This is a genomic window from Streptomyces sp. CA-294286 (genome assembly GCF_050947155.1).
Lineage (GTDB): Bacteria > Actinomycetota > Actinomycetes > Streptomycetales > Streptomycetaceae > Streptomyces.
Genome location: NZ_CP192005.1, coordinates 343,443 through 398,373 on the forward strand (window position 1 = coordinate 343,443; position 54,931 = coordinate 398,373).

The 54,931-nt window shown below is 71.5% G+C and carries 53 protein-coding genes and 1 pseudogene (1 of these 54 running past the window's edge); 23 read left to right on the plus strand and 31 right to left on the minus strand.

What is annotated here, in order from left to right:
• The 12 genes from ACQPZG_RS06790 to ACQPZG_RS06845 all read right to left on the minus strand — a co-directional run.
• Nucleotides 1–382: the 5' end (the start) of a cation diffusion facilitator family transporter gene (locus ACQPZG_RS06790; protein ID WP_433544921.1), read on the minus strand. 581 nt of this gene lie to the left of the window's left edge; only the first 382 of its 963 coding nucleotides appear in the window; the start codon lies at nt 380–382; its stop codon lies beyond the left edge, outside the window.
• A 129-nt stretch (nt 383–511) separates the two neighbouring features.
• Nucleotides 512–742, minus strand: coding sequence for a gas vesicle protein K (locus ACQPZG_RS06795; RefSeq protein WP_229923228.1), 231 nt, complete (start codon nt 740–742; stop codon nt 512–514).
• Between the two features lie 286 nt (nt 743–1,028).
• The gene (locus ACQPZG_RS06800) at nt 1,029–1,244 is read right to left on the minus strand and encodes a gas vesicle protein (RefSeq protein WP_221507338.1); all 216 of its coding nucleotides are present in this window, start codon (nt 1,242–1,244) and stop codon (nt 1,029–1,031) included.
• Complete coding sequence (locus ACQPZG_RS06805; protein ID WP_433544922.1) at nt 1,241–2,152, minus strand: GvpL/GvpF family gas vesicle protein; 912 nt, start codon at nt 2,150–2,152, stop codon at nt 1,241–1,243. The genes ACQPZG_RS06800 and ACQPZG_RS06805 overlap by 4 nt, the downstream gene beginning before the upstream one ends.
• Nucleotides 2,149–2,514 (minus strand): gas vesicle protein, encoded by a 366-nt coding sequence (locus ACQPZG_RS06810; protein ID WP_185027444.1) that lies wholly within the window; start codon nt 2,512–2,514, stop codon nt 2,149–2,151. Before ACQPZG_RS06810 ends, ACQPZG_RS06805 begins: the two co-directional genes overlap by 4 nt.
• Nucleotides 2,514–3,782 carry an SRPBCC family protein gene (locus ACQPZG_RS06815; RefSeq protein ID WP_433549289.1) on the minus strand — a complete coding sequence of 423 codons (1,269 nt, stop codon included), beginning with the start codon at nt 3,780–3,782 and terminating at the stop codon, nt 2,514–2,516. Before ACQPZG_RS06815 ends, ACQPZG_RS06810 begins: the two co-directional genes overlap by 1 nt.
• A 1-nt stretch (nt 3,783) precedes the next feature.
• Entirely contained in the window at nt 3,784–4,431 is a 648-nt protein-coding gene (locus ACQPZG_RS06820; protein ID WP_433544923.1) for a DNA primase, read from the minus strand.
• Complete coding sequence (locus ACQPZG_RS06825) at nt 4,428–4,667, minus strand: gas vesicle protein GvpG (RefSeq protein ID WP_433544924.1); 240 nt, start codon at nt 4,665–4,667, stop codon at nt 4,428–4,430. The genes ACQPZG_RS06820 and ACQPZG_RS06825 overlap by 4 nt, the downstream gene beginning before the upstream one ends.
• A gap of 4 nt (nt 4,668–4,671) precedes the next feature.
• A complete protein-coding gene (locus tag ACQPZG_RS06830) occupies nt 4,672–5,388 on the minus strand; it encodes a GvpL/GvpF family gas vesicle protein (protein WP_433544925.1) in 717 nt (238 codons plus the stop codon).
• On the minus strand, nt 5,385–5,807 hold the full coding sequence (locus ACQPZG_RS06835) for a gas vesicle structural protein GvpA (RefSeq protein WP_185027436.1): 423 nt from the start codon (nt 5,805–5,807) through the stop codon (nt 5,385–5,387). Before ACQPZG_RS06835 ends, ACQPZG_RS06830 begins: the two co-directional genes overlap by 4 nt.
• Before the next feature lie 47 nt (nt 5,808–5,854).
• Complete coding sequence (locus ACQPZG_RS06840; protein WP_433544926.1) at nt 5,855–6,208, minus strand: gas vesicle protein; 354 nt, start codon at nt 6,206–6,208, stop codon at nt 5,855–5,857.
• Nucleotides 6,209–6,355: 147 nt separating this feature from the next.
• Nucleotides 6,356–7,480 carry an enolase C-terminal domain-like protein gene (locus tag ACQPZG_RS06845; protein WP_433544927.1) on the minus strand — a complete coding sequence of 375 codons (1,125 nt, stop codon included), beginning with the start codon at nt 7,478–7,480 and terminating at the stop codon, nt 6,356–6,358.
• Between the two features lie 596 nt (nt 7,481–8,076).
• Here ACQPZG_RS06845 and ACQPZG_RS06850 point away from each other — a divergent pair.
• The 4 genes from ACQPZG_RS06850 (at nt 8,077) to ACQPZG_RS06865 (ending at nt 11,955) form a co-directional block, all read left to right on the plus strand.
• Nucleotides 8,077–8,496 (plus strand): hypothetical protein, encoded by a 420-nt coding sequence (locus ACQPZG_RS06850; RefSeq protein ID WP_433544928.1) that lies wholly within the window; start codon nt 8,077–8,079, stop codon nt 8,494–8,496.
• The gene (locus ACQPZG_RS06855; protein WP_433549290.1) at nt 8,450–10,297 is read left to right on the plus strand and encodes a transketolase; all 1,848 of its coding nucleotides are present in this window, start codon (nt 8,450–8,452) and stop codon (nt 10,295–10,297) included. Before ACQPZG_RS06850 ends, ACQPZG_RS06855 begins: the two co-directional genes overlap by 47 nt.
• 240 nt (nt 10,298–10,537) lie before the next feature.
• A complete protein-coding gene (locus tag ACQPZG_RS06860) occupies nt 10,538–11,479 on the plus strand; it encodes a methyltransferase domain-containing protein (protein ID WP_433544929.1) in 942 nt (313 codons plus the stop codon).
• Between the two features lie 107 nt (nt 11,480–11,586).
• Nucleotides 11,587–11,955, plus strand: coding sequence for a VOC family protein (locus tag ACQPZG_RS06865; protein ID WP_433544930.1), 369 nt, complete (start codon nt 11,587–11,589; stop codon nt 11,953–11,955).
• A gap of 143 nt (nt 11,956–12,098) precedes the next feature.
• Here the strand turns inward: ACQPZG_RS06865 and ACQPZG_RS06870 are convergent, their stop codons facing one another.
• On the minus strand, nt 12,099–12,797 hold the full coding sequence (locus ACQPZG_RS06870) for a GNAT family N-acetyltransferase (RefSeq protein ID WP_433544931.1): 699 nt from the start codon (nt 12,795–12,797) through the stop codon (nt 12,099–12,101).
• Between the two features lie 6 nt (nt 12,798–12,803).
• Here ACQPZG_RS06870 and ACQPZG_RS06875 point away from each other — a divergent pair, with 6 nt between their 5' ends.
• Complete coding sequence (locus tag ACQPZG_RS06875) at nt 12,804–13,217, plus strand: hypothetical protein (RefSeq protein WP_433544932.1); 414 nt, start codon at nt 12,804–12,806, stop codon at nt 13,215–13,217.
• A gap of 441 nt (nt 13,218–13,658) precedes the next feature.
• Here ACQPZG_RS06875 and ACQPZG_RS06880 read toward each other — a convergent pair whose 3' ends face one another.
• From ACQPZG_RS06880 to ACQPZG_RS06910, 7 genes are all read right to left on the minus strand, one after another.
• Nucleotides 13,659–14,615: a S66 peptidase family protein gene (locus ACQPZG_RS06880; protein ID WP_433544933.1), complete on the minus strand. Its 957-nt coding sequence runs from the start codon at nt 14,613–14,615 to the stop codon at nt 13,659–13,661.
• Nucleotides 14,612–16,603, minus strand: a complete 1,992-nt coding sequence (locus ACQPZG_RS06885) for a prolyl oligopeptidase family serine peptidase (protein ID WP_433544934.1) — start codon at nt 16,601–16,603, stop codon at nt 14,612–14,614. The genes ACQPZG_RS06880 and ACQPZG_RS06885 overlap by 4 nt, the downstream gene beginning before the upstream one ends.
• 63 nt (nt 16,604–16,666) lie before the next feature.
• On the minus strand, nt 16,667–17,998 hold the full coding sequence (locus ACQPZG_RS06890) for a M20/M25/M40 family metallo-hydrolase (protein WP_433544935.1): 1,332 nt from the start codon (nt 17,996–17,998) through the stop codon (nt 16,667–16,669).
• On the minus strand, nt 17,991–18,824 hold the full coding sequence (locus ACQPZG_RS06895; protein ID WP_433544936.1) for a M55 family metallopeptidase: 834 nt from the start codon (nt 18,822–18,824) through the stop codon (nt 17,991–17,993). The genes ACQPZG_RS06890 and ACQPZG_RS06895 overlap by 8 nt, the downstream gene beginning before the upstream one ends.
• Before the next feature lie 113 nt (nt 18,825–18,937).
• The gene (locus ACQPZG_RS06900) at nt 18,938–19,663 is read right to left on the minus strand and encodes a methyltransferase domain-containing protein (protein WP_433544937.1); all 726 of its coding nucleotides are present in this window, start codon (nt 19,661–19,663) and stop codon (nt 18,938–18,940) included.
• A gap of 294 nt (nt 19,664–19,957) precedes the next feature.
• On the minus strand, nt 19,958–22,414 hold the full coding sequence (locus ACQPZG_RS06905) for an MFS transporter (protein WP_433544938.1): 2,457 nt from the start codon (nt 22,412–22,414) through the stop codon (nt 19,958–19,960).
• 220 nt (nt 22,415–22,634) lie between these two features.
• Nucleotides 22,635–23,078 carry an SRPBCC family protein gene (locus ACQPZG_RS06910; RefSeq protein WP_433544939.1) on the minus strand — a complete coding sequence of 148 codons (444 nt, stop codon included), beginning with the start codon at nt 23,076–23,078 and terminating at the stop codon, nt 22,635–22,637.
• Nucleotides 23,079–23,464: 386 nt separating this feature from the next.
• On the opposite strand from ACQPZG_RS06910, the gene ACQPZG_RS06915 reads away from it, so the two are divergent.
• Entirely contained in the window at nt 23,465–24,034 is a 570-nt protein-coding gene (locus tag ACQPZG_RS06915; protein ID WP_433544940.1) for an N-acetyltransferase family protein, read from the plus strand.
• Here ACQPZG_RS06915 and ACQPZG_RS06920 read toward each other — a convergent pair.
• A complete protein-coding gene (locus ACQPZG_RS06920) occupies nt 23,983–24,558 on the minus strand; it encodes an adenylosuccinate lyase (RefSeq protein ID WP_433544941.1) in 576 nt (191 codons plus the stop codon). The two genes, ACQPZG_RS06915 and ACQPZG_RS06920, sit on opposite strands and share 52 nt — an antisense overlap.
• Nucleotides 24,559–24,978: 420 nt before the next feature.
• On the opposite strand from ACQPZG_RS06920, the gene ACQPZG_RS06925 reads away from it, so the two are divergent.
• The 10 genes from ACQPZG_RS06925 to ACQPZG_RS06970 all read left to right on the plus strand — a co-directional run bounded on the left by ACQPZG_RS06925 (nt 24,979) and on the right by ACQPZG_RS06970 (nt 36,713).
• A complete protein-coding gene (locus tag ACQPZG_RS06925) occupies nt 24,979–26,784 on the plus strand; it encodes a 3-hydroxyacyl-CoA dehydrogenase family protein (RefSeq protein WP_433544942.1) in 1,806 nt (601 codons plus the stop codon).
• 79 nt (nt 26,785–26,863) lie between these two features.
• Nucleotides 26,864–27,694 carry a TetR family transcriptional regulator gene (locus ACQPZG_RS06930; protein ID WP_433544943.1) on the plus strand — a complete coding sequence of 277 codons (831 nt, stop codon included), beginning with the start codon at nt 26,864–26,866 and terminating at the stop codon, nt 27,692–27,694.
• A 454-nt stretch (nt 27,695–28,148) separates the two neighbouring features.
• A complete protein-coding gene (ccrA, locus tag ACQPZG_RS06935; RefSeq protein ID WP_433544944.1) occupies nt 28,149–29,486 on the plus strand; it encodes a crotonyl-CoA carboxylase/reductase in 1,338 nt (445 codons plus the stop codon).
• Nucleotides 29,487–29,491: 5 nt separating this feature from the next.
• Nucleotides 29,492–31,504, plus strand: a complete 2,013-nt coding sequence (locus tag ACQPZG_RS06940) for a protein meaA (protein WP_433544945.1) — start codon at nt 29,492–29,494, stop codon at nt 31,502–31,504.
• A complete protein-coding gene (locus ACQPZG_RS06945) occupies nt 31,501–32,460 on the plus strand; it encodes an HpcH/HpaI aldolase/citrate lyase family protein (protein ID WP_433544946.1) in 960 nt (319 codons plus the stop codon). The genes ACQPZG_RS06940 and ACQPZG_RS06945 overlap by 4 nt, the downstream gene beginning before the upstream one ends.
• Nucleotides 32,461–32,465: 5 nt before the next feature.
• Nucleotides 32,466–33,038 carry a MaoC family dehydratase gene (locus ACQPZG_RS06950; protein WP_433544947.1) on the plus strand — a complete coding sequence of 191 codons (573 nt, stop codon included), beginning with the start codon at nt 32,466–32,468 and terminating at the stop codon, nt 33,036–33,038.
• 2 nt (nt 33,039–33,040) lie between these two features.
• Nucleotides 33,041–34,246 (plus strand): acyl-CoA dehydrogenase family protein, encoded by a 1,206-nt coding sequence (locus ACQPZG_RS06955; RefSeq protein ID WP_433544948.1) that lies wholly within the window; start codon nt 33,041–33,043, stop codon nt 34,244–34,246.
• A 168-nt stretch (nt 34,247–34,414) separates the two neighbouring features.
• On the plus strand, nt 34,415–35,083 hold the full coding sequence (locus ACQPZG_RS06960; protein ID WP_433544949.1) for a phosphatidylserine decarboxylase: 669 nt from the start codon (nt 34,415–34,417) through the stop codon (nt 35,081–35,083).
• On the plus strand, nt 35,070–35,924 hold the full coding sequence (gene pssA, locus ACQPZG_RS06965; protein ID WP_433544950.1) for a CDP-diacylglycerol--serine O-phosphatidyltransferase: 855 nt from the start codon (nt 35,070–35,072) through the stop codon (nt 35,922–35,924). The genes ACQPZG_RS06960 and pssA overlap by 14 nt, the downstream gene beginning before the upstream one ends.
• A gap of 177 nt (nt 35,925–36,101) precedes the next feature.
• Entirely contained in the window at nt 36,102–36,713 is a 612-nt protein-coding gene (locus ACQPZG_RS06970) for an NAD(P)H-dependent oxidoreductase (RefSeq protein ID WP_433549291.1), read from the plus strand.
• Nucleotides 36,714–36,813: 100 nt separating this feature from the next.
• On the opposite strand, the gene ACQPZG_RS06975 is transcribed toward ACQPZG_RS06970, so the two are convergent.
• The 3 genes from ACQPZG_RS06975 to ACQPZG_RS06985 all read right to left on the minus strand — a co-directional run bounded on the left by ACQPZG_RS06975 (nt 36,814) and on the right by ACQPZG_RS06985 (nt 39,304).
• Entirely contained in the window at nt 36,814–37,122 is a 309-nt protein-coding gene (locus ACQPZG_RS06975) for an SCO5918 family protein (protein ID WP_433544951.1), read from the minus strand.
• Nucleotides 37,123–37,185: 63 nt separating this feature from the next.
• Nucleotides 37,186–38,697, minus strand: coding sequence for a DEAD/DEAH box helicase (locus tag ACQPZG_RS06980; protein ID WP_433544952.1), 1,512 nt, complete (start codon nt 38,695–38,697; stop codon nt 37,186–37,188).
• Nucleotides 38,698–39,100: 403 nt separating this feature from the next.
• Nucleotides 39,101–39,304, minus strand: a complete 204-nt coding sequence (locus ACQPZG_RS06985) for a cold-shock protein (protein WP_069572018.1) — start codon at nt 39,302–39,304, stop codon at nt 39,101–39,103.
• A 471-nt stretch (nt 39,305–39,775) separates the two neighbouring features.
• Here ACQPZG_RS06985 and ACQPZG_RS06990 point away from each other — a divergent pair.
• Nucleotides 39,776–40,380, plus strand: a pseudogene (locus tag ACQPZG_RS06990) (cysteine hydrolase family protein).
• Nucleotides 40,381–40,437: 57 nt separating this feature from the next.
• Here the strand turns inward: ACQPZG_RS06990 and ACQPZG_RS06995 are convergent.
• Genes ACQPZG_RS06995 through ACQPZG_RS07015 form a run of 5 tightly spaced genes read right to left on the minus strand, consistent with a single transcriptional unit; the run spans nt 40,438 to nt 45,463 of the window.
• Nucleotides 40,438–41,721 carry an ABC transporter substrate-binding protein gene (locus ACQPZG_RS06995; protein WP_433544953.1) on the minus strand — a complete coding sequence of 428 codons (1,284 nt, stop codon included), beginning with the start codon at nt 41,719–41,721 and terminating at the stop codon, nt 40,438–40,440.
• On the minus strand, nt 41,718–42,887 hold the full coding sequence (locus tag ACQPZG_RS07000; protein WP_433544954.1) for a branched-chain amino acid ABC transporter permease: 1,170 nt from the start codon (nt 42,885–42,887) through the stop codon (nt 41,718–41,720). Before ACQPZG_RS07000 ends, ACQPZG_RS06995 begins: the two co-directional genes overlap by 4 nt.
• Nucleotides 42,880–43,770 carry a branched-chain amino acid ABC transporter permease gene (locus ACQPZG_RS07005; protein WP_433544955.1) on the minus strand — a complete coding sequence of 297 codons (891 nt, stop codon included), beginning with the start codon at nt 43,768–43,770 and terminating at the stop codon, nt 42,880–42,882. The genes ACQPZG_RS07000 and ACQPZG_RS07005 overlap by 8 nt, the downstream gene beginning before the upstream one ends.
• The gene (locus ACQPZG_RS07010; protein ID WP_433544956.1) at nt 43,767–44,636 is read right to left on the minus strand and encodes an ABC transporter ATP-binding protein; all 870 of its coding nucleotides are present in this window, start codon (nt 44,634–44,636) and stop codon (nt 43,767–43,769) included. Before ACQPZG_RS07010 ends, ACQPZG_RS07005 begins: the two co-directional genes overlap by 4 nt.
• Complete coding sequence (locus ACQPZG_RS07015) at nt 44,633–45,463, minus strand: ABC transporter ATP-binding protein (RefSeq protein WP_433544957.1); 831 nt, start codon at nt 45,461–45,463, stop codon at nt 44,633–44,635. Before ACQPZG_RS07015 ends, ACQPZG_RS07010 begins: the two co-directional genes overlap by 4 nt.
• Before the next feature lie 232 nt (nt 45,464–45,695).
• Here ACQPZG_RS07015 and ACQPZG_RS07020 point away from each other — a divergent pair, with 232 nt between their 5' ends.
• Nucleotides 45,696–46,913 (plus strand): PucR family transcriptional regulator, encoded by a 1,218-nt coding sequence (locus ACQPZG_RS07020; protein ID WP_433544958.1) that lies wholly within the window; start codon nt 45,696–45,698, stop codon nt 46,911–46,913.
• 588 nt (nt 46,914–47,501) lie between these two features.
• Here ACQPZG_RS07020 and ACQPZG_RS07025 read toward each other — a convergent pair.
• Nucleotides 47,502–48,689 (minus strand): glycerate kinase, encoded by a 1,188-nt coding sequence (locus tag ACQPZG_RS07025; RefSeq protein WP_433544959.1) that lies wholly within the window; start codon nt 48,687–48,689, stop codon nt 47,502–47,504.
• Between the two features lie 151 nt (nt 48,690–48,840).
• Between ACQPZG_RS07025 and ACQPZG_RS07030 the strand changes: the two genes are divergently transcribed.
• Nucleotides 48,841–50,538 carry a BCCT family transporter gene (locus ACQPZG_RS07030; protein WP_433544960.1) on the plus strand — a complete coding sequence of 566 codons (1,698 nt, stop codon included), beginning with the start codon at nt 48,841–48,843 and terminating at the stop codon, nt 50,536–50,538.
• A 239-nt stretch (nt 50,539–50,777) separates the two neighbouring features.
• A complete protein-coding gene (locus ACQPZG_RS07035) occupies nt 50,778–51,275 on the plus strand; it encodes an NUDIX domain-containing protein (RefSeq protein WP_433544961.1) in 498 nt (165 codons plus the stop codon).
• A gap of 148 nt (nt 51,276–51,423) precedes the next feature.
• Here ACQPZG_RS07035 and ACQPZG_RS07040 read toward each other — a convergent pair whose 3' ends face one another.
• Nucleotides 51,424–52,629, minus strand: a complete 1,206-nt coding sequence (locus tag ACQPZG_RS07040) for an MFS transporter (protein ID WP_433544962.1) — start codon at nt 52,627–52,629, stop codon at nt 51,424–51,426.
• A 106-nt stretch (nt 52,630–52,735) separates the two neighbouring features.
• Here ACQPZG_RS07040 and ACQPZG_RS07045 point away from each other — a divergent pair, with 106 nt between their 5' ends.
• The 3 genes from ACQPZG_RS07045 to ACQPZG_RS07055 are packed head-to-tail and all read left to right on the plus strand — an operon-like array spanning nt 52,736 to nt 54,903.
• Nucleotides 52,736–53,722, plus strand: a complete 987-nt coding sequence (locus tag ACQPZG_RS07045; protein ID WP_433544963.1) for an ArsR/SmtB family transcription factor — start codon at nt 52,736–52,738, stop codon at nt 53,720–53,722.
• On the plus strand, nt 53,719–54,174 hold the full coding sequence (locus tag ACQPZG_RS07050) for a hypothetical protein (protein ID WP_433544964.1): 456 nt from the start codon (nt 53,719–53,721) through the stop codon (nt 54,172–54,174). Before ACQPZG_RS07045 ends, ACQPZG_RS07050 begins: the two co-directional genes overlap by 4 nt.
• A gap of 9 nt (nt 54,175–54,183) precedes the next feature.
• On the plus strand, nt 54,184–54,903 hold the full coding sequence (locus tag ACQPZG_RS07055; protein WP_433544965.1) for an SIR2 family NAD-dependent protein deacylase: 720 nt from the start codon (nt 54,184–54,186) through the stop codon (nt 54,901–54,903).
• Nucleotides 54,904–54,931 lie beyond the last annotated feature (28 nt).

Here is a 54,931-nt window from a genome sequence, read left to right on the forward strand (position 1 = left end):
GGCCGAGCACGACGAGGCCGGCGACGTAGCCCGTGCCGGTCTCCCGGGCCGCGGGGGAGCTGAGCGCTGCGACGCCCTGGTAGAAGGAGAAGCCGGCGCCCAGCACGAAGATGCCGACGGCGGCGAGCAGGGACCAGAAGTAGCGTTCCTTGCCGTATCCGAAGGGGTGCCGGCGGTCCGCGGGGCGTCGGCTGCGGCGCAGTGCGGCCAGCAGGAAGACCTCGTTGATGCTGTCGGCGACGGAGTGCGCGGCTTCGGAGAGCAGCGCGGGCGAGGACGCGATCACGCCGCCGACCGCTTTGGCGGCGGCGATGAGGAGGTTGGCGGCGAGCGCCACCAGGATGGTGATGCGGGTCTTGCGGTCGTCGGAGCGGCTGGTCACAACACCTCGGCCCTTCGGGGGAAAGCGACTGTATGCGGGGTCCTCGCGACGGGTTCTCCATGCCCCGGCGGCGCGCAGCCCTCCCTGCGTTGCGGGGAGGGCTGCGCGCGTGCGGCGCGGGTGGGGGTCTCAGTCGCGCGGGAGGAGGGGGCCGAGCGGGCCCAGGTCAATGTTGAGGTCCTCCGGCTTCAGCCCGAACTTCTCGCGCAGGATGCCCATCCGGTCCTCCAGCAGCATCAGCGTCATACCGATGCGCTCCTCCTGGTCCTCGGTGAGTTCACCGGTCTCCACCCGGCGCAGGGCCTGACGTTCCATGAGCTGACGCAGCAGCTCGACGACGGTCAGTACCAGTTTGGCCAGGTCGTGCTCGACGGTGTCGGCGTCGAGTTCGACCTGCTTGCGCCTGGCTTCGTCGCCGGTGGTGGCCGGCGCCGCGCCGCTGGAGCCCAGGCTGATGTTCCCGGCGCGGCCGGTGGCCACCGCGGTGTCCAGGTCGGTGGCGCCGAACTCGGCGCTCGTGGTGGTGCCGGGCAGGTCCGTGACGCCGGTGAGGGCTTCGTCCAGGCCGTCGAGGACCTTGTCGAGACCCGTCGGACGCGTGTCGCCCATGGCAATCCCCCTCTGTTCCTTGTCGGTCGGGGCCATGTCAGTTCATGTCCTCGAAGGGAGACGGCACGTTCTCGCTGACCGAGCTGATGAGCGCGTTGAGGTCGATCCGTACGAGGTCGACGTCGGCGATCCGCAGGGTCAGGTCACCGCTGATCACGACTCCGCCGCCGAGCAGCCGGTCGAGCAGGTCGACGAGGGCGATCTCGCGCTGGGCGAGGGCGTCGATGTCGTGGTCGTCGGTGTAGTGGCTCATGTGGGCTCCTCCTCGCCGATGTCGGTGAAGGAGTACGGGGCCCAGGGGCCGGTCAGTTCGACCTTGACGCTCTCGTCGTCGCCGGGGGTGAGGGCGCGCACCCGCTCGACGAATGCCTCGCTGTCGGCGCGGGGCACCAGGAAGGCGGCGTTGAGGACGTTCTGGCCGCTGCGGCCGGAGAGCCTGCCGTCCTGCAGGCGGTGCAGCACCGTGTGCTCGGCGGACCGCGACAGTTCCTCCTGGAGCCTGCGGCACACCGCGTCCGCGCGGTTCGCCGCGGTCTCGCGGGTACGCCGGTGCGCGAGCCGCTGCTGGAGGTAGCTGCGTCCCGCGCCGGGGGCGTCCGGGCTCGGCGCCGGGGCCGACTCGGGGGACGGGGCGGCGGGGGGCGGGGCGTGGGTGTACACCTTCACCCCCCACTCGACCCGCCCGTCGAGCCGGTCGAGGGCGGAGACGAACCGGGTGCGCCCGGACTCCAGGAGCCGCCGGACCCCGCTGTCGTCGCGGCAGATCGTCGCGAGCCGCAGCGGCAGCGGGCTGGTGAGCGTGGTCAGGGCGGTGATGACCCGCTGGTGGGTGCGGGCGGTCTCGGCGAGCCAGTCGAGGTCTTCGAGGTGGGCCTTGAGGGGCGCCTCGTCGAAGTCCTCGGCCGGCACCGGGCTGACGACGGCGACCAGGTCGCCGTGGTGCAGCAGCCGCGGCGGCTCGCCGTCCAGGCCGCGCCCGCCCTCTTCGGGGAGGACTCCCTCGAAGGGGCGGGTCACGGCGTACACGTAGCGGAGTTCGTTCTCCGGGAGTCCCGGGGTCCCCGTCGGGGCCTGCCGGGTCTCGGGCCGGGCCGGGGCCCGGCCGTCCGTCGCCGCGTTCGTGCCGCTCTGCGGGTGGTTCATCTCGTTCGCTGCCGTCATGCCTTTTCTGTGTTCCCGTCCGGAGCGGATTCAAGCTCCCGCTCCGTGCTTCCCGCGGAGTCCGCCTCAAGGTCGGCGATGCGCCGCTTCAGCCGCTCGTTCTCCTCGGTGATCTCGCGCCGCCTGGCTCCCGAGGAGAGGGAGGGGTCGTCCTCCCACCAGTCGATGCCCATTTCCTTGGCCTTGTCGACCGAGGCCACGATCAGCCGGAGCTTGATCGTGAGGAGCTCGATGTCCAGCAGGTTGATCTTGATGTCGCCTGCGATCACGACGCCCTTGTCCAGGACCCGTTCCAGGATGTCGGCGAGGTTGGCCCCGCCGCCGGACCCGTACGGGTCCGGCATTCTGCTCGCGGTCGTCATCAGCGGCCCTTGTCTCCGGAATCCGCGTACTCACGCTGCTTGCGGGAGTCCGCGTCCTCCTCGTCGTCCTCGTCGACCACCTCGGCGTCCTCGTACTCGGCCTCGGGGTCCTCTTCCTCCTCCTCGGCTTCCCCGGCCTCCTCGTCGTACTCGGCCTCCGGCTCGCCTTCCTCGTCGACTTCCTCCTCCTCGTCGACCGGCTCGCCCTCCTCCTCGTACTCGGCCTCCGGGTCCTCGTCCTCGGACCCTTCGTCCTCCGCGGCCTCGTCCTCTTCCTCGTACTCGGCCTCGGGGTCCTGCTCCTCGTCCTGCTCGTCGTCCTGCTCGTCGTCCTGCTCGTACTCTTCGTGCTCGTCCTCGGGACGGTCGTTCTCGGGCTGCTCGTTCTCCTCCTGACCGTCCTGCTCGGCGCGGGCCTCCTCCTCGGCGACGGCGTCCTCGTGGGTCCTGACGACCTCGCCGTCCTGGATCTCGCCGCGCCAGCCGTCGTCGATCTCACCCTTCATCGAGATGTGACGGGCGTAGTTCTTGAGGTCGAGCCGGGCCCGGCGGCCCTGGGCGCGCCAGATGTTGCCGGTCCTCTCGAACAGTCCCTTGGGGTAGTACTCGATGACGAGCAGTACACGGGTGAGGTTGTCGCCCAGCGCGTGGAAGGTGACGACGCCCTTGGTGGTGCCCTTGGCGCCCTCGGACGTCCAGGACAGCCGCTGGTCGGGAACCTGCTGGGTGGTGTGCGCCTTCCAACTGCGCGTGGACCAGAAGACCTTGAGCTTCCAGTCGGAGCTGGTGTCGTCCGCGGTCGTCGCGCTCTTGACGCCCTTGGCGAAGGTCGAGAAGTCCTCGTATCGGGTCCACTGGTCGTAGGCGGTACGCACGGGCACGCCGACGTCGATGGTCTCCAGGATGACGATCGGCTTGCCTCCGCCACCGCCCTTCTTCCGCTTGCCCTTGCCGCCGAGGAGGCCGGAGAAGGCGTCCTTGGCCTTGTCCTTCACGTGTCCCGCGCCGAGTTCGACTGCGGAGCGCATGGGGCCCTTGCCCTCGGCCATCTTCCGGCCGCCGTCCAGCGCGAGCTTGGCGAAGCCGGGGCTGTTGCCCTCGGCTATGTCGTTGAGCTTGACGGTGGACTCGCCGAGCTTGCGGCCCGCACCGGTCAGGATGCGCGTGACCTGCGCGGTGAGGTACGCCTGCGCCTCGGACTTGAGCCGGTCGGTGATCTCGCTGTCCGGCTTGAGGGCGCCGACGGCGCCCTTGGTGGTGTCCTTGATGTCAGCCACGGCCCTGGCCCCCCTTCGCGGCGGTCTTCTTCGCTGCCGTCTTCTTCGTGGTGCCGGCGGTCTTCCTCGCCGTGCCCGACGCGGTCTTCTTCGCCGTGCCCGAGGCGGTCTTCTTCGCCGCGGAGGAGGCGGTCTTCTTCGCGGTACGGGAGCCCGAACCGGAGCGGCTGCGGGAGCCGGACTCGGATTCCGAGTCGGAGGAGGCGGCCTTCTTGCGGGTCTGCCGCCGGGGCGTCTCGCGCTGCTCCTCCTCTTCCTCCTCGGGCTCTTCGTCCTGGTCCCGGTCCTTCTGGTCCTTCATGCTGGTGATGTCGGGAACGACGCCCGCCGCCTTGTCCTGCACGCTGAGGGTGCGGTCGTGCAGCTTGTCCGCGAGGCCGCTCAGCTGGCGGTTGATGATCGCGCCGGTGGCGGCCTTGCCCGCGCCGCGCATGTCCTCGCGCAGCTGGTCGCCCAACTCCTTGAACTGCGGGTTGTTCTGCAGCTGCGAGGACGCGAGGTCCATCAGCGCCTTCGGGCTCAGCTGCAGCTTCTTGCCTGCGACGAAAGTGCCGACGGCGAAGGCGAACTTCAGCTTCTTGGTCCGCCCCAGCAGATAGCCCGCGCCCACGGCGAGCCCCAGTCCGAGCCTGTTGTTCATTTTCCTTCGATCCTCTTCTGCTCCAGCCGGTCGAGGAGTTCGTCCTCGCGGCGGTCGAATTCGGCCTCGTCGATTTCGCCGGCCTCAAGGCTCTCCTCAAGACGGCGGAGTTCGCTCTGGATGGCCGACGGGTCGTAGTACTGCTTCTCCGCCTCCGCGACCACCTGCCGCAGCACCCAGCCGGTGCCGCGGACAGGGGCCAGCGGAAGCAGGAGCAGTTCTCCCAGGAGGCCCACGGGGTTACTCCACGAAGCTGTACGGGGGGAGCGGTCCGTTGACCTGGAGCACCAGGTGCGGGGCCTCGCGTCGCAGCGCGTCCACCGCTTCGGTGAAGGGGGCGGAGTCGTCGCGCTGCACGAGGAAGGAGATGTTGGCCAGCCAACCGGTGCTCTCGGGACCGGGGTTGGTGTCCACGGCGTGGCCTTCGAGCGCCTGGCGCACGAGCTGCCCGTCCTGCCTCTCCTGCTCCTGCACGGCGGCGGCGACGCGCTCGCCGAGGTGGATCTTCTGTTCGTACGTGCCGCCACCGGCGGCCCTGTTCGCCTCGCTCAGGGCGCGCAGTTCGGTGTTCGAGCCGAGGACGTGGTGCAGCACGGCCTCTTCGTCGTGGGAGGCCTTGACGTTGTACTCGACCTTGCCCTCCAGGGCGTCGAGCCGCTCCAGGTAGTGCTTCTCGCGCTCGGCGAGGACCGTGTGCACGGCCTCGTCGTCGGGCGAGACGCTGCCGAAGCGCATCGGCAGCACCGAGCCGCCCGCGCCGGCCTCGGAGAGGACCGTCTGGTGGGCCAGCAGGTCGCGGCGCTTGGGCCGCAGCCCTTCCGGCGCCTCACTGACGATCGCGGACAGTTCACCGGTCCGCACGAGGTGGACGGGGCGCGGCGGGTCGCCGACGCCGGTCAGTTCCTCGGGGAGCCCAGGGTGTCCCGCCCGGGTGATGCCGTAGACGTACGTGCTCATTCCTGCTCCTCCTTACGGCGGGACGTGGTGCGGCGGGCGCGCGGCTTCGACTCCGACTGGCTCTCGTCGCGGGCCTGCTGGAACGCGCCGGATATGGTCTCGGCGGCTCCCGACAGTGCGCCCTTGGTCTTGCCGGACGCGCCCTTCTCCATCATGTCGCCGGTGATGTCGGTCAGACCGGAGGGCTTCTTGGCGCCGGTCTCCAGGTCGAGGCGGTTGCAGGCCTCGGCGAAGCGCAGGTAGGTGTCCACGCTCGCGACCACGACACGAATGTCGATCTTCAGGATCTCAATGCCGACCAGGGACACACGGACGAACGCGTCGATGACGAGTCCGCGGTCCAGGACGAGCTCCAAAACGTCGTAGAGGCCGCTGGTACCGCCGCCGCCTCCACCTTGCTGTGCCGGAACAACGCTCATACCGACCGGCCCTCCTTAGTTCGGGTACGGATGTACGGGCTGGGCCTTCACTTCTTGTCGGCCCGACCACGTTCGTAACGGCCGACGCGGCGGTATCCCGTGAGCTCGCCGTCCGGGTCCAACTGGACCTCGTACGAGGCGAGCAGGCTCATGGTGTCGGGGACGCGCTCAAGTTCGAGCACCTCCACCAGAAGCACCCAGCCGTTCTCCGTCTGTTCGAAGGAGGACACGGATTCCGCGGGCATACCGGTGAGTTCCGAGATCTGCTCGCGGGCTGCGCGCAGAACCTGCATCGGCCCCGGCTTGCGCGCGTTCCCCTTTTCCGGGGAACGCTCTTCGCTCTGCTCTTCGTCGGCCTTGGTGGATGATTTCTTCGGGGTGTTCTCTGATGTATTTGCCATGGCTGCCTCGGGGCTTCGTGTAACCCCGCAGGTACGGCGCAAACCCTTGGCGACCGTGGCGGTGTTCGATTCGCGGTGGGGGCGCCCTGTCGCTGTGCGGCAGGGACGCGGGGGACGCGGCGGTGCCCGGTGGGGGCCGGCACCTGTTCAGGCGACTCGGTAGGGCTCGGCTTCTTCGTGACGCAGGGTCAGCCCGTGGCCGGGAGCGGAGCGGTCGATCCGGACCACGCCGCCCCGGGGGTCCAGGACCCCGTCGAAGAACATCGACTCCACCCGCACGTGGTCGTGGAACCACTCCACGTGCCGGAGGTTCGGCACCACCGTCCCCAGCTGTGCGTGGACGTGCGGCGCTCCCCGGGTGGATACCTCCAGTCCGTGCGCCTGCGCCACCCCCGCGGCACGCACGAAGTCCGTCACTCCCCCGCACCGCGTCGCGTCCAGCACCAGACAGTCGACGGCCCCCTCCGTCACCAGCCGGGCGAAGGCCGCGAGGTCTCCGCCGCGCCCGCCCGACGCCACGTCCTGCACGACCGCGTCGCGCACCACACGCAGCCCCGCCAGGTCCTCGCCGGGCACCGGCTCCTCGAACCACCCCACGCCGTGCTCCGCGAGCGGCCTGCCGATCCGCACCGCCTGCTTGCGCGTATAGCCCCCGCTCGCATCGACGTACAAGTCAGCCTGGAGACCGATGACTTCGCGGGCGAGCCGCACCCTGTCCAGGTCACGGACGGCCGCCCTCCCCCACGCCTCACCGATCCGGATCTTGACGCGTTCGATGCCCTGGCCGTGGACCCAGCCCGCCAGCTGCGACGCCAGGTGCGTGTCGTGGTAGGTGGTGAATCCGCCGCTCCCGTACACCGGCACCTCGTCCCGTACCGCTCCCAGGAGCCGGGCGAGGGGCAGGCCGAGCAGACGGGCCTTGAGGTCCCACAGGGCGAGGTCGACGGCGGAGATCGCCGCCGAGGTCAGTCCGGGGCGGCCGTAGTCCCGTACCGCCCGCGACATCGAGTCGTGCGCGGCCGGAATGTCGAGGACCTCCGAGCCGAGCAGGAGCGGGGCGAGGTCCTGGGTGATCAGGGTGCCGACGGCGGCCGGCCCGTACGTCCACCCGGTGCCGTGGACCGAACCCTGCGCCCGTGCCTCGACCACCACGACCGGAGTCGCTTCCCAGGCGAGCGTGCCGTCCGCCTCCGGGCCGTCGGTCGGCACCGAGTAGGAGGACACTTCGAGTTGTTCCAGCGGTAGCAGAGCGGTTCTGCGGGCGGCGGTCACGTCGGCGGCCTCACGCGTGCCGCCGCCGCAGGACGACGGACCTGAGGCGGGCGAGCAGGCAGGAGAGCGCGGGTCGGAGGGCCGGCCGCCGGGAGGAGGCCGGCCGGTGGGCGGTCTGCGTCAGTCTCATCTCAGCTCTCCTGAACCCGTGGCAGCACTTGGTCCGGTAGAAGTCGAAGAATCCGCGCTGGTCGGGGCCGCCCCTGTGCGTGCAACTGGGGGCGTACGGCGGCGCACCGTCCGTGTGTGCTTCGGCACGCGGCGTACGCGCACATCTCCCGGGTAACCCGCGACGACGCCCGGAAACGCACCGATCACGCCGTTTGGGCGACCCTGTGACGGGCACGCGGGACAGGGCCGCGCACCCGCCCCGAACATGGACCGGAGTCCCTCGTGAACCGTCCGCGCAACGCCGTCGCAGGCGCAGGATGCGCCGGCCACCAGGCCGCCGCCCTGCCCCCTTCCCGGCAGATGCACGACCGGGCCCAGGCCGTACTGCTCGACCCCGCCCACCACCTCCCCCGCCTGCCCCTGCTCCCGCGGGTCGCGGCCGGGACCCCGGAGCCGCGCCGGGCCTGCGTCGCGCTCACCGGCACATGGCGGACAAGGTACTGCGCAAACGCGGCGTCGGCGTTCGGCCGGGGGCGTCCGTGACGCGGGTGCCGACGGGCGGATTGCTGCTGGACGCAGGGGAGTTCGTGCCGACCCGGTCGCGCGTCCGGTGCGCGGGCGTACGTCCCGACCCGTCGGCATCCGGCCTCGGCCCGGCCGTCGAGCGCGGACGCCTGCTGGTGGAACCGCCGCTGCACGCGTCGGGGCGGCCCGAGGTGTCCGCCCGCGGCGGCGCGGCGGCCGTGCCGGACCTCACCCGGCCCGGCGCGTTCACCCCGACCACCGCACAGCACGCCGACGAGAACCACGACACACGAAAGACCCACGACACAGAGGAGAAGCATGCCGAAGCAGGGCCTGTCCACCGCCGAACTCGTCGACCTAGCACAGCAGTTGCGGGTTGACTCCATCCGCGCCACGGACACGGCCGGGTCCGGTCACGCGACCTCGTCGATGTCCGCCGCCGAACTGGCCGCCGTACTCCTGGCGAACCACCTGCGCTACGACTTCGACCGCCCCGACCACCCCGGCAACGATCACCTGATCCTCTCCAAGGGGCATGCCTCGCCGCTCCTGTACTCCCTGTACCGGGCGGCGGGCGCGGTCACGGACGAGGAACTGCTCACCTTCCGCACCCGCGGCAGCCGCCTCGAAGGCCACCCGACGCCCCGGCTGCCGTGGGTGGACGTGGCGACCGGCTCGCTCGGACAGGGGCTGCCGGTCGGCGTCGGCATCGCGATGTCCGGAAAGCGGCTGGAGCGGATCCCGTACCGGGTGTGGGTGATCAGCGGCGACAGCGAGATGGCCGAGGGGTCGGTGTGGGAGGCGATCGAGCACGCCGCCGCCGAGGACCTCGACAACCTGACACTGGTCGTCGACGTGAACCGGCTCGGCCAGCGCGGTCCCACCCGCCACGGCCACGACCTCGACGCGTACGCCCGCCGTCTGCAGGCGTTCGGCTGGCACACGGTCGAGATCGACGGGCACGACGTGGACGAGGTCGACCGGGCGTACCGGGAGGCCTGTTCGACCACCGGCCGGCCCACCGCGATCCTCGCGAAGACGGTCAAGGGCAAGGGCGTCGACGCGGTCGCCGACCAGGAGGGCAAGCACGGCAAGCCGCTGGAGGACGTCACGGACGCCATCGCGGAGCTGGGCGGCGTACGGGCGATCCACGTCGACGTGCGGAAGCCGTCGGCGGCGCGCACCCTGCACGCGGTGCCCAGCGGGCACCTCGCCCTGCCGCGCTTCGAGAAGGGCGGCGAGCAGGTCGCCACCCGCGACGCCTTCGGCAAGGCGCTGGCCGCGCTGGGTGCGGCACGCGGCGACGTGGTGGCGCTGGACGGCGAGGTCGGCGACTCGACCCGCACCGAGTACTTCGGCAAGGACCACCCCGACCGGTACTTCGAGTACTACATCGCCGAACAGCTCCTGGTCGCGGCGGGTGTCGGCATGCAGGTGCGCGGTCACGTGCCGTACGTGTCGACCTTCGCCGCCTTCCTCACCCGCGCCCACGACTTCCTGCGGATGGCGGCGGTCAGCCGGGCGGACCTGAACGTGATCGGCTCGCACGCGGGAGTCGCCATCGGCGAGGACGGGCCCTCCCAGATGGGGCTCGAAGACCTGGCGATGATGCGTGGCGTGCACGGCAGCACGGTGCTGTGCCCCAGTGATGCCAACCAGACGGCGAAGCTCGTCGCCGCCATGGCAGACCTGCGCGGCATCCGGTACCTGCGTACCGGCCGGGGTGCCACGGACGTCCTCTACGGCCCGGACGAGGAGTTCCCGATCGGCGGCAGCAAGGTCCTGCGGCGCTCCGACGCGGACCGGCTGACGTTGGTCGCGGCGGGAACGACGGTGCCCGAGGCGCTGGCGGCGGCCGACCAGCTGGCAGCCGACGGCATCGACGTGCGGGTGGTCGACCTGTACTCCGTCAAGCCGGTCGACGCGCCGACCCTGTGGACGGCGGCCGAGGAGACCGGCTGCCTGGTGACGGTCGAGGACCACCACCCCGAGGGCGGCATCGGGGACGCGGTGGCCGAGGCGTTCGCCGACGGCCGTCCCACGCCGCGCATGGTGCGCCTCTCGGTGTCCAGCATGCCCGGGTCGGCGAGCCCCGAGGAGCAGTTGTACGGCGCGGGCATCGACGCCCGGTCGGTGGCGGCGGCGGTGCGGCTGATGGTGGAGAAGGGCGTGGTGCGGTGAGCCGCAGCACAGCCGGCGGAGAAGCGGGGACGCCGGGCGGTACGGGCGCCGCGGCGGGTCCGGACGGCACGCCGGGCGGTACGGGCGCGGCGGCCGATCCGGACAGCGCACCCGGCGGTACGGGCGCGGCGGCGGATCCGGACGGCACGCGCGCCGTACACGCCGGACGGCGCCCCGTCACCGCCCGCCGCACAGGCCGCACAGGCCGCACAGGCCGGATCCCCCTTGCCTCGCGTCCGTATGGCAAGACACCTATCTCACCATTCAGAACTCCGGCGTACCGTTGACGCACTCACCGCCCAGCGAGTGCGAAGGAGTACCACCATGACCAAGGCGATGCCGAGAACGGCCACGGGCGCGGGTCGGACAGCGGGTGCGGAGAGCGCCGTCTACACCCACGGCCACCACGAGTCCGTACTGCGTTCCCACACCTGGCGCACCGCAGCCAACTCCGCCGCGTATCTGATCCCGCACCTCCGGCCGGGTGACCGCGTACTGGACGTGGGCTGCGGTCCGGGGACCATCACCGCCGATCTGGCGGAGCTGGTCGGCCCGGAGGGGCGGGTGACCGGCGTCGACGCCGCGGCGGGCGTACTCGACCAGGCCCGCGCGGCGGCTGCCGAACGCGGCCTGCACCACGTGGAGTTCGCCACCGCCGACGTGCACGCCCTCGACTTCCCGGACGGCTCCTTCGACGTCGTTCACGCCCACCAGGTGCTCCAGCACGTGGGTGACCCGGTCGCCGCCCTGCGCGAGATGCGCCGTGTCTGCCGTCCCGGCGGTGTCGTCGCGGCCCGGGACAGTGATTACGCGGCGATGACCTGGTTCCCCGAACTGCCGCGGATGGACGACTGGTTGGAGCTGTACCGGCGAGTGGCCAGGTCCAACGGCGGAGAGCCGGACGCCGGACGCAGGCTGCGCTCCTGGGCCCGGCGGGCCGGTTTCACCGACCTCACGTCCTCCGCGGGCGTCTGGTGCTACGCGGAGCGGGACGAACTCGGCTGGTGGAGCGGGCTCTGGGCGGACCGCACGGTCTCCTCCTCGTACGCGGCGCTCGCGGTGGAGGGCGGCCACACGACCGCCGCCCGACTCGCGGAGATCGCGGACGGCTGGCGCGAGTGGGGTGCGCACCAGGACGCCTGGTTCATGGTGCCGCACGGCGAGGTCCTCTGCCGGTCCTGACCGCCGACCCGACGCCCCAACGGCCGCACCCTCGCCCTCGCCCCGTACGACGGCTCGTAGCGCGGAACGGATCCCCTCCGCTCCCCCGCCCAACTACCCTCGTGCGTATGGAGATCTTGGGAACCACCCTGCGCGTCTACGTCGGCGACCCCGCGGCGCTGGACACCACGGCCGCCTTCTACGAGCGCATCACGGGCTCCCGCGCCCTGCGCTTCGAGCGCGGCGGGGTGTCCGTCGCCGCCGTCGGCTGCTTCCTGGTGATGAGCGGGCCGCGCGAGGAGATCGACCTGTTGCGCAAGGTGGCGGCGACGATCGCGGTGAAGGACGTCGACGAGGCGCACGTGACGCTCACCGCGGCCGGTGCGCAGATCGTCGCGGGCCCGGTGGTGACTCCGGTGGGCCGCAACCTGATCGTCCTGCACCCGGACGGATCGGTCTTCGAGTACGTGGACCGGCGCGGCTCGGAGGACTCCTGACCCCCGGCCGTCCACGTCTGTCGGACGTCGCGGTTCCCCGACCGCGGGCCCGCTCCGGCCCGGGGACTGGATCGCGAAGTCGATGATCGTCGTCGAGTCACCCCGCCGGGCCCCGCGGGCACTGGCCGACCCGGGTGAGGCGCTCAGTGGTGCGCCTCGTGCTCCGCACGCGTCTCGTGGTCGTCACGCGCCTCGTGCTCCCCACGCGGCTCCTGGTCGTCATGCGCCTGGTACTCGTCACCCGCCTCGCGCTCCTCGCACCGCTCCGGCTCCCGCGTAGGAGTCAGCGGCCGGTACTCGGGCGCGGTGAGCGCCCAGCGTTCGTGGTCGCGCCAGGCTCCGGCGAGGAACAGGAAGTCGGGCGAGTAGCCCTCGTACCGGAAGTGCGCCTTGCGGACGAGGGCGCGGGACGCCTCGTTGCCGGGCTGGATGTTCGCTTCCAGCCTGTGCAGGCCGAGGCGTCCGAAGGCGCGGTTGAGCACGAGGTCCAGACCCTCGGACAGCAGGCCCCGGCCCGCCGCGTGCGCGAACGCGCCGTAGCCGAGGGCGCCGTTCTGGAAGGCGCCCTCGACGATGTTGTTGACGTTGACGAAGCCGGCGATCCGGTCGTCGTCGCGGGTGCACACGAGGAAGCCGACGCGGGTCGGGTCCTCGATCAGCGCGCCCGCGTACCGGCGGAACTTCGCCGGGGTGTCCGGCGGCGCGAGCCACGGCCCGTGCAGTTCACGGCTCTCGCGGACCCGCGCGGTGAACTCCTCCGCGTCGGACAGGCGGAACGGCCGGATGCCCACCCGCGGGCCCGGGGCGGAGTGGTGGGGGGCGGGGGAGGCTGCTCCGAACATCCGACGATGGTACGTCGGGGGGCGCACCCCTTCGTCACCGGCGCGACAGGCCGCCGGGCGCCGCACCGCCCCCTCGGTCCGAAGGCGTCGGCGGACGAGAGCGCCGCGGCCGAGGCGGCGTACGGCATCCTCGCCCAGCGCCTCGCCGACCGGATCTCCGCGGCCTTCGTACCGGTCGTCACGGTCCCGGACGAATCCGAAGGGCGCTACCGGCCCCGCGTCAGCGGTTCGGCGGTTCGGCGGTTCGGGCACTTCTCGTTGGTCTTGACCACTCCCAGCTTGAGCGTGCCGCCCTGCAACCTGGTGCCGGCCTTCGGCGACTGGGTGCACACCTTCCAGTTGGGCGGCCACATCACCCTGCGGTTCTGGCCGCTGATGTCCTTGCGCTCCAGGGCGGTCTCGGCGCTGACCGTGTGGTAGACGTGGAAGAGGTTCCGTCCGACGAAGTTCGGCAGCGGAACGGGCTCGTCCTTCGGCGGAGCCGGGGCCGCCGCCCGTGCCGCCGGAGCCGGGGGCGCCGCCGTCGCCGCTCCGGTGGCTGTGGCTGTGGCTGTGGCTGTGGCTGTGGCTGTCAGGGCCAGTACCGCGATCGCCGCCGCACACTTCCGCATTCCTTGTGCCTCCTGGTTCCGTTCCCGGGGCGTTCTGCGCCCCTCCCGCTGTCCAGGATGGGCTGGTCCCGGCCGCACGGGGGCAGTGGGAGAGTCCGTACGGGTGACGCCGCGGACGGCGGGCGGCGGCGGCGGGCGGCGGCGGCGGCCGGTGCCTCCGTCGCCCGGCAGGGACGCGGCCCGGGGCGGTGCCGCCCTCAGCGGCGCGGTGCGGGTCACGGGTGTGCCGGAGGGCCGACCGCACCCCGGCTCACATCAGCGCGGGCGCGTCCAGCGTCAGCGTCCCGGCGTCCGCGTCCAGCACGGCGGGCAGGCCGAGCGGCACGGTCAGCGCGGTCGCCGCGTGCCCGAAGCCGAGTTCCTCGACCACCGGCACACCGAGTCCGCCCAGCCGGTCCAGCAGGACGGGCCGGACCGCCTGCTCGTAGGGTCCGCACTGCGCCCATGACCCGAGGGCGATCCCCGCGACGCCGTCCAGCCAGCCGGAGCGCAGGAGTTGGGTCAGGACGCGGTCCAGCCGGTACGCCTCTTCGCCGATGTCCTCGATGACGAGGAGACCGCCGCGCGCGGAGGGCCTGGCGTACGGGGTGCCGAGGTCCGCGGCCAGCAGCGAGACGCAGCCGCCGAGGGTGACGCCGTGCGCCCGGCCGGGCACCAGGGTGCGTGCGGTGGGCAGGCCGAGCGTGCGGACGGTCTCGGGGGCGAAGAGGGTGGCGCGCAGCGACTCCTGGGTGGGGCCGTCCTTGAGGAAGGCGAGCGTCGCGGTCATCGGGCCGTGCAGGGTGGCGACGCCCATGCGCTGGGCGAAGGCCTCGTGCAGGGCGGTGATGTCGCTGTAGCCGACGAAGACCTTGGGCCTGCCGTACGCCGCCGTGGCCGCCCGCATGGCCGCCCAGTCGACGAGGTCGACCATGCGCTGGACCCCGTACCCGCCGCGTGCGCACAGCACGGCGGACACGGTCGGGTCGCACCACGCCTCGGTGAGGTCGCGGGCGCGGGCCGCGTCGTCCCCGGCCAGGTATCCGAACTCCGGGTGCCGGTCCAGGACATGGGGCATCACCATCGGGTCGAGGTCCCAGCCGCGCAGGATGTCCAGGCCCTGTGCCAGCCGGTCCTCGGGCACCGGGCCGCTGGGGGCCACCACGGCGACCCGCGCGCCGGGGCGCAGCCGCGCCGGTCGGGACAACTCCACCGGGCACGGGGTCATTTGTCGAGCTCCAGTCGCGGCACGTCGGTGCGGTCGGCGCCGAAAGCCTGCGCGTACAGCGAGAGTTCGGCCTCCAGGGCCCTGGTCATGGTGTCGGCCCTGCGGAATCCGTGCCCCTCCCCCTCGAAGGCGAGGTAGGCGTGCGGTATGCCGCGCCCCGCCATCAGCGCGAGGAACCGTTCGGCCTGCGCGGGCGGGCAGACCGGGTCGTCGAGCCCCTGGAGCAGCAGGAAGGGGGCGGTGATCCGGTCGGCGTGCTCGACGGGCGAGCGCTGCGCGTAGATCTCGGGGCAGGCCGCGGGCGGCCCGACCAGCGACTCGGGGTAGCGGGACTCCAGGTCGTGGGTCTCCCCCGTCGCCCATGCCGCCAGGTCGAGTACGGGGTACTTGAGGGTGCCGCACGCGTACACGTCCGTCGCCGCGAGCGAGGCTGCCACGGTGAATCCGCCCGCGCTGCCGCCCCGGACGGCGAGCCTGAGCGGGTCGGCGGTGCCCTCCTCCGCGAGGGCGAGGGCGACCGCCGCGCAGTCCTCGACGTCGACGACGCCCCACTGGCCGCGCAGCCGGTTGCGGTACTCGCGCCCGTAGCCGGTGGAGCCGCCGTAGTTGACCTCGGCGACGCCGATGCCGCGCGAGGTGAAGTAGGCGATCTCCAGGTCCAGGACGAGGGGCGCGTGGTCGGTGGGACCGCCGTGCGCCCATACGACGTAGGGCGGCAACTCGTCGCCGGGAGCGATGCGTTCGGGGTGGTGCGGCGGGTAGATGTGGGCGTGGATGTCGTGGCCCTGGGGGCCGACGAAGGTACGGATGAGGGGTTCGGGGTAGTACGCGGGGTCGACGGGGTCGTCGTGCGGGGAGGCGATGACGCGGGCACGGCCGGTGGCGGGGATGAGTTCCACGATCTCGTGGCCGCTGCGCGGGCTGGCGGCGACGCCGACGACCCGGTCGCCGCACACGGCGAGGGTGGGCGCCCACGCGGTCCAGGGGCCCGCCGCGTCGACCAGTTCGCCGGTCTCGGGGTCGAGTATGCCGAGCGCGGTGGTGCCCCTGCCGTGCACGACGGCGATCAGTCCGCTGTCCAGGGGGTGGAACCAGCGCAGCCCGATCTGCCACAGCGGTCCGCCGAACTCCTCCTCCCGGCCCAGGCACAGCGCCCCGCTGATGCGGGTTCCGTCCCTGCGCAGCCGGTACAGCTCCCACCAGCCGCCCCGGTCGGAGGCGAAGAGCAGGGTCCCGTCCCGGTCCCACTCGACCTGGCAGACCGACTCCTCCTCGCCGCCCGCGACGGTGCGCGCGCCGCTGAACGGCTCCTTGTGGGCGGGAATCTCGGCGACGACCACCTCTGTGCCGTCCCACGGCATCCGGGGGTGGTCCCAGCCGATCCAGGCGGCCTGCCGACCGTCCGGGGAGATCCGTGGCCCGGTGACGAAGCGGTGCCGGCCGTCACTCAGCTCCCGCACCCGGGTACGGTCATCGGCCGCCGATCCGTCCAGCGGCACGGCGGCGATCACCCGGCGCACGTCGGTGGCCGCAGGGCCGGTGAACTCCTCCAGTACGCACCACACCTCGTCGCCGTGGATCACCGGGTCGACCCAGCGCAGTCCGTCGCCGACGGACGAGAGCGGGGTGAGCGGGCGCGGGTCGCCGGCGGCGGGGGCGTCCGGCTCGTACGCGTACAGCCGCTGGTCGGCGAAGTCGACGAAGGCGACGAGCGGCCCGTCCGCGGCCCGGGGGGTGCCGGCCCAGGGCTGGCCGCCGTACTCGACGACGCGGCTGCGCACGTTCCAGGGGGCCGGCAGGACGGACTGCTCGCGGCCGTCCGGCAGCAGCCGCAGCAGCGCCCGGCGGCCGGCCTCCTCGGGGCGGGGGGCGGTCCACCACACCTCGTCGCCGACCGTGCCGACGAACTGCGGCGCCCCGTCGTGCGAGGCGGCGAGCGCGGCGTCGATCGGTGACGGCCAGCTTCCGTAAGGCCCGATGGGCACCATGCTGCAACTCCCCGGCTGTGGTCGGGCTTCCCTGAGCCCTGCGGTCGTCGAACTGTGCGGGCGTCAAGCCCTGCGAAGGCAATGGTCCAGCACGCGCACCCCGAAGTGCAGTGCTTCGACCGGGACGCGTTCGTCGACCCCGTGGAAGAGCGCCTCGTAGTCGAAGCCCTCGGGCAGCTTCAGCGGCGAGAATCCGTAGCCGGTGATGCCGAGCCGGGCGAACTGCTTGGCGTCCGTACCGCCCGACATGCAGTACGGCACGACGTGCCCCTCCGGCGCGAACTCCTGTACGGAACGAGCGAGTTGCCGGTACGTCGGTGAGTCGACCGGGGCCTCGACGGCGGGCGAGCGGTGGTGGAACTCCCAGTCGACGTACTCGCCGGTCAGCCGGTCCATCGTCGCGGCGAACTCGCGCTCGCCGCCCGGCAGAAACCTTCCGTCGATGTGGGCGCTCGCACTGCCGGGGATGACGTTGACCTTGTAACCGCCGGTCAGCATGGTCGGGTTGGCACTGTTGCGCACGGTCGCCTCCACCAGGGCGGCGGACGGGCCGAGCTTGTTGAGCAGGGCGTCCACGTCGAACGCGGGGTCGTCCGGGTCGGGGGCGTCCAGGTCGTGCAGTGCGGCCAGCTCGCGCAGGCAGGCCCGTACCGTCGGGGTCAGACGCACCGGCCACTCGTGCTCGCCGATCCGGGCGACGGCGGCGGCGAGACGGCTCACCGCATTGGCGGGATTGACCTTGGAGCCGTGCCCCGCCGTCCCGTAGCCGGTGAGCTTGAGCCACCCCGTGCCGCGCTCGCCCGCGGCGATGGGGTAGATCTCCATGCCGGGTCCGGCGTGGAAGGTGTACGCGCCCGATTCGCTGATGCCTTCCGTGCAGCCTTCGAAGAGGTGCGCGTGTTCCTCGACGAGGAAGTCGGCGCCGTCGACCGCACTGGCCTCCTCGTCGGCGGTGTAGGCGATCACGATGTCCCGGCGCGGCCGCACTCCGGTACGCGCCCAGGCACGGACGACGGACAGCACCATCGCGTCCATGTTCTTCATGTCGACGGCGCCGCGCCCCCACACCACGCCGTCGCGGACCTCCCCGGAGAAGGGGTGCACGGACCAGTCGGCGGGCTCGGCGGGGACGACGTCGAGGTGGCCGTGGACCAGGAGCGCGTCCGCGCACGGGTCGGTCCCGGCGATGCGGGCGACGACGTTGGTGCGCCCCCGGGTGCGTTCCAGCAGGTGCACGTCGAGGCCCGCGTCGGCGAGGCGTTCGGCGGCGTACTCGGCGGCCGGCCGCTCGAAGCAGTCGCCGCTGCCCCTGTTGGTGGTGTCGATGCGGATCAGGTCGGAGGTGAAGGCGACCACCTCGTCCAGCGCGGTCCGGTCGATGTCGTGGTCACCCATACTGCTCCTCCACAGCGGACGAGACGATCGTCGTGACCGCCTTGAAGGTACGAATGCCCTCATACATCGTCGGGCTGGTGTAGGAGACACGCCGTTCACCGCTCCGGTCCACGCCCGGCACGACGGTGGCCACGTCGGACAGGTGGGCGGCGTCGAACTCCATCTCCACCGTGAAGGGGCCGCCTCGCACCGGCTCGTGACGCACCGCCAGCACGGCGGCCCGCTCGGCGGCGGCGCGGATGTCGGCCGCGGTTCGGGCCGGGGTCCGGCACACGGCCGCGTACCGCGAGACGTGGTCCTTGACCGCCACCTTGTGGGCGGCGGGCGCGTACCCGTCGGCGTCCTCACAGGTGAGGTCGTCGCCGGTGACGAGGACGACCGGTACCCCGTACTCGGCGACGACATGCGCGTTGAGCAGTCCCTCGCTCGCGCGCCTGCCGTTGAGCCACACCCCGGTGAGCGAGTTGGCGAGGTAGGTGTGCGCGAGGACGCCTTCCGCGCCGGCGCCCGTGTGGTAGCCGACGAAGGCAATGCCGTCGACGTCGTCGTGCTGGACGCCCTCGACCATGCTGAGCGACTTGTGGCGCCCGGTGAGCATGAGGGCGCGGTCGTCGAGCCGTTCGAGCAGCAGGTTGCGCATCGTCCAGTGGGCCTCGTTGATGAGGACCTCGTCCGCGCCGCCGTCGAAGAAGCCCAGGACGGCCGCGTTCACGTCGGAGGTGAACATCGACCGGCAGCGCTCCCACTGCGGGGTGCCGGGCAGGACGTCGGCCGGCCAGGTGACACCGGTGGCGCCCTCCATGTCGGCGCTGATGAGGATCTTCACCGATGCTCACACCCTTCGCTCGGCCTACCGCTGTCATCACCCGTGCACAGCTGCGTCATGCCTGGTGAGTGTACGTACGGAATCCGGCGGCGCCGCGCGGCCCCTCCCGGCGCTCACCGCGCCCGGCCCACCACCAGCCAGCGTGCCGGAAGCTCGATCCGGGTGCCGTTCGCGCGGTGCGCGGTGGTGGTCAGCGGCAGTTCCCCCGCGGCGAGGACCCGCAGCCCCGCCGCCCGGAACAGCTCGGGCGCCTGGTCCTCGGTCAGCCCGCCGGTGGCTATCCCGTGGGCGAGGAGCGGGCGCAGCGTGAGCGGCGGGCCTTCGGGGTCGCGGGCCAGGGCGTCGAGGATGTGGCCGGCCGCCTCCGCCGGCTCCACCACGAAGGCCCGCCCCCGCTCCCCCACCAGGGTCGCCACGGCTCCGGCGAGCGCCTCCCGGTCGTCGGGCCCGGCCTGGTGCAGCACGCCGCGCAGGTACACCTGGGCATCGCCCAGCTCCGTGTGCAGTGCCCGTACCGCGGCCGGATCGGTGGCGTCGGCGACGCCGAAGCGCACCCGGCCGCCGGGGTCCAGGCGGCGCGCCCTCGCGATGGCGGCGGGCGCCAGGTCCACGCCCGCCACCAGGGGGAACCGGTCGGCGAGGTAGCGGGTCTGGGTGCCGTTGCCGCAGCCGAGGTCGACGACGGGCAGTACGTACTCGGTCATGTGGGGCTCGAAGAGGGCGAGGTGGACGCCGGCGGTGAGCGCGGGCTCCGCGTCCCACAGGACCGCGCCCGCCCGCTCCGGCGCGGCTTCCCAGAAACCCTCCCAGACGTCCCTGTACCGGCGGGTCACGCTCATGCGCAGCTCCTGAGGTGTGACGGAGAGTGGCGAAGATCGCTTCTACCGTCCCTGCCGCTGCGGGAGCGCGGCAAGGTGTCGACATACACCTTTGTCGGCCGTTCGAGCTGCGGAGTCGGCCGTGCACGCCGCGTGTGCGCCGTGCACGCCGGGGTTGACAACATGCGTTTCCTGGGTCGGGAGAACTCCCCTCTCCGCAACGGAAGTTCGGCTTCACCGTCCGTGCGGGGAGCCCGGGGTCCGTGCGCGGGGCTCCGTCCGTACGGGAGTCCGCCGTCCGCCGAGGGGCGGCTCTCAGTCCTCGTGGCCGAGTCGGAGGTCACGTTCCGTGCGGTCGTCGCCCGTCACCCGGAGCACGGTCGCCAGCGGCGGGTAGCCGGCCGCGATGACGGTGTACTCGCCGCAGGACAGGTAGGCGAAGCGGAAGGCGCCGTCCGGCCCGGTGGTGAGGGTGTCCAGCACGTTGCCCGCCTCGTCGAGCAGCGTCACCCGGGCGTCGTCCACCGGCCGTTCCCCGTTCGCCCGCACCGTGCCGCTCAGTACCGCGCCCCCGGTCAGCCCGATGTCCTGCCGGGTCTCGCCGGAGGACCGCACGCTCACCGGCAGCGCGGTCGGCCGGTGCTCGGGCGCGCTGGCGGCGAGCGTGTACTCGCCGGCCAGCAGGTCCGGCAGGACGTACTCCCCCGCGCGCCCGCTCCTCGTGGAAGCGACGACCTCGCCGCGGCCGTCGGTGAGGGTGACGGCCGCGTCCCGTACGGGATTCCCGTCGCCGCCGACGACGGACCCGGCCAGGCGCCCCGCGCCGCCGAGGACCACGTCCAGCTCGACCGGCCGCTCCCCCACGGTCACCGTGACGGCCTGCGGCTGGTACCCGTCGGCCGCCACGATCAGTACGTACGCCCCGGGACCGCGCACGCTGAGCGCGTACCGCCCGTCGGAGCCGCTCGCGCCCCGCCCGACCTGTTGGCCCGCCACGTCGATGAGGGTGAGGGCCGCCCGCGGCACGGCGCTGCCGCCGTGGTGCCGGACGGTGCCCCGGACCGGCAGGCCGCCCGACTGCTGTGCGGGCAGCGGGAGGTGGGGCGCGGGCAGCGGGTACGGGACGGCGGGCTCGGCGGCCACGGCGGAGGGGGCGTTCTGCGCGGACACCAGCGGTTTCTCCTTGAGGAAGCAGGCGATGAGCAGGCCGAGCACGAGCACCGGAACCAAGTAGAGGAAGAGGCGCGGCATGGCCGCCGCGTACGCCTCGACGTAGACGTCGCGCAGCAGCGGCGGCATCGAGTGCACCAGCTGCGGAGTGAGGGAGGAGGCGTCGGGCAGAGCGACGCCGGCCGGCAGCGAATCGGCGAGCGCGTCGACGAGCCGCCCGGCGAAGAGCGTGCCGAAGACCGCGGCGCCGAGGGAGCCGCCCATGTGACGGAAGTAGGTGTGGGCGCTGGTGGCGGTGCCGAGGTCGCCCGGACGCACGGAGTTCTGTACGACGAGCACCAGCACCGGCAGGACCAGCCCGACGCCGACGCCGAGCACCGCCATCCAGATGCTGTAGTCGAGCTGCGGCGTGCCCCGCTCCAGCCGGGACAGCAGCCACATCCCGACCGCCGACAGCGCGCAGCCGACGACCGGGTACACGCGGTAGTGGCCGGTGGCGCTGATGAGCTGGCCGGAGACGATCGAGGCGAGGACGACGCCGCCCATCATCGGCAGCATGAGCAGCCCGGACTCGGTGGCGCTCGCGCCGTCGACCATCTGGAGGAAGGTGGGGAGGTAGCTCGCCGCGCCGAAGAGGGCGACGCCGACGACGGCTCCCACGAGTCCGGTGACATTGAAGACCGAGTCGCGGAACAGCCGCAGCGGGATGAGCGGTTCGGCGGCGTGGTACTCGACGACCACGAAGAGCAGGGACGTTCCGGCTGCGCCCGCCGCGAGCCCGAGGATCACCCGGGAGTCCCACGCGTACTCCGTGCCGCCCCAACTGGTCAGCAGGACCAGGCAGGTCGACGCGGCGGCGAGCAGTGCGGCGCCCATGAGGTCCAGGCGCGGTCGGACGGCGGGCTTCGGGAGTTTCAGGACGACGGCGACGACGGCGAAGGTGAGCAGGCCGAACGGGACGTTGATGTAGAAGCACCAGCGCCAGGAGGCGTGGTCGGTGAAGAAGCCGCCGAGCAGCGGTCCGGCCACCGAGGCGAGTCCGAAGGCGGCCCCGATGAGGCCCATGAAGCGGCCGCGCCGACGGGGCGGCACGAGGTCCGCGACGATCGCCTGCACGCCGATCATGAGCCCGCCCGCGCCCGCTCCCTGGAGCGCGCGGAAGGCGATGAGCTGGTCCATCGTCCGGGACCAGCCGGCCAGCGCGGAGCCGACGACGAAGACGACGACGGCGAAGAGGAAGACGCCCTTGCGGCCGAAGAGGTCGCCGAGTTTGCCGTAGACCGGCAGCCCGATGGTGGAGGTCAGCAGGTACGCGGTGATCGCCCAGGACATCCGGTCCAGGCCCTGGAGGTCGCCGACGATCGCGGGCAGGGCGGTGGCGATGATCATCTGCTCCAGCGCGGCGAGCAGCAGCGCGAGCATCAGCCCGCAGAAGACGAGCCGGACCCGGCGGGGGCTGCCGTACGGTCCCGGCGGGTCCTCCCGATGCTCCGCATCCGGCGCCGGACGGCCGCGCCTCTTCTCGAACGCCGGTGTCCCGGCGGGCAGGTGGCCGGGGTGTGGCGCGTCCCTGCCGTCCTCGACCAGAGTGCTGCCGCCCACGTTCCCGCTCCCCTTCGTCGCGCCGCCTCGTCGCGCCTGCTCCGCCCATTTGTCGCATTCGACGACAAGGCGGGGCAAGCACGACGGTTGACGCGCGACAGCCGCGGGGTGGGCATGTGCGCCGGTGGGAGCCCTTACGACGCACAACCGGCCGTCACGGAAGACCACTCGAACCGGTGAGTGGCGGACCTGCCCGTAACGGCCGCCGGGGTGGGCGCAGTTACTTCTCGACCTCGTTCGCGAGGTTGGCCAGCAGCTCGTCGTGGATGCGGGCGAGTCCCTTGGGCGCGAAGGTCCTTTCGAAGAACCCTCCGATGCCGGTGGCTCCGGTCCACACGGACGTGACGACGGCCTTGGACGAGCCCTCCCCGGCCGGGGTGACCGTCCAGGTGGTGACCATGGAAGAGTTGCGGTCCTTCTCCACGAGCCGGCCGTCGGTCGGCTCGGTGACCTCCAGCAGACAGTCCCGGACGCGCTTGCTGGTGGCCTGGAGCTTCCAGTGGACGAGGGTGCCCTCGCCGTCGCCGCCCTCGCGCACCTCGTACTCGCTGTAGTGTCCGGGCAGGAGCTTTTCGCGCGTGCCGCTGTAGTCGGCCAGCGTGTCGAACACCGTCTCCGCATCCGCCGCGATGATCCGCTCGGTCGTGGCCTCTACCTGCGCCATGCCTCTTCCTCCAGTAGTCGGTTCTCCGGGTGGCTGCGCTCACCCAACCACCTCGGGGGCGAGCGTCACAATCCGGGTCGTGCCACCGAGCAGGGCATGGGTTCCCGTCGCGGTCCGTACCGCCAAGGCGGCGTCCACGCGCGGGAACCCGCCGGTCGGCCAAGCACCCCACGGCCCGGTCCGGCACCAGCGACGCCTCGCCCGTGTCGTCCACGAACGGGTGACCGCGCACGGAATCGGCCCGGCCCGCGGCGCCCGAGCCCGCCGCATCCCCATCCCGAGCCGCCCGGACCCCGCCGGCTCGGCCCGGGGTGACGGGACGGTCGGCCCGGGGCCGCCCCGAAAACCGGAGGACCGCCGGGCCGCGCGGCGTCTACCGTGCCGCCATGGCCCACGACGCATCCACTCCCCTCCTCCGGCCGATGACGTTCGCCGACTGCGCGGCCGTGGCCGCCGTACGGGTCCTCGGCTGGCAGCACGCCTACGCCGGACTCGTACCGCAGTCGCACCTCGACGCACTGGACCTCGACCGGGAGACGGAGTTGCGCCGCACGCAGTTCGGCGCCGCGGGCCCCGGCACCGTGAACCTGGTCGCCGAGCGAGCGGGCGAGGTCGTCGGCTGGGCCTGCTGGGGCCCGTACCGGACGGACGGCGAACCGGCCCGACCCGCGCACGCCGAGCTCTACGCCCTGTACGTACGTCCCGACCACCTGTCCTGCGGAGCGGGTCGCGCCCTGACGACCGCGTGCGTCGCCGGTGCGCGCGCCGCCGGGTTCACCTCGCTGAGCCTGTGGGTGCTCGCACGGAACGACCGCGCCCGCCGCTTCTACGAGAAGGCCGGTTTCGTCTGCGACGGTGTCGAGGAGCCGTTCGAGCTGGACGGCGCCCTCGTGCCCGAGGTGCGCTACACGAGCCGGCTCAGCGAGGCGGCGGCTGCCGCGCGCAGCCTCGGCTGACCCAGCGCCGCCTCCAGTACCGGGCGCGCCCGTGCGTCCCGCAGCTGCCCCAGGCCCTCCACGCAGGCCAGCGCCACCCGCCAGTGCGGCTCGCCCGGCGCGAGCAGTCCGCGCAGGGTGGTGATGAGCGCCGGTACGGACTCCGGGGCCCGCAGTTCGGTCAGCAGCCGCACCGGATGCAGGGCGTACGCGGTGCGCATGGTGTTGGTGGCGAGGGCCGCGGCGGCGCGGGCGGTGCGCGGGTCGCCGAGCCGGGCCAGGGCGTACGCGGCGGACACGCACCGTTCCGGGTCCCGGTGGTTGAGCAGCAGGACCAGTGCTTCGAAGGCCCGCCGGTCCCCGGCGAGGCCCAGCCGGAAGGCGGCGATCTCACGTGCCCAGAGGGGCTGTTGGGGTTCGGTGAGGACACGGACCAGTACCTCCTGGTCCTCCGTCGCGATCAGCCGTTCGTACGCCGCGGACTCCTCGGCGCCCTCCGCTTCCTCGCCCAGCCGGTCGATCAGGGACCGCAGTTCCTCGTCCATGGGCGTCAGCCTAGCCAGCCCGTGGCCCGCGGACGCGACGTGGATCACATGCGGGGGCGCCCGTCGGGGGCTGGCGCGCTCGTTACTCGCCGGTTAGTCTCAAGTGAGCGGGTCGCCCCCACCACAGGGCTCAACACCCGCTGCACGATCAACTCTTGGCGGCCTGGTGACGCAGCCGCCACGAGGGGGTACTCCGGGCCCGCGCGGCACGGAGAAGTTCAGTCGGTTCGGCGTTTCGGTACGCGTACGGCAGGGCCCGGGACAGGGCCCGCCGCAATCCTCCACCCGGTACGGCACGTGGCGTCCGCGCACTTCCTGTGCGTCGGCGTCCGTCCTCCCGTTCGACCCGTCCTCCCGTGGACCGGGTCCGCTCGCAGACGCCCCCCTTCAGTCGTCACCTTCTTCCTCTGGAGTCCCGTGATGGACATCCCTGCCTCCACCACCCCTCTCTCCTCCCTGCGCACCGTCGCCGTCGTCGGCCTGGGCACGATGGGCACCGGCATCGCCGAGGTGCTGGCCCGCGCCGGCCGCACGGTCATCGGCATCGACATCAGCACCGCCGCCGTCCACCAGGCGGTCGCCGCCCTCGAAGCGTCCACGGCCCGCTCGGTGCGCAAGGAGCGGCTGGACGCGGTCGAGCGGGCCGAGATCCTCGCCCGGTTCCGCACCTCCGTCGAACTGTCGGCGGCGGCCGACGCGGACCTCGTCATCGAGGTCGTTCCGGAGTCGTACGAGGTCAAGCACCAGGTCTTCCGCGAGCTGGACGCCCTCGTCCGCCCGGACACCATCCTCGCCACCGGCACCAACGCGCTCTCGGTGACCCGGCTCGCCGCCGACTCGGCGCGCCCCGAGCGGGTGTTGGGCATGCACTTCTTCAACCCGGCCCCGGCGATGAAGCTCGTGGAGGTCGTCTCCTCGGTCCTCACCGCCCCGACGGCCGTCGCCGCCGTCACCGACCTGGCGCACGACCTGGGCAAGGAGCCGGTCGCGGTCGGCGACCGCCCCGGCTTCGTCGCGGACGGGCTGCTGTTCGGCTACCTCAACCAGGCAGCCGCGATGTACGAGTCCAAGTACGCCTCCCGCGAGGACATCGACGCCGCGATGCGGCTCGGCTGCGGCCTTCCGATGGGGCCGCTCGCCCTCCTGGACCTGATCGGCATCGACACCGCCCGCACGGTCCTGGAGGCGATGTACGCGGAGTCGCACGACCGGCTGCACGCCCCCGCGCCGATCCTCAAGCAGCTCAGCGAGGCCGGGCTGACCGGCCGCAAGGCGGGCCGCGGCTTCTACACGTACGAGGAGGCGGGCAGCGGCACGGTCGTGCGGGACGCGCTGACGCCCCTGGAGGCTCCGCCGCTGACCACCGGCCGCGAGATCCGCACCGTCGGCGTCGCGGGCTCCGGAACGATGGCCTCCGGCATCGCCGAGGTCTTCGCCAAGGCCGGGTACGGGGTCGTCCTGGTGGCCCGCGGCCAGGAGAAGGCGGACGCCGCCAAGGCCCGCGTCCACACGTCGCTCTCGCGCTCCGTCGACAAGGGCAGGATGACCGCCGAGGCCCGTGACGAGGCGCTCGGGCGGATCACCCCGGCGGGCTCCCTGGACGCCCTCGCGGACGTGGACCTGGCGCTGGAGGCCGTCGCCGAGGATCTCGCGGTCAAGCAGCAGCTGTTCGCCGCGTTCGACAAGGTCTGCAAGCCGGGCGCGATCCTGGCCACCACCACCTCCTCGCTGCCCGTGGTCGCCTGCGCCCGCGCCACCTCGCGGCCCGAGGACGTCGTCGGGATGCACTTCTTCAACCCGGCCCCGGCGATGAAGCTCGTGGAGATCGTCCGCACGGTCCTCACGGCCGACGACGTGCACGCCACCGTGCGCGACCTCACCACGAGGATCCGCAAGCACCCGGTGGACTGCGGCGACCGGGCCGGATTCATCGTGAACGCCCTCCTCTTCCCGTACCTGAACAACGCGATCAAGATGGTCCAGGAGCACTACGCGACGCTGGACGACATCGACGCGGCGATGAAGCTGGGCGGCGGCTACCCGATGGGGCCGTTCGAACTCCTGGACGTGGTCGGCCTGGACGTCTCGCTCGCCATCGAGCAGGTCCTGCACCGCGAGTTCCGCGACCCGGGCCTGGCGCCCGCGCCGCTGCTGGAGCACCTGGTCGCGGCGGGCTGCCTGGGCCGCAAGACCGGGCGCGGCTTCCGGGAGTATGCGCGCCGGTAGGCAGGCGGGCGGGCCTGGCTGGGGCGGGCTGCTGGCAGGAGTCGGCAGCCCGCCCCCGCAGGCGCGGCCCCCTGCGCGGATGGGTTACGTTCAGGGCATGCCCCAGGCCCCCAGGACTTCTCGTACGACCTCTGCGCCCGACGCCCCGGAAAGTGCCGCGGGCACCCGCGCGGCGGCCCAGCGCCTCAAGATGCGCCGTGAGCTGTCGGCCGCCGCGATGGAGCTCTTCGCGACGAAGGGGTACGAGGCGACCACGGTCGACGAGATCGCCGCGGCCGGCGGCGTCGCCCGCCGGACCTTCTTCCGCCACTTCCGTTCGAAGGAGGAGGCGATCTTCCCGGACCACGACGACACCCTGGTCCGGGCGGAGGCGGTCCTGCAGGCCGCTCCCCCGCACGAGCACCCGCTCGACACCGTGTGCCGCGGCATCAAGGAGGTCATGCGGATGTACGCGGCGGCTCCGGCCGTCTCCGTGGCCCGCTACAAGCTGACGCGCGAGGTGCCCACCCTGCGCGAGGCGGAGATCGCCTCGGTGGCCCGCTACGAGCGCCTCTTCACCCGCTACCTGCTCGGACACTTCGACGAGCACGACCACCAGCCCGGCAACGACGACCCGCTGCTCGCGGAGGTGGCCGCGTCGGCGGTCGTGACCGCGCACAACCACGTCCTGCGCCGCTGGCTGCGGGCGGGCGGCCAGGGGGACGTGGAGACCCAGCTCGACCACGCCTTCGCGATCGTCCGCGACACCTTCGGCTCGGGCATCGGCGCGGGCCGCAGCGCGAGGCCGGAGCCCGCCGCCGCGGAGACGACGGTGCACACGAACGGCGAGGTGCTGGTCGCGGTGGCCCGCACCGACGCACCGCTGGACGAGGTCATGCGCACGATCGAGGAGGCGCTGAAGCAGCGCTGAGACGCACGCCACGAAGAAGGCCGTCCCCGACCCCGGGGGCGGCCTTTTCCGTATGCCAATACGGGCCGATCGGACACACGCCGATCGATCATCGCTCATATGCGCAGGTCAGGAAGGAGTGAGAGCATCTCTGTAGGAAATTGTTGGCACTCAGTGCCTTGTCACTTGTCACGGGGTGCCATACGTTGAAGTCGTCCGGGCGGCCGGCGTGCAGAGACCTTTCGTACGCCGGCTGTCCCCGCACACCGCCGGGTGTGCGCGCCCGGACGCCTGCGTCACAGGCACCTTTCGCGCAACGCTTCGCCTCCGAGGTCTTTGTCACGAGCAAAGGCGGAACGAAGTGAAGCCCCCCGCGCCGCCGCACCACCCGCAGCACCGCCGAACCGACGGCACACCTCCACCTCACGCTCCACACCCTCACTCCCTCAAGACCGAGCTCCGCCGGAGGCCTCCCGTGAAGGAAATCCTGGACGCGATCCAGTCGCAGGAAGCGACTGCCGCCGACTTCGCCGCTCTCGCCGTTCCCGAGTCGTACCGCGCGATCACCGTGCACAAGGACGAGACGGAGATGTTCGAAGGGCTCACCACCCGCGAGAAGGACCCGCGCAAGTCGATCCACCTGGACGACGTGCCGGTGCCGGAACTCGGACCGGGCGAGGCCCTGGTGGCGGTCATGGCCAGTTCGGTCAACTACAACTCGGTCTGGACCTCGATCTTCGAGCCGGTCTCGACCTTCAGCTTCCTCGAACGCTACGGCCGACTCAGCGAGTTGACGAAGCGTCACGACCTGCCGTACCACATCATCGGTTCCGACCTGGCTGGTGTCGTGCTGCGCACGGGCCCCGGCGTGAACGCGTGGAACCCCGGTGACGAGGTCGTCGCGCACTGTCTGTCCGTCGAGCTGGAGTCCAGCGACGGCCACAACGACACGATGCTCGACCCGGAGCAGCGGATCTGGGGCTTCGAGACGAACTTCGGCGGCCTCGCCGAGATCGCCCTGGTGAAGTCCAACCAGCTCATGCCGAAGCCCGACCACCTCAGCTGGGAGGAGGCCGCGTCCCCGGGACTGGTCAACTCCACCGCGTACCGCCAGCTGGTCTCGCGCAACGGCGCCGGCATGAAGCAGGGCGACAACGTCCTGATCTGGGGCGCGAGCGGCGGACTCGGCTCCTACGCCACGCAGTTCGCCCTGGCCGGCGGCGCGAACCCGATCTGCGTCGTCTCCAGCGACCAGAAGGCGGACATCTGCCGGGCGATGGGCGCGGACGCGATCATCGACCGCAACGCCGAGGGTTACAAGTTCTGGAAGAACGAGCACGAGCAGGACCCGCGCGAGTGGAAGCGCTTCGGCAAGCGCATCCGCGAGCTCACCGGCGGCGAGGACGTCGACATCGTCTTCGAGCACCCGGGCCGGGAGACCTTCGGCGCGAGCGTGTACGTCACCCGCAAGGGCGGCACCATCGTCACCTGCGCCTCGACGTCCGGCTACAACCACGAGTACGACAACCGCTACCTGTGGATGTCGCTGAAGAGGATCATCGGCTCGCACTTCGCGAACTACCGCGAGGCGTGGGAGGCCAACCGTCTGATCGCCAAGGGCAAGATCCACCCGACGCTGTCCAAGGTGTACTCCCTGGAGGACACCGGCCAGGCCGCGTACGACGTCCACCGCAACCTCCACCAGGGCAAGGTCGGCGTGCTGGCGCTCGCCCCGCGCGAGGGACTCGGCGTCCGCAACCACGAGATGCGCGAGACGCACCTCGACGCCATCAACCGCTTCCGGAATGTCTGAGTCACATGACTGAGCGCAAGAAGGACCGCCCCTGGCTCATGCGGACCTACGCCGGTCACTCGACCGCCGAGGCGTCCAACGAGCTGTACCGGCGCAATCTCGCCAAGGGCCAGACCGGCCTCTCGGTGGCCTTCGACCTGCCCACCCAGACCGGCTACGACCCCGACCACGTCCTCGCCCGCGGCGAGGTCGGCCGGGTCGGGGTCCCGGTGTCCCACCTCGGCGACATGCGGCGGCTGTTCCAGGACATCCCGCTGGAGCAGATGAACACCTCGATGACCATCAACGCCACCGCCATGTGGCTGCTGGCCCTCTACCAGGTGGTCGCCGAGGAACAGGGCGCCGACCCGACGAAGCTCCAGGGGACGACGCAGAACGACATCGTCAAGGAGTACCTGTCGCGCGGGACGCACGTCTTCCCGCCCGGCCCCTCCCTGCGGCTGACCACCGACATGATCACGTACACGGTCAACCGCATCCCCAAGTGGAACCCGATCAACATCTGCAGCTACCACCTCCAGGAGGCCGGGGCCACCCCGGTCCAGGAGATCAGCTACGCGATGTCCACGGCGATCGCCGTCCTGGACGCGGTGTTCGCCTCCGGCCAGGTCCCCGAGGAGCGCAGGGGCGAGGTCGTCGCCCGCATCTCCTTCTTCGTCAACGCGGGCGTCCGCTTCATCGAGGAGATGTGCAAGATGCGCGCCTTCGGCCGCATCTGGGAGAAGGTCACGCGCGAGCGGTACGGCATCGAGAACCCCAAGCAGCGCCGCTTCCGTTACGGCGTCCAGGTCAACTCCCTGGGACTGACCGAGGCGCAGCCGGAGAACAACGTCCAGCGCATCGTCCTGGAGATGCTGGCCGTCACCCTCTCCAAGGACGCCCGCGCCCGCGCCGTACAACTTCCCGCGTGGAACGAGGCGTTGGGTCTCCCCAGGCCCTGGGACCAGCAGTGGTCCCTGCGCATCCAGCAGGTCCTGGCGCACGAGAGCGACCTGCTGGAGTACGAGGACATCTTCGCGGGCTCGCACGTCGTCGAGGCCAAGGTGGAGGAACTCGTCGAGGAGTCCCTCGCCGAGATGCGCCGCATCGAGGAGATGGGCGGCGCGATGGCCGCCGTCGAGTCCGGCTACCTCAAGTCGCAGCTCGTCTCCTCGCACGCCGAACGACGGGCCCGCATCGAGGGCGGCGACGAGAAGATCGTCGGCGTCAACGTCTACGAGACGACCGAGCCGAACCCGCTCACCGCCGATCTCGACGCCGCGATCATGACGGTCGACCCGGCGAACGAGGCCCGCGTGGTCGCCAAGCTCCACGAATGGCGCGACAACCGCGACGAGACGCGCGCGCAGGAGTCCCTGGCCGCCCTCAAGGCCACCGCGGCCGGCACGGGCAACCTCTTCGAGGCGACCGTGGAGTGCGCCCGCGCGGGCGTCACCACCGGCGAGTGGTCCTGGGCGCTGCGGGACGTGTTCGGTGAGTTCCGTGCCCCGACGGGGGTGAGCAGCGCACCGGTGGCGGTCACCGCCGAGCCCGGGACGCCGCTGGCCCTCGTGCGCGAGAAGGTGCGGCGCACGGCCGAGGAGATCGGAGCCGGACGGCTGCGCCTGCTGGTGGGCAAGCCCGGCCTGGACGGACACTCCAACGGGGCCGAGCAGATCGCCGTCCGCGCGCGCGACGCCGGTTTCGAGGTGGTCTACCAGGGGATCCGGCTCACGCCCGAGCAGATCGTGGACGCGGCGCTGGCCGAGGACGTGCACTGCGTGGGCCTGTCGATCCTGTCGGGCTCGCACGCCGAACTGGTACCGGACGTCCTGCTGCGTCTGCGGGAGGCCGGAGCCCCGGACATTCCCGTCATCGTCGGCGGGATCATTCCGAACGCCGACGCCGCCGAGCTGAAGCGGGCGGGTGTCGCCGCCGTCTTCACCCCGAAGGACTTCGGCATCACGGAGATCATCGGCCGTATCGTCGACGAGATCCGGAAAGCGAACAAGCTCGACCCTCTGGAGGTCCCCGCATGACCGTCAACCGTCTTCGCCCCCGCCGCTCCTGCCTCGCGGTCCCCGGGTCGAACCCCCGCTTCCTGGAGAAGGCCCAGGGCCTGCCCGCCGACCAGGTCTTCCTCGACCTGGAGGACGCCTGCGCGCCGCTCGCCAAGCCGGAGGCGCGGCACACCATCGTCAAGTTCCTCAACGAGGGCGACTGGACCGGCAAGACGCGCGTGGTCCGGGTCAACGACTGGACGACCGAGTGGACCTACCGCGACGTCGTCACCGTCGTCGAGGGCGCCGGGCCGAACCTCGACTGCATCATGCTGCCGAAGGTGCAGGACGCCCAGCAGATCGTCGCGCTCGACCTCCTCCTCACCCAGATCGAGAAGACGATGGGCTTCGAGGTCGGCCGGATCGGCATCGAGGCGCAGATCGAGAACGCGCGCGGCCTCAACAACGTGAACGCCATCGCCGAGGCCTCCCCGCGTACCGAGGCGATCATCTTCGGCCCGGCGGACTTCATGGCGTCGATCAACATGAAGACCCTGGTCGTCGGCGAGCAGCCGCCCGGCTACGGCGCCGACGCGTACCACTACATCCTGATGAAGATCCTGATGGCGGCCCGCGCCAACGACCTCCAGGCGATCGACGGCCCCTACCTGCAGATCCGCAACGTGGACGGCTACCGCGAGGTCGCCAAGCGTGCGGCGGCGCTCGGCTTCGACGGCAAGTGGGTGCTGCACCCGGGACAGGTGGAGGCGTCGAACGAGATCTTCTCGCCGTCCCAGGAGGACTTCGACCACGCGGAACTGATCCTGGACGCGTACGAGTACTACACCTCGGAGGCGGGCGGCAAGAAGGGCTCCGCGATGCTCGGCGACGAGATGATCGACGAGGCCAGCCGCAAGATGGCACTCGTGGTCTCGGGCAAGGGCCGGGCCGCCGGCATGAAGCGCACCTCGAAGTTCGAAGCCCCGGAGGCCTGATCACCATGCAGTTCGGACGCACCTTCGAGGAGTTCGAGGTCGGCGCGGTCTACAAGCACTGGCCCGGCAAGACGGTCACCGAGTACGACGACCACCTGTTCTGCCTGCTCACCATGAACCACCACCCGCTGCACATGGACAGCAACTACGCGGAGAAGACCACCGACTTCGGCAAGAACGTCGTCGTCGGGAACTACATCTACTCCCTCTTGCTGGGCATGTCCGTGCCGGACGTGTCGGGCAAGGCGATCGCCAACCTGGAGGTCGAGTCGCTCAAGCACATCGCGCCCACCTTCCACGGCGACACGATCTACGGCGAGACCGTCGTCCTCGACAAGACCCCCTCGAAGTCGAAGAACGACCGGGGCATCGTCTACGTCGAGACCAAGGGCTACAAGCAGGACGGCACGGTCGTCTGTGTCTTCCGCCGCAAGGTGATGGTCCCCACCGAGACGTACATCGAGGAGCGCGGCGGCGAGCAGCCCGGCCGCCCGCCCGTCTCCCCCCACCGCCCTCGGTCGGCGCCCCTGCGGGGCGGCCCCTCCGCTTCCGAGCCCAACACGCAGGAGAAGAAGTAGCCATGGCCCGTCTCGCCCAGACCGCCGGTCTGACCGATGTGCAGCAGGAGATCCTCTCCACCGTCCGCAACTTCGTCGACAAGGAGATCATCCCGGTCGCCACCGAGTTGGAGCACCGCGACGAGTACCCGACGCAGATCGTCGAGGGTCTCAAGGAACTCGGCCTCTTCGGCCTGATGATCCCCGAGGAGTACGGCGGCCTGGGTGAGTCGCTTCTCACGTACGCGCTCTGCGTGGAGGAGATCGCCCGCGGCTGGATGAGTGTGTCGGGCATCATCAACACGCACTTCATCGTGGCGTACATGCTCAAGCAGCACGGCACGCAGGAGCAGAAGGACACCTTCCTGCCGCGGATGGCACTCGGCGAGGTGCGCGGCGCGTTCTCGATGTCGGAGCCCGCGCTCGGCTCGGACGTCTCCGCGATCAGCTCCAAGGGCGTGCGCGACGGCGACGAGTACGTGCTCGACGGCCAGAAGATGTGGCTCACGAACGGCGGCACGTCCACGCTCGTCGCGGTCCTGTGCCGAAGTGACGAGGGTCACCCCGAGGGCACGGCTCCGCACAAGTCGATGACGACCTTCCTGGTGGAGAAGGAAGCGGGCTTCGGCGAGGTCCGCCCGGGACTCACCATTCCCGGCAAGATCGACAAAATGGGGTACAAGGGGGTGGACACCACCGAGCTGATCATGGACGGCCTGCGCATTCCGGCCAATCGTGTGCTCGGCGGGACCACCGGCCGAGGGTTTTACCAAATGATGGACGGCGTAGAGGTCGGGCGGGTCAACGTCGCCGCCCGTGGTTGCGGTGTCGCCCAGCGTGCCTTCGAACTGGGCGTCTCGTACGCCCAGCAGCGCCACACCTTCGGCAAGGCGATCGCCCAGCACCAGGCGATCCAGTTCAAGCTGGCCGAGATGGCCACCAAGGTCGAGGCCGCGCATGCGATGATGGTAAATGCAGCACGCAAAAAGGACAGCGGGGAGCGAAACGACCTCGAAGCAGGGATGGCCAAGTACCTGGCCTCCGAGTACTGCAAAGAGGTCGTCGAGGACGCGTTCCGCATTCACGGCGGCTACGGCTTCTCGAAGGAGTACGAAATCGAGCGCCTCTACCGCGAGGCTCCCATGCTGCTGATCGGTGAAGGTACCGCCGAGATCCAGAAAATGATCATTGGGCGGCGCCTGTTGGAGGAATACCGGTTCCAGGGCTGAATGTTCGATTTGCGGCGATTTCGACGCGAAGAAGATCACACCCTGTCATCGTCCTCCGGACGCTGACTCGCTTTCCGGCTTGCCCAGTTGCGCCCCGCAACCGATAGCATCGCCGGAAAGCCGCCGTCCCCCGTCACCGCGCGGCATCATCCGCTACGAAGGTCTTCCATGCCCCACAGCCAAACCTCTGCACCACGCGATGGCTCCCCCCTGGGACTCCCCAAGGGCCGCCTTGCGCGCGGAGCATCGCCGTGGCTCCTGCCGACCGTCGCCACCGCGGCCCTCACCGTGGCCAAGGCGCGCAAGTCGGGTCGCTGGGCCGCCGCAGCCGTCCCCACCACCGCTCTCGCGGCGGGGATGCTGTGGTTCTTCCGCGACCCCGAGCGCGAGATCGCCGAGGGCCGGGTCATCTCGCCGGCCGATGGCGTGGTCCAGAGCATCATGCCCTGGAAGGACGGACGTACACGCGTCGCGATCTTCATGAGCCCGCTGAACGTCCACGTCAACCGCGCGCCCCTGGCCGGCACGGTGACCTCCGTCGAGCACGTGCCCGGCGGTTTCGTTCCGGCGTTCAACAAGGAGAGCGAGAACAACGAGCGCGTTGTCTGGCACTTCGACACCGAGCTGGGCGACATCGAGATGGTGCAGATCGCCGGGGCTGTGGCCCGCCGCATCGTGCCCTACATCCCGCAGGGGACCAAGGTCGAGCAGGGCGAGCGGATCGGCCTGATCCGCTTCGGTTCGCGCGTGGACATCTACCTTCCGGAAGGTGTCGATGTCGCGGTCGAGGTGGGCCAAACCACTACCGCGGGGGTGACTCGAATTGACCGTGACTGATCCCGAGACGCAGGCCGGCTGGGTTCCGGAGGCCGACGCGGACGACGACGCGGAGGACATGCCGCTCAGTATGAGGCTGTCGATAGCGGACACCCTCACGCTCGGCAACGCGACGTGCGGCTTCATGGCGGTGTACTTCACCACCACCGGAATCCTCATTCCGCACCTCCAGGGCAGCCAGGAGACCGGCATGGCGCGCAACAGCGCCGCCACCGCCGTGATCCTGATGCTCCTCGCCGCGATCTTCGACCTGTGCGACGGGCTGGTGGCCCGCAAGCTGCGCAGCTCGCCGATGGGCGCGGAACTGGACAACCTCTCCGACCTGGTCAGCTTCGGGCTCGCCCCCGCCTACTTCGTGCTCGTGTACGGAATGGTCGCGGACGACGCCCAGCAGCGGGTTGCGGCACTCGCCGCGATCGTGGTGTTGCTGGCGGTGGTCATGCGGTTGGCGAGGTTCTCGGTCGTCACGATGAAGGACGGCATGTTCCAAGGCATGCCGAGCCCCTTCGGCGCGCTCACGGTCGTCTCCATCGTCCTCCTTGAGCTCCCCTTCATCCCCACCCTCCTCGCCGTGATCGGCGTGGCGTGGCTGATGGTGTCGCGGGTCGAATACCCCAAGCCGCGGGGAATCCTCGCGGTGGCAATGCTCAGCTGGATCGTGGGCGCGATGGGAATGCTGGCCGCGTGGGCCTTCGACGCTCCCGGCGGTCAGCTCCTGCTTCAGACGGGCTGTGCGCTCCAGGTGGTCATGGGCGCGGTCATCCCGCTGTTCGCGACGGCGCGACGGGTGAACACGTTCCGGGACAACCGGCGCGAGGCACGGGCGGCACAGCTGCCGTAACGCTTGTCGTACCTACGAGAGGGCCCCCGCGAACCGGCACACACCGGCTCCGCGGGGGCCCTTTCCGTGTGCGCGGGGCTCCACCGGCCTCCGCCGAGAGGGGAGGGGCAGGCCCGTGGGCCTGCCCCTCCCCTGGTTGAATGGCCGTCCCGTGGCCTCGTCCAGGAGTTGAGCACCGTGCGCATAGGCGTCTATCTGGCCCACCCCCGCCGCCCCAGCTTCAACCACGCCCTCTTCGATGCCGTCGTCGACGAGCTGCGCTCCCGGGATCCCGCCTGCGAGGTCCTCGCCCACGACCTCTGCGCGGAGGGCTTCGACCCCGTCGTCCCCGCCGACGAGACGGACACAGTGCGGGAGTCCGGCCCCTCGGCCGACCCCCGGGTCGGCGTGCACCGGGCCGAGCTGCCCACCCTGGACGCCCTCGTCTTCGTCCACCCGAACTGGTGGGGGATGCCGCCGGCGGTCCTCACCGGCTGGCTGCAACGGGTCCTGGTGCCGGGCGTGGCGTACAAGCTGGGCAGTGCTGACGGCGAGCCGGCCGGTCTGCTCCGTGCGGGACGGGCGCTGGTCCTGAACACCTCGGACACACCGGAGGCCCGTGAGCGGGAGGAGTTCGGCGACCCGCTGGAACGGATCTGGTCGCGCTGCGTACTGCCGTACGCCGGGGTCACCGACGTGCGCCGCACGGTGTTCCGTACGGTCACGGACTCCAGCGCCGGACAGCGTGCGGCCTGGCTGCGGCAGGCACGCACGGAGGCGGCGGCCCTGCTGGGCCGCCTGTCGGGCTGACCCCCGCGACATACCGCACCGGCCTCCGGCGCACATGGCTCTGCCCCCGCCCAAAACCCCGGGCGGGGGCAGTAACGCGAGGTCCGAGGACCCGTCGCGGTCAGGCGTGTGCGGCCGACCCCAGCAGGCTCGACGCGTTCTGCAGCGGCGTGAGCACCGGAGCCGGTACCGGGGCGAACGTGTCGCGGCAGGTGAAGCCGAGACGGGTCAGCGCCCGGCTCACCTCGCTCGCGGTGAAGTCGCGGCGGTCCTGGCGGGTGATGACCTCGCCGACCTGCTTGACGGGGTAGGTACGGCGGCCGATGGTGACGGACTCACCCGTGACGGGCTCGGGCTTGATGCCCTTCATCGCGTCCTGCACCTCGCTCTTGACCAGCTCGAAGGGGAAGCGGGCGATGACTACGCGCATGGTGCCTCAACAAGGTGGGAGGGATGGTGCGGGAAGCTTTCGAGCATGTTCGGGCGGTACGGGTCAGGCCGCACGGCGGGCCGGAGCGGCCTGCTGCGGGGCACCGCTGCCACGCCGCGCCTGGGCGGGACGGCGACGGCCGCGGGACGCGGAGCCGCCCCTGCGGGGCCTCTCGGTGACCGGCGCGGCGATGACGACCGGTACCCCGGTGGGGGCCTGGGCGCCGGTGATGCGGTTCAGCTCGGCGTCGCCCGCACGCACCTGGGTGGTCTGCGGGGTGATGCCGGCGGCGTGCATCAGGCGGCTCATGTCACGGCGCTGGTTCGGCGTGACGAGCGTGACGACGCTGCCAGACTCCCCCGCCCGCGCGGTACGGCCGCCGCGGTGCAGGTAGTCCTTGTGGTCGCTCGGCGGGTCCACGTTGACGACCAGGTCGAGGTTGTCGACGTGGATGCCGCGGGCGGCGACGTTGGTCGCCACCAGCACGGTCACGTGACCGGTCTTGAACTGCTCCAGGGTGCGGGTGCGCTGCGGCTGGGACTTGCCGCCGTGCAGCGCCGCCGCCCGTACCCCGCTGCTGAGCAGGTGGTCGGTGAGCTTGTCGACCGCGTGCTTGGTGTCCAGGAACATGATCACCCGGCCGTCCCGGGCGGCGATCTCCGTGGTGGCCGCGTGCTTGTCGGCGCCGTGCACGTGCAGGACGTGGTGTTCCATCGTGGTGACCGCGCCCGCCGACGGGTCGACCGAGTGGACCACCGGGTCGTTCAGGTAGCGGCGCACCAGCAGGTCGACGTTGCGGTCCAGGGTCGCGGAGAACAGCATCCGCTGGCCGCCGGGACGCACCTGGTCGAGGAGCTCGGTGACCTGCGGCATGAAGCCCATGTCTGCCATCTGGTCGGCCTCGTCGAGGACGGTGATCTCCACCTGGTCCAGGACGCAGTCCCGGCGCTCGATGAGGTCCTTCAGCCGGCCGGGCGTGGCGACGACGACTTCGGCTCCGCCGCGCAGCATGTGCGCCTGGCGGCCGATCGACATGCCGCCGACGACGGTGGCCAGCCGCAGCCGCAGGGAGCGGGCGTACGGGGTGAGCGCGTCGGTGACCTGCTGCGCGAGCTCACGGGTCGGTACCAGCACGAGGGCCAGCGGCTGACGCGGCTCGGCGCGCTTGCCTGCCGTACGGGCCAGCAGGGCCAGCCCGAAGGCGAGGGTCTTGCCGGAGCCGGTGCGGCCACGGCCGAGTACGTCGCGTCCGGCGAGGGAGTTGGGGAGCGTCGCGCCCTGGATCGGGAACGGCACGGTCACGCCCTGCGTGGCGAGCGAGGCGAGCAGCTGGCTGGGCATCTCCAGGTCGGCGAACGCCTCGACGGCAGGCAGCGGCGGCGTCACGGAGACCGGCAGGGCGAACTCGCCCTGGATCGCGGCGGGTCGGCGTCCGTAGCCACCGGAGCGGGAGCGACCCGCGGGGGCGGAGCGGTAGCCTCCGCGGCCCGAGCCCGCGGTGCCGGCGGAGGAACCACCGGTGCGGGTACGGGAGTACCGGTCGTTGGTGCGAGCGGTACGGGTGGTGCGGTCCATGCGGAACCTTTCCTCGATGCGGCACGTATCGAGGAATTCCGGGCGGTGGGTGAACACCGGGTGGAATCGCAGGAACGAGCCGGGAAAAATGCGAAAAAGAATGACGGCCATTCGATATCGGGCCGCGTTCTCAGAACTGGGGGGCCGCCGGACGCAGGCGTCGGCCGACCATGATCCAAAGGATCTGGATGTCCGCCGTACGGCCGCTGTGCGAGTGCGTGCGGCGTACGAGAAATGGCGGACGGAACGTGGCGCGGGAGGGGAAGAAACACCGAACCGCAGGTCCACCGCTCCAGAAATGCAGCGAGCTGGGGCCCGCACCCCAAGGTGCGGGCCCCAGCTGCGTCGTGCGTCACCCGGTCACGCCGGGCGGGCCTGAGCGATCAGGCCTGGCCTTGAATGATCAGGCGGGGGTGATGTTCTCCGCCTGCGGGCCCTTCTGGCCCTGCGTGACGTCAAAGTTCACCTTCTGGCCTTCCTGGAGCTCACGGAAGCCCTGGGCGGCGATGTTCGAGTAGTGGGCGAAGACGTCAGCGCCGCCGCCGTCCTGCTCGATGAAGCCGAAACCCTTTTCCGCGTTGAACCACTTCACGGTGCCAGTAGCCATGTCAAATCTCCTTGGGGCAGTACCCGGGTCCCGCACTGTGCGGATCCCGCGTCGCCGCAATGATTGCCCCGTCCGGAGAACCGGAAATACAAAGCGTCCGATCGAAAAGAGATCCGAATGTGGACGCTTGAAGTCTATGGGAACCACAACTGCAACTGAGAAGGACACTAGCACGGAAGAACGGACGCAGCACGACCACATTTCGCCGGCGGGTTTCCGCAGGAAATTATCTCCAGCCCCGCCTGCGGGCTTTTCTGCACCGGCCGCGACAGTATTTCCGACGCGCACCGGCCCCGCGTGCCCCTGTCCCCCGCCACGGACTCCCGCAGGCACCGCGGCCGTCGGGGCGGGGGCGCCCGCCACGGGCCGCACCGCCGAGCGGGGTGCGGCGTCGGCGACTGGCGGGAATTGGTGCAGGTTCGACGTTCCGCCCACTGGGGCGCGCCCGCCGGGGAGGGCACCCTCGTCCCCATGAACACGCACACACCGCCCGTCGTCACGCAGGACACCGCCCTCGTCGTGGTCGACGTGCAACAGGGCCTGGAAGAGTCGGAACACTGGGGACGCCGCAACAACCCGGCGGCCGACGAGCACATCGAGATCCTTCTCGACGTGTGGCAGACCACCGGCCGCCCGGTGGTCCTCGTACGCCACGACTCCGTCGAGCCGCGCTCGCCGCTGCTCCCGGGCAGCCCGGAAACGGGTTCAAGAGGTACGTGGAAGAACGGCGCGGCCGGGGCCGGGGGCCCGAACTGCTCGTCACCAAGACCGTCAACCCCGCCTTCTACGGCACTCCGGACCTGGACGCCTGGCTCCGGGCGGCGGGCATCACCCGGTTCGTGGTGGTCGGCATCCAGACCAACATGTGCGTGGAGACCACCGCCCGCATGGGCGGAAACCTCGGCTACGAGGTTCTGTTCGCCCTCGACGCGACGTACACCTTCGACCTGGAGGGCCCTTTCGGCTGGCGGCAGTCCGCCGACGAACTCGCCCGCGCCACGGCGGTCACGCTGCACGGCGGCGGCTTCGCGACGGTCACGACGACGGCGGAGCTGGTGGCCGCGGCCAAGCGCTGAGCAGGCCAGGACGGGGGGCGCGGCGCGCACAGGGCACGCCCCCGTCCGGCCCGCCCGCTACTCGCCGAACGTGAACTCCTCCGCGACCTTCGACGCCGTCGGCTCCTGGACGACCCTCAGCCCGCCCGGCATCTTCGAGTCCGGCTGCATGATCACCGACTGCCGGGTGGTGGGGGCCTTGGGGTCGGAGAAGTCGTGGGTGATGCCGAATCCGTTCTCGTAGGACTTCATGGTCAGCAGTGCCTTGCCGATGCCTTCACGCGTGAGGTTCTTGTCCGCGCACGCCTTGGTCAGGGCCTCGCCGTAGACCGTGCCGGCCGAGTAGCCCGCGATGACGCCGTTGTCGAGGTCGTCCTTGGGGTAGGCCGCGAGGTAGTCCTTCGCGAGCTTGGCGGGTCCGGGCTCCGGGGAGCCGATGGGGAGGGAGGGGCTGGCCACGTAGTAGTTCTTCATCAGGGCGGGCCCGGCCGGGGTGGCGAGGATCTGCGGCGCGAAGGCCGAGTTGTTGCCGATGATGGGCACGCCGAACCTGCCGGCTGCCGCGACGCCGACGAGGGAGGCCGCCTGGCGCGGTCCCGCGCTGATGACGACGGCCTTGACACCTGCCTGTTTGAGGGCGGCGACCTGGGCGGACATGTCGTTGTCGGTGGGCTTGATCTTCTGCTCGACGATCGTCAACCCGGCTTTCTCGGCGGCATACTTGGAACCTTGGAGGGCGTTCTCGCCGTAGTCGCCCTCGAAGTAGACGTGACCGATCCGGTCGCCCTTGGTGATCTTCTTCTGGGTGAGGAGGAAGTCGATCGCGTTGATGGTCTCGATGTCGTACGTCGTGCCGATGGTGCGGATGGACGGGCTGCCGAGGAGGGACGCCGACCAGGCCTGCGGGAGGACGAGGCCCTTGTCCTGGCCGTCCACGCGCTGCTTGACGGCGGCGACGAAGGGGGAGCCGATGAACTGGACGAACCCGGCGACCTTCGGTTCCAGTTCGGTGTAGGCGGAGACGGCCTTCTGCGGGTCGTATCCGTGGTCGCGGACGACGAGTTCGACCTTGCGGCCGCAGATGCCGCCCGCCGCGTTGACGTCCTTGGCCCAGAGCTGCTGGGACTGGGTGATGCTCTTGCCCAGAGAGGCGTAGACGCCCGTGAGGTCGGTGAGGGCGCCGAGCGGAATGGTCTTGTCGGTGATGCCGTCGCCGACCTTGACGCCCTTCTCGTCCTCCTTGCCCTCACTGCCGGTCCCGGCCTTGCTGCTGCATCCGGTCACCCCGAGAGCGAGCGCGAGGGCGGTGGCGAGGACCGCGGCATGGGCGCGGCTGTTCTTCCGTACGGTACGAGCCTTCATTTCGAGCCCTTTCGCGGCGTGCGAGTGCTGCGGATGCTTCGGAGGTTCGGAAAGCGGAGGCGGGAGAGGCCGCCCGGCAGGAACAGGACGACGGCGACGACCGCCGCGCCGTACAGGTAGCGGGATGCCTCACCGGGTGCGATGCCGCCCGCGCCGGTACCCGGCGCGCTGACCAGTGGCAACGACTCGCTGTAACGGGTGAGGAGTTGGGGGAGCAGCGACACGAACGCGGCGCCGATCACCGCGCCGCGCACCGAGCCGAGCCCGCCGATGACGATCATGGCGAGGAATTCGAGGGAGAGGATCATGCCGAAGTACTCGGGCACGGTCCGCTGGAAGACCAGTGCCAGAAGGACACCGGCCAGTCCCGCGTACATCGAGGACAGGACGAAGACCGACGCCCGGTAGCGGGCGACGGGCACGCCCATCACGCCGGCCGCGATGCGGTGGTCGCGGATGGCGTTCATCGCACGGCCGGGGCGTCCGCGCAGGACGCCGCGGGCGAAGAACGCGCAGAACAGGAGGGCGGCCAGGGCGACGTACCAGAGCTTCTCGGCGGACTCGAAGGGGATGCCCCCGACGAGGGTCTGCGAGTCGTCGAAGGTGACGCCGAAGAGGGAAAGGGGCGGTACCGAACGGCCGTTGAAGCCACCGGTGAGGTTGCTCGCGTTGAACAGGACGTGTTGCCCGATGAAGATGAGCGCGAGGGTGGCGATGCCGAGGTAGGCGCCGCGCAACCGGCCCGCGATGGGGCTGAAGAGGCCGCCCGCGATGCCGGAGATGCCGACCGCGAGGACGACGGCGAGCCAGCCGGGCAGGCCGAAGCCGATGAGCGTGTGGCCGTGTTCGGTGACGGGGTCGGCAGCGAGCACGCAGTAGCTGTAGGCGCCGACGGCCAGGAAGAAGGCGTGCCCCATGGAGAGCTGCCCGGTGGCCCCGGTGAGGAGGTTGAGGCCGATGGCGGCGATGGCGGCGGCCATGGCGAACAGCCCGGCCTGGAGCCAGAAGCGGTCGAGGTAGAAGGGCAGCGCCAGCAGCAGGAGCGCGAGGGCCGCCCAGGCGTACGTGCGGGGGTCGCGCAGGGCTGTGCTGCTGCCCGGGCGGTGGGGCTTCGTCTCCTCGGCGGGCGCGGCGACGGGCGGGGTGCGCTGGTCGGTGTCAGACACGGGCGGGCTCCTTCGTGCCGAAGAGTCCCGCGGGACGGATCAGCAGCACCACGACCATCACCAGGTACGGCGCGAGGTCGCCGATGCCCCTGCCGAGGAAGGACAGGTCGCTCTGGTAGCCGGTGGCGAGGGACTCGATGACGCCGACGATGAGGCCGCCCGCGAGGGCGCCGGTGGTGGAGTCGAGGCCGCCGAGGATGGCCGCCGGGAATGCCTTCAGCGCGGCGAGCGAGGTCGCACGTTCCAGGCCGGGGGTGGGGAAGACCGTCAGGAAGAGGGCGGCGACCGCGGCGAGTGCGCCGGCGACTGCCCAGGCGGACAGCGAGACCCGGCCCAGCCGCACCCCCATCAGTGCCGCCGTCTGCGGGTTCTCGGCTGCGGCACGCATGGCGACCCCCCACGAGGTGTAGCGGAAGGCGAGGAGGAACGCGGTGATCAGGAGGGCCGCGGCGAGGAGGGCGGCGATCCGGGTCTGGGCCATGGAGACGGCGCCGAAGGTGACGACCTTGTCTCCCCACGGGTCGCCGGGCGAGAGCACCCGGGTGCCGATGCGCCGGGTCAGCTCGGTGAGCAGGAGGATGTCGACGCCGATCGTGACGATGGCAAGGACGCTGTGGTCGCTGCCCCGGTACCGGCGCATCACGAGGAATTCCACCGCGGCGCCGACGACCGCGGCGCCCGCGATGCCGACGGCGAGCGCGAACCAGAATCCGAGGTCGTCGTGGAGCACCGCGGTGACGTAGCCGCCCGCCAGGAGCAGCGAGGCGTGGGCGAAGTTGACGACTTCGGTCGCCTTGAAGATCACGACGAAGCCGAGTGCGATCAGTGCGTAGACGGCGCCCATGGAGAGGCCGCCGAGGAGGAGTTCGATGAGTGTCGTCATGGCGTGGGCGCTCCCAGGTACGCCTGGACGACCGCGGGATCGTCCTGCACCTCGGCGGGTGTGCCGCCGGCGATGCGCTTTCCGAAGTCGAGTACGGTCACCGCGTCCGCGAGCCGCATCACCACCCCCATGTCGTGTTCCACCAGGACGATCGAGATGCCGAGGCTGTCCCGCACCCCCGCGACGACGGCGGCGGTGTCGCGCCGTTCGTCCGCGGTCATGCCGGCGACCGGCTCGTCCAGGAGGAGGAGCTTGGGTTCCATGCACAGGGCGCGGGCGAGTTCGACGAGTTTCTGCTTGCCGTACGGAAGCTCTCCGGCCGGCCGGTCGAGGTCGCCAGCGAGACCGACGAAGTCGGCTATCTCGCGTACGCGTTCGAGGTGCCCGCGTGCCTCGCGGGCAGCGGAGGGAAGCCGCAGGCCGGTCGCGAGGAACCCCGCGCGGGTCAGCCGGTGGCGTCCGAGCATCAGGCTGTCGGCGACCGTGGCCCGCGGCGGGAGCGCGAGGTTCTGGAAGATGCGGGCCACGCCGAGCGCCGCGATGCGGTGCGGGGCGAGACCGGTCAGTTCCGTGCCGCCGAAGCGGACGCTGCCGGAGGTGGCGCGGTAGACGCCGGAGAGGACGTTGAAGCAGGTGGACTTTCCCGCGCCGTTGGGACCGATGACCGCGTGCACGCTGCCCGGCTCGACGGTGAAGGAGACCTGGTCGAGAGCGGTGAGTCCGGCGAACCGGACGGTCACGTCGGTGACCTGGAGGGTGGCGTCGTCGCGGCCGGCTGTTCCGGGGTCGGCAGCTCCGGGGGTACGGGCGGCCGGGACCGTGTCCGGCCCTCCGGAGCGGGTGGGCGAGGAGGGTGCGTCGGTCATGCGGTCCACCTGCTCAGCTTCGGGGCCGCCGTCCGTGCCCGGTCCGCGTCCTCGGCGGCCGTCTCGTCGACGACGCCCAGGTAGCGGCGGCGTACCTCGTCGGAGGCGGCCAGTTCGGCGGCCGGGCCGTGCAGGGCGACTTCGCCGACGTCCAGCACGTACGCCGTGGAGGCGAGTTGCAGGGCGAGCGCCGCGTTCTGCTCGACGAGCAGGACCGAGGTGCCGGTGGCGTTGATCTGCTGGATGGTCTCGGCGATGCGGGCGGCCATCAGGGGGGCCAGCCCGAGGGAGGGCTCGTCCAGCATGAGGAGTTTCGGACCGGACATCAACGCCCTCCCGAGAGCGAGCATCTGCTGCTCGCCGCCGGAGAGAAGGCCGGCGTGCTGGCGGGCGCGGTCGGCGAGTACGGGGAAGAGTTCGTGCACGTGGGCGAGGGCCGCCCGGGTGGCGGTGCGTCCGCCGGTGGCGCCGAGGGCGCCCGCGCGGAGGTTGTCGGCGACCGTCATCCGGGCGAACACCTGGCGGCCTTCCGGCACCTGGACGATTCCGGCGGCCACCGCGCGGGCGGCTCCGGTGCCGCGCAGGTCGCGTCCGCCGTAACGGACCGTGCCTGCGGTGACCGCGCCCCTGTGGTAGCCGAGGGTGCGCGAAATCGCTCGGAGCAGAGTGGACTTGCCTGCGCCGTTGCCGCCCAGTACGGCGACCACCGCGCCGGCCGGGACGTCGAGCGAGACCTCGCGCAGGGCGCGCACCGGGCCGTACCCGACGGAGAGACCGCGCACTTCGAGTGCGGCGGCCGGGGGCGGTGGGGCTGATGTTTCTGACACGCGGGTGGGACCTCCTTCCACGTCTGCGTCTGCAGATCTCTGCGGCTCCCCGTCCGGACTTCCGCCGGGACCGCCGTCTGGACCTCTGTGGGGGCACATCAACAGTTGACACGTGTAACCGTCCAGCGGGTATGCCGTAATCGCTGCCGATGACCAGCGCTCCTGGGCAGCCGTTGTGCTCGGGCACAAAGGGTCTGTCCAGGAGGCCCCACCAGTGGCATCCTCACCGGTCATGGATGCCCGCAGAACGCGCACGGATCGCGAGTGGTCGGTGCTGGAGAGCGCGTCCGAGGTCCTCGTCGAGCGGGTCGGGCACCTCACGGACCTGCTCATCGGCGAACTCCGCGCCCACTCGCCGCAATACGACATCGCCGTACCGGCAGACGAACACTGGCAGCAGATCAACGAGGCCCTGCGGTACGGCATCGAGGCCATCCCGGCCCCCCGGTCGGCGCCCCGGCGCGACCTGGAGTACGCCGAGACACTCGGCCGGCGCCGTGCGGAGCAGGGCCTTCCGCTGGACCTGCTGCTGCACGCGTACCGCAAGGCGGGCTACCTCGTCTGGGACGAGCTGCTGGACATCGTCAGCGCCAAGGACCCGGAGGCGCTGCCCGTCCTCGTCCACACGGCGGCACAGATGTGGGCGGCGGTGGACCGGCAGGCGGCAACGGTCGCGCAGGCGTACCGGAACACGGAGGAGGACATGCACCGGCGCACCGACGAACGCGTACAGGCACTGCTGGACGCCCTGCTGGAGGGGCAGGACTCGGCGGGGCTGGTCGCGCGGGCGGCGGCCGGCCTCGACCTGCCCGAACAGGGGCGCTACGCGGTGGTGGCGCTGCGGGCGGAACGACGGGACGGCCGCGAGCAGTTCCACCGGGTGACGGCGGCCGCCGGGATGCGCTTCTTCTGGCGGATGCGGACCGACTACGAGGTGGCGGTGGTCGCACTGGAGTCGGAGACCGGACTCGCCGAGCTGGCGGCGGAGCTGGAACGACGGTGCGCGGGAACCGGCGGGATGAGTCCGGTGGTGTCCGGGCTGGGCGAACTGGGGCTGGCCCGACGGCTGGCGGAGACGGCGCTGCGGACGTGGTCGTGCGCGTCGCCGGACCTGCCGCACGCACGGCGCATCGTGCGGCTGGACGAGCGGCTGCCCACCGCGCTGGTGGTCAGCCAGCCGGAGTTGGCGGCGCGGCTGGTGGCGGAGGTCTTCGGGCCGCTGCTGGAGCTGGATCCGGGGGACCGGGCCGTGCTGCTGGAAACGCTGGACGCGTGGCTGGGGGCGCAGGGGTCGGCGGGGCGGGCGGCGACCCGGCTGTACTGCCACCGCAACACGGTGTTCAACCGGTTGCGGAGGCTGGAGCAACTGACGTCGCGGTCGCTGTCACGGCCACGGGACCTCACGGAGATGACCCTGGCCCTGGACGCCTTCCGCCTCTCGACGGGTTAACGAGCAGTCCCCGCGGCCCCGGCCACCCGGAGCGCCCAGGGGTCGCGACGGGTCAGCGAGCGGTCCTCGCGACCCCCGGCCACCCGGAGCGCCCGGCGGTGGCGGGGCCACCCCACGTCAGCCCGCTCGGGCGGCGGGGCGACCTGCGTCAACCCTCTGGGCGGCAGGGCCACGCACGTCAGCCCTCTGAGGCGGTGAGGCAACGTGCGTCCACCCTCTGGGGCGGCGGGACGGCCCCCGGCGGCGCCGGGGTGTCTCTCCGAACGAGCGCAGCCGAGTGCTCGCGGGAGGGCGGGCAAGGGGGCGGCCCCGCGCGAAGCGTCCCGCGCCGCTCCACGTCACGGCGCAGGGCCGTACCCGCAGGGCCGCGCACGACATGTCGCCCCCCGTAACCCGCAAGGCCGCGCACGCCATGTCGCTCCCCGTGACTCGCAGGGCCGCCCATGCCATGTCGCTCCCCGTACCGGCGGAGTCCATGCCACGACGTAACTCGTGTTCTCAAGGCCGCCCACGCCGCGTCGTACCCCGTGCCCGTGAGGCGTCGGCGGCACGCCGCGTCCGTGCCCGCGCGCTCCCCCGCGCTCCCGCCTACCGCAGGAAGTCCCTGCCGATCTGCTCCGCCGTCCTCTCCAGCAGCGGCCCCGCCTCGGCCATGCTCTTCGCCGCGTCCGGCTCCAGGGCGCTCAGCGCGTAGGCGCGGCGGATGCCCGCGCGGCCCAGTTCCTGCGGCGGGAGGGCAAGGCGTCCGCACACCGCGATCACTTCGATGCCTCGTGCGCGGGCCGCCGCGGCGACTCCCGCCGGGGCCTTTCCGTGCAGGGTCTGGGCGTCGAGTGAGCCCTCGCCGGTGATGACCAGGGTGGCGCGTTCCAGTGCGGGGGCGAAGCCGAGCACGTCGAGCATGACCTCGATGCCGGGTCGGAAGCGCGCCCCGAGCGCGGTGAGGGCCCCGTACCCGATGCCGCCCGCGGCCCCCGCCCCCGGTGCGTCGGCGACGTCCGGTCCGCCGGCCGCCGGGCCGAGCACGGACGCGTAGTGCGCCAGGGCGGCGTCCAGCGTCTCGACGTCCGCCTCGTCGGCGCCTTTCTGCGGCCCGTACACCGCTGCCGCCCCCTTGGGTCCGGTCAGCGGGTTGTCGACGTCGCTGGCGAGGACGAGGTCCACGCCGCCTTCGGTGCCGAAACGCGCGTCGAGACCGGACAGGTCCACGGACGCGAGGGAGGCGAGGGCTCCGCCGCCGGGGCCCACCTGCGCGCCCTCCGCGTCGAGGAAGCGTGCGCCCAGTGCGGCCAGCATCCCGGCCCCGCCGTCCGTGGTCGCGCTGCCGCCGACGCCGAAGACGATGGTCCTCGCGCCCGCGTCGAGCGCGGCCCGCAGCAGTTCGCCGGAACCGTAGGTGGTCGCGGTGAGCGGGGCGAACACGCCCGGCGGGAGGTGCTGGAGGCCGGAGGCCTCCGCCATCTCCACCACCGCGGTGCCGTCCGACTCGCGGAAGGCGTACGCCGCCGTCAGGTCCTCGCCGCGCGGGCCGCTGACCCGTACCTCCCGGCGCTCGAACCCGGCGGCCACCGCGGCCGCGACCGTGCCGTCGCCACCGTCGGCGACGGGCAGTGCCTCCACGCTCACGCCGGGTACCGCTCTGCGCAGCCCGGCCGTCACCCGCTCCGCGACCTGTACGGCCGTGAGTGAGCCCTTGAACTTGTCGGCGGCCACGAGCACGTGGGCCACCCCGCCGTGCTGCGTACCGCTGTTGTGTACTGCTCCGTCCGCCACCATGCATCCCTTGCTTTCGAACAGGCAGTCGCGCCGCCACGACCATAACCGCAGGCACGGTCCCCTGCCCATGGCCCCAGGTACCGCACCGCAAGCCTTCTGACGGCGCGCCACCCTTCAATATCACGACATGGAGAGACATAAGGTGTGCGGCATGAGTACCGAAACAACGGAATCCGCCGGTCCACCGCTGCCGGACGCCCCCGGCGAGGGCCCGCTCCAGGATGGCAGGCCCGACCGCACCGTCATCCTCATCGGTGTGCTCGCCGTGGCGGCCATCGTGGCGTGGGCGTTCCTCGGCAAGGACTCCTTCGCGAGTTCCTCGTCGCACGCGCTCGCCTGGGTCCTGGAGAACTTCGCGTGGCTGTTCGTCATCGCCGCCGACGTGTTCCTGCTGATGTGCCTGTTCATCGCGCTGAGCCGGTTCGGCCGGATCAGGCTCGGCAAGGACGACTCGGAGCCGGAGTTCACCAACCTGGCCTGGATCGCGATGATGTTCAGCGCGGGCATGGGCATCGGCCTGATGTTCTACGGCGTGGGCGAGCCGCTCCAGCACTACGTCACCCCGCCCCCGGGCACCGACGCCGCCTCCAGGACGGGGGACGCCGCGCAGTCCGCGCTCCAGTACTCCTTCTTCCACTGGACGCTCACCCCGTGGGCCATCTACGGCATGGCCGGTCTCGCCCTCGCGTACGCGACCTTCCGCAAGGGCCGCGGCAACAGGCTCAGCGCGGCGTTCGTACCGCTCCTCGGCGACCGCCGGGCGGAGGGCTGGCAGGGCAAGGTGATCGACCTGCTCGCCGTCTTCGCGACCGTCTTCGGCACGGCGACCAGCCTGGGCCTGGGCGCCCTCCAGGTCGCGCAGGGCCTCCACATCGTCACCGGGGTGGAGGACAGCAAGGGGCTGGAGCTGATCATCATCGGCGCGCTGTCGGCGGCCTTCGTGCTGTCCGCCTTCTCGGGGCTGCACAAGGGCGTGAAGTGGCTGAGCACGATCAACATCGTGCTGGCCGCCTGCCTGATGGTGTTCGTCTTCCTGCTCGGACCGACCGTGTACATCCTGGACGCGATCCCGGCTGCCGTCGGCGGCTACCTGGATCAGCTCCTGCCCATGGCGACCCGCACGGGCGCCTTCGGCGACGCCGACTGGCTGGGCGCCTGGACGATCTTCTACTGGGCGTGGTGGCTGTCCTGGGCCCCGTTCGTGGGCACGTTCATCGCCCGGATCTCCCGGGGCCGTACGATCCGCGAGTTCCTGATCGGCGTGCTGCTGGTGCCGAGCGGGGCGACGGTCGTCTGGTTCTGCGTGATGGGCGGCTCGGCCATCCGGCTGGACCAGACGAAGGCCGCCGACCTGGCGAGCACGGTCAAGGACGGCGCCGAGGCCTCGCTGTTCGCGATGCTGGAAGCGCTGCCGATCGGCACCATCACCTCGTGCATCGCGATGCTGCTGGTCATGACGTACTTCGTGACGAGCGCGGACTCGGCGTCCCTGGTGATGGGCTCGCTCACCAGCCGGGGCGCGCTGCACCCGTCGACCTGGTTGGTGGTGCTGTGGGGTGTGCTGATGGCGTCGGTCGCGGCCGGTCTGCTGGTCGCGGGCGGCCTCAACTCCCTCCAGACGGCGACGATCCTGGTGGCGCTGCCGTTCGTCCTGGTCATGCTCGGCCTGTGCTGGGCGCTGATCAAGGAGCTGCGCGAGGACCCGGGTGCGGGTCCGGCCCGTCACCACGCGCTGCACGGACTGCGGGACGCGGTACGGGCGATGGTCGGCGACGCGATCACCGAGCAGGGCCCGGACCGGCGGCATCCTCGGCTGCGACGTGCGGCGAAGTCCCGTACGGACGAGTGAGATCCGTGCACTGAACGGAGGGGCGCGGCCTGCCACGGTCGCGCCCCTCCCGTACGTCCGGCACGGTGCGTCGGCTCCCGGCCGTCCCGACGGCCGCGCGGCCTGCGCTTCGGCCACGCTGCCGTCCGGCTGCGCTTGCGACGTCCCGCGGCACGTGGTCCACCAGGACGTACGTTCCCGTGCCGCCTCCCGGCCGCGACCGCGTGCGGGCGTCCACCGCGCGCCCCTACGCTGGACGGGTGACCCAGGAACTTCAGGACTACGCCACGTACATCTCCTCGCTCCCCCGCGTCCTCGCCGGGGCGGCAGCGCTCTTCCGCGACCCGGAGGGCCGCGTCCTGCTCGTCGAGCCGAACTACCGCGAGGGCTGGGCGCTGCCCGGCGGCACGGTCGAGTCCGACACGGGAGAGACGCCGCGCGAGGCCGCGCGCCGGGAGACGCTCGAAGAGATCGGCCTCGACGTCGAGTTGGGCCCGTTGCTCGTCGCCGACTGGGCACGGGGCGAGGGCCGCCCGCCGATCGCCGCGTACCTGTACGACGGAGGGGTGCTGGACGAGGAGCGACTGGCCGCGATCCGGCTCCAGGAGGACGAGCTGGTGTCGTGGCGGCTGGTGCAGGTGGACGAGGTGAAGGACTACGCGCTCAACGCGCTGGGCGACCGGATCCTGGCCGCCCTGGCAGCTTTGGCGGACGGCACGGGGGCGGTGGAACTGGTGGACGGGCGGCGGGTCGCGTAGCGGAACGCGACACCGGGGCCGGGGGCTCCGCCGAGGAGCACGGCGGGACGCGGCGCCCGGGGCCGCCGGGGTGTGGGTTGCCTGACGGTTGCGGTTGCGGTTGCGCGGAGCGGGTGGGGCTTGTGGTGGGCGCGTCACCCCCGCGCCCTCAGCCCACCCCGGGGCCCCCGGAAATTCGCGGCGCCACAGCTTTCGGTCCTTCTCCCCGTACCCCCCTTTCCAGCCCCAGCGTGACGAGGACCGAGGCCGCCGCCATCACCCCCATGGCCGTCCCCGGTGACGTCACCTCCGCCAGCCCGCCGGCCAGGGCGGCGCCCACTCCCTGCATCGCCAGCATCCCCGAGGTGTGCAGCCCCAGCGCGTGCCCGCTCAGCTCGTCCGGGGTGAGTTCCATGAGCCGCTCCTGGAGCAGCAGCGTCGCAGCGAAGCCGACGGAGGCGACCAGCACCACGCCCAGGGCGACCGGCAGGCCCGGCTCAAGGAAGAACAGCAGGTACGGCACGGCCAGCAGCAGTCGGAGCGGCGGGCCGCCCCGGGTCCGCCAGTGTCGCGGGACGAACCGTCCGACCGCCGTGTCCCCGATCAGCATCCCGGCCGCTGCGAAGGCGAACAGCAACCCGGCCCGCTCCGGTGCGTACGGGACGAACAGCGACTCGCAGCCCACGATCAGCCCGTTGGGCACGCACAGCATGAGATACACGTACCGGCGTGGCTTCGACGACCAGAGCAGGGCGTTCGTGCGCCAGGTCGCCGCCACCGACGCCCGGCCGGTGGCACGCGCCGCCCGCCGGCCGAGCCCGAAGCGGGCGAAGCCGGCCGACGCGAGGTAGAGGCCGGCGCCGACGAGGAGCGCGCCCCGGGGCGAGAGGGCGGCGACCAGGACGCCGCCGACGGCGAACCCGCAGATCTGCATGGCGCCGTTGGCCATGTTCATCACCGAGCGGCCGATCAGGAAACCCTCCTTCGCCAGGATCTCGTTCAGCAGCCCGTAGGTCACACCGCCGTTGAGCGACGCGAGGGTGCCGATCACCAGCAGTACGGAGAAGGCCGCGCCCACCGGCAGCCCCGGGATCGCCTGCACCGCCGTGGCCACACCGAAGATCAGCCCGAGTCCGGCGAGCGCGGCACGCGGCGGTACGCGGTCGGCGGCGGACAGAAGGGTGGACGCGCCGACCAACTGGGCAAGCGAGGGCCCGAACATGGCGAGCGAGGACAGCAGCGGGGACCCGGTGGACGTGTAGATGAGGACGCCGAGTGCGAGGCCGGTGACGGTCTGCGCCGCCGACTTGACGGAGGCGGTCAGGAAGAGCGGGGTGAACTCCGGCTGCCGGAACAGCTCGTGGTAGGTGCGCATGGCCGGGAGTCTCGGCGTGCGGCAGAGGGCGGGGTTAGTGTTTCGCACGGGGGCGAAACAAGACGACGGCAGCACGCCGGACGATGCGACGGGGGGCGCCGGGTTCATGGGCTGGTGGCAGGTCGACGCGGACACCCTGGCGGGCGGTCGGTTCGTCGTGTCCCCCCTGTCGGAGGCCATTTCGAGCCTCAAGCTGCTGCAACTGCACGCACCCGCCGCACACCCCGGCGATCGGGCCTGGCTCGACGCGCACCTGCCCGCCTTCCGTCGCAAGGTCGCCGAGGACCCGTTGCTTCCCCTTCTCCTGAAGTGCGCGTTCCGCCCGACCTGGAACGCGGACTTCATCACCCCGACCCCGGTCGGCGACGCCAAGCAGGATTTCGCCCAGGAACTGGAGCGGGTACGCGCCGCCTCAGCCGATTCCGTCCTTTGCGACCTCGCCGTCGCGCTCGGCGGCCCGCCGCCCGCCGAGCTGCTCCGCACCGATCTGGCGGAACGGGCCGCCGCACTCCTCGACTGGGTGTGGCGGGAGACCGTTCTCCCCGAATGGCCACGCCGGCGCCGGGTGCTGGAGGCGGACATCGTGTCGCGCACGGCTCAGCTGAGCCGCGGCGGCTGGGCGACGGCGCTGGGGGGCATGCGGCCGGGGATGCGCTGGCTGGGCGGCGACCGGTTGCAGATCAACACCCAGGACAACCCGCCGCGCGAGGTCGCCGGGGCGCAGTTGCTCTTCGTCCCGGTGAGTTTCGCCACGAGCTGGGTGTCGTGGGAGGGACGGCGGCGGTTCGCCGTGGTGTACCCGTGCGCGGGCGCCCTGGCCGAGCTGGGCTGCGGTCGCGCCTCTGCGCCCGAGGCGTTGGCGGCACTCCTGGGCCCGGCGCGGGCGGGCATTCTCGTGCTCCTCGGCTCCCCGAAGAGCACGACCCAGTTGGTGGCGCTGACGGGACTGGCACTGGGCTCGGTGGGCCGCCACCTGAAGGTGCTGCTGGACGCCCGCCTGGTACGCCGCATGAGAGCCGGCCGGTCGGTCCTGTACTACCGGACGGAACCGGGCGACGGCCTGGTGCACGCGCAGGACCGGGCACAAACATGAGGCAGCGTCAGGAAACGCCCTGGCACCGCTGGTTCGTGGTCAGCGTGTACTCGGGAGCGCTGCTCGTCGGGACGGTGTCCCACCTCACGGACCTCTTCGTCCACGGGCTCAGCGCGCACGCCGCGTTCGCCCCTCGTTGGCTCGACCTGTACTGGGCGGCGCTCGCGATCCTCGACCCCCTTGCCCTGTTCCTGGTGGTACGGGGCGCGTGGCGAGGGCGGAGCACGGCCGGAGTGCGACTGGTGTGCGCAGTGATGGCGACGGACCTCGCAGCGAACGTGTACGCGGTCTACGGGCCCCTGCACAGCCGTGTACAGGACGCACCCGGCCTGCAACGCCTGTTGCTCTTCGCCCTGTTCGTGGCGGTGACGGCACCCTGGCTGGCCCGGGACTCGCGTCGCGCCGCCCGTGCGCCCGAATCCGCCTCGCGTCACGCATGTCCCGCTGCGTAACCTCCCCGCATGACTCTTGTCGCGATCCTCAGCGGTGCCGGTGTCTCGACCGACTCCGGCATCCCCGACTACCGGGGCCCGAACGGGCTGTGGCGGCGCGATCCCGATGCCGAGAAACTCGTCACGTACAGCTCCTACATGGCCGATCCGGAGATCCGTCGCAAGTCGTGGCTGATGCGCCGTCAGCACACGACCCTGCACGCCACGCCGAACGCCGCTCACCGGGCGGTCGCCGAGCTGGACCGGCGGGACGGCTTCGCGGTGCGCGTGATCACACAGAACGTGGACGGGCTGCACCAACTGGGCGGCATGGCGGAGCGCAAGGTGCTCGAACTGCACGGGACGGCGCGGGCGGTGACGTGCACCCGCTGCCATGCCCGCTCCTCGATGGACGACGCCCTGGCCCGGGTGGACGCGGGCGAGCCGGACCCGCCGTGCCTGGTGTGCGGCGGGATCCTGAAGTCGGCGACGGTGATGTTCGGCGAGTCCCTGGATCCCGTGGTGCTGGGCGATGCGATCGCCGTGACGAAGGCATGCGAGGTCTTCGTGGCGGTCGGCACGAGCCTGGCGGTGCAGCCCGCCGCGTCTCTGGCGGGCCTGGCGGCGGAGCACGGAGCGCGGCTGATCGTCGTGAACAGGGAGCCGACTCCGTACGACGCCCTCGCCGACGAGGTCGTGCGGGAGCCGATCGGGACGGCGTTGCCCGCACTGCTCACGGGGCTGGGCTAGAGCAGTTCCCGGTCCGTGCCGGACGCGC

Excerpts from the sequence above, each read along its gene's own strand:
- ACQPZG_RS06800 (WP_221507338.1), bottom strand. The coding sequence starts at position 1,244 with ATGAGCCACTACACCGACGACCACGACATCGACGCCCTCGCCCAGCGC.
- ACQPZG_RS06805 (WP_433544922.1), bottom strand. The coding sequence starts at position 2,152 with ATGACGGCAGCGAACGAGATGAACCACCCGCAGAGCGGCACGAACGCG.
- ACQPZG_RS06810 (WP_185027444.1), bottom strand. The coding sequence starts at position 2,514 with ATGACGACCGCGAGCAGAATGCCGGACCCGTACGGGTCCGGCGGCGGG.
- ACQPZG_RS06820 (WP_433544923.1), bottom strand. The coding sequence starts at position 4,431 with ATGAACAACAGGCTCGGACTGGGGCTCGCCGTGGGCGCGGGCTATCTG.
- ACQPZG_RS06830 (WP_433544925.1), bottom strand. The coding sequence starts at position 5,388 with ATGAGCACGTACGTCTACGGCATCACCCGGGCGGGACACCCTGGGCTC.
- ACQPZG_RS06835 (WP_185027436.1), bottom strand. The coding sequence starts at position 5,807 with ATGAGCGTTGTTCCGGCACAGCAAGGTGGAGGCGGCGGCGGTACCAGC.
- ACQPZG_RS06840 (WP_433544926.1), bottom strand. The coding sequence starts at position 6,208 with ATGGCAAATACATCAGAGAACACCCCGAAGAAATCATCCACCAAGGCC.
- ACQPZG_RS06850 (WP_433544928.1), top strand. The coding sequence starts at position 8,077 with ATGGCGGACAAGGTACTGCGCAAACGCGGCGTCGGCGTTCGGCCGGGG.
- ACQPZG_RS06860 (WP_433544929.1), top strand. The coding sequence starts at position 10,538 with ATGGCAAGACACCTATCTCACCATTCAGAACTCCGGCGTACCGTTGAC.
- ACQPZG_RS06865 (WP_433544930.1), top strand. The coding sequence starts at position 11,587 with ATGGAGATCTTGGGAACCACCCTGCGCGTCTACGTCGGCGACCCCGCG.
- ACQPZG_RS06870 (WP_433544931.1), bottom strand. The coding sequence starts at position 12,797 with ATGTTCGGAGCAGCCTCCCCCGCCCCCCACCACTCCGCCCCGGGCCCG.
- ACQPZG_RS06875 (WP_433544932.1), top strand. The coding sequence starts at position 12,804 with ATGGTACGTCGGGGGGCGCACCCCTTCGTCACCGGCGCGACAGGCCGC.
- ACQPZG_RS06880 (WP_433544933.1), bottom strand. The coding sequence starts at position 14,615 with ATGACCCCGTGCCCGGTGGAGTTGTCCCGACCGGCGCGGCTGCGCCCC.
- ACQPZG_RS06885 (WP_433544934.1), bottom strand. The coding sequence starts at position 16,603 with ATGGTGCCCATCGGGCCTTACGGAAGCTGGCCGTCACCGATCGACGCC.
- ACQPZG_RS06890 (WP_433544935.1), bottom strand. The coding sequence starts at position 17,998 with ATGGGTGACCACGACATCGACCGGACCGCGCTGGACGAGGTGGTCGCC.
- ACQPZG_RS06900 (WP_433544937.1), bottom strand. The coding sequence starts at position 19,663 with ATGAGCGTGACCCGCCGGTACAGGGACGTCTGGGAGGGTTTCTGGGAA.
- ACQPZG_RS06910 (WP_433544939.1), bottom strand. The coding sequence starts at position 23,078 with ATGGCGCAGGTAGAGGCCACGACCGAGCGGATCATCGCGGCGGATGCG.
- ACQPZG_RS06915 (WP_433544940.1), top strand. The coding sequence starts at position 23,465 with ATGGCCCACGACGCATCCACTCCCCTCCTCCGGCCGATGACGTTCGCC.
- ACQPZG_RS06920 (WP_433544941.1), bottom strand. The coding sequence starts at position 24,558 with ATGGACGAGGAACTGCGGTCCCTGATCGACCGGCTGGGCGAGGAAGCG.
- ACQPZG_RS06925 (WP_433544942.1), top strand. The coding sequence starts at position 24,979 with ATGGACATCCCTGCCTCCACCACCCCTCTCTCCTCCCTGCGCACCGTC.
- ACQPZG_RS06930 (WP_433544943.1), top strand. The coding sequence starts at position 26,864 with ATGGGTTACGTTCAGGGCATGCCCCAGGCCCCCAGGACTTCTCGTACG.
- ACQPZG_RS06940 (WP_433544945.1), top strand. The coding sequence starts at position 29,492 with ATGACTGAGCGCAAGAAGGACCGCCCCTGGCTCATGCGGACCTACGCC.
- ACQPZG_RS06945 (WP_433544946.1), top strand. The coding sequence starts at position 31,501 with ATGACCGTCAACCGTCTTCGCCCCCGCCGCTCCTGCCTCGCGGTCCCC.
- ACQPZG_RS06950 (WP_433544947.1), top strand. The coding sequence starts at position 32,466 with ATGCAGTTCGGACGCACCTTCGAGGAGTTCGAGGTCGGCGCGGTCTAC.
- ACQPZG_RS06955 (WP_433544948.1), top strand. The coding sequence starts at position 33,041 with ATGGCCCGTCTCGCCCAGACCGCCGGTCTGACCGATGTGCAGCAGGAG.
- ACQPZG_RS06960 (WP_433544949.1), top strand. The coding sequence starts at position 34,415 with ATGCCCCACAGCCAAACCTCTGCACCACGCGATGGCTCCCCCCTGGGA.
- ACQPZG_RS06975 (WP_433544951.1), bottom strand. The coding sequence starts at position 37,122 with ATGCGCGTAGTCATCGCCCGCTTCCCCTTCGAGCTGGTCAAGAGCGAG.
- ACQPZG_RS06980 (WP_433544952.1), bottom strand. The coding sequence starts at position 38,697 with ATGGACCGCACCACCCGTACCGCTCGCACCAACGACCGGTACTCCCGT.
- ACQPZG_RS06985 (WP_069572018.1), bottom strand. The coding sequence starts at position 39,304 with ATGGCTACTGGCACCGTGAAGTGGTTCAACGCGGAAAAGGGTTTCGGC.
- ACQPZG_RS06995 (WP_433544953.1), bottom strand. The coding sequence starts at position 41,721 with ATGAAGGCTCGTACCGTACGGAAGAACAGCCGCGCCCATGCCGCGGTC.
- ACQPZG_RS07005 (WP_433544955.1), bottom strand. The coding sequence starts at position 43,770 with ATGACGACACTCATCGAACTCCTCCTCGGCGGCCTCTCCATGGGCGCC.
- ACQPZG_RS07010 (WP_433544956.1), bottom strand. The coding sequence starts at position 44,636 with ATGACCGACGCACCCTCCTCGCCCACCCGCTCCGGAGGGCCGGACACG.
- ACQPZG_RS07020 (WP_433544958.1), top strand. The coding sequence starts at position 45,696 with ATGGATGCCCGCAGAACGCGCACGGATCGCGAGTGGTCGGTGCTGGAG.
- ACQPZG_RS07025 (WP_433544959.1), bottom strand. The coding sequence starts at position 48,689 with ATGGTGGCGGACGGAGCAGTACACAACAGCGGTACGCAGCACGGCGGG.
- ACQPZG_RS07030 (WP_433544960.1), top strand. The coding sequence starts at position 48,841 with ATGAGTACCGAAACAACGGAATCCGCCGGTCCACCGCTGCCGGACGCC.
- ACQPZG_RS07040 (WP_433544962.1), bottom strand. The coding sequence starts at position 52,629 with ATGCGCACCTACCACGAGCTGTTCCGGCAGCCGGAGTTCACCCCGCTC.
- ACQPZG_RS07045 (WP_433544963.1), top strand. The coding sequence starts at position 52,736 with ATGGGCTGGTGGCAGGTCGACGCGGACACCCTGGCGGGCGGTCGGTTC.
- ACQPZG_RS07050 (WP_433544964.1), top strand. The coding sequence starts at position 53,719 with ATGAGGCAGCGTCAGGAAACGCCCTGGCACCGCTGGTTCGTGGTCAGC.
- ACQPZG_RS07055 (WP_433544965.1), top strand. The coding sequence starts at position 54,184 with ATGACTCTTGTCGCGATCCTCAGCGGTGCCGGTGTCTCGACCGACTCC.